The following is a 56,219-nucleotide window of genomic DNA, read 5'->3' as shown; positions in this document are numbered from 1 at the left end:
TTCCAGCGCTCCGGCAGCCAGTTCTGCTGGGTGCTGTTGATCAGGACGGCCAGTGTGCCCATGCTCATTCGAAGTGCCTCGTGGGGTTCCGGTTTCGAAGGCCCTCCTTGGCACGATCCGCCGGATTTTTCTCGCAAATTATTTCCGCAGCCCTGTCGGGGCAGGGCATAGTGGATCGTCTTCACAATAAGCATTCGAGGAAGGTGCTGCCCATGCTTTATGCGATCCTTTGCTATCATGACGAGGACTTCGTCGGCTCCTGGAGCAAGGACCAGGACGAGGCCGTGATGAAGAAGCTCGCCGTGGTGCAGGAGAAGCTCACCCAGCAGGGCCGGCTTGGGCCGGTGGCCAGGCTGCTGCCGACCACCGCGGCGGCGACCTTGCGCAAGGAAGACCCGCCGCTGGTGCTCGACGGTCCGTATGCCGAGACCAAGGAGCAGTTGCTCGGCTTCTACATCGTCGACTGCAAGAACCTGGACGACGCCCTGGACGTCGCGCGCGACCTCGGAGCTGCCAATCCCGGCGGCGCCTATGAGGTGCGTCCCGTCGGCGTGTTCCGGCCCGGAGGAATTTCGGCGTGAGCGACACCGATACCGCCTGGATCGAGACCGCGCTGACCTCGGCGCGACCCCAGGCGGTCGGCGCACTGTTGCGCTATTTCCGCGATCTCGATATGGCCGAGGAAGCCTTTCAGAATGCGTGCCTGCGGGCGCTCAAAACCTGGCCGCAGAACGGTCCGCCACGCGATCCCGCAGCCTGGCTGATCATGGTCGGCCGCAACGTCGCGATCGACGAGGTCCGCCGCACCCGCAAGCAGCAGCCGCTGCCCGAGGACGACCAGGCGATCTCCGACCTCGACGATGCCGAAGGCGCGCTCGCCGAGCGGCTCGACGGCTCGCACTACCGCGACGATATCCTGCGGCTGATGTTCATCTGCTGCCATCCGCAATTGCCGGCGACGCAGCAGATCGCGCTGGCGCTGCGCATCGTCTCCGGCCTCACGGTGAAGCAGATCGCGCGCGCCTTCTTGGTGTCGGAGGCCGCGATGGAGCAGCGCATCACCCGCGCCAAGGCCAAGGTCGCGGAGGCGGGGACGCCGTTCGAAGCCCCGGGCGCGATCGAGCGCTCCGAGCGGCTCGCCGGTGTCGCCGCGATGATCTATCTGATCTTCAACGAGGGCTATTCGGCGAGCGGCGACACCGCCGAGATCCGCAAGCCGCTGTGCGAGGAGGCGATCCGGCTGGCGCGGCTGCTGCTCCGGCTGTTCCAGAGCGAGCCGGAGATCATGGGCCTGACGGCGCTGATCCTGTTGCAGCATGCGCGCAGTGCGGCGCGCATAGCCGCGGATGGTTCGCTGATCCTGCTCGACGACCAGGACCGCTCGCTCTGGAACCGCACCATGATCGCGGAAGGTCTCGCGCTGATCGACAAGGCGATCCGCCATCGCCGCAGCGGTCCCTACCAGATCCAGGCCGCGATTGCCGCGCTGCATGCGCGCGCCGCGACGCCCGAGGAGACCGACTGGGCTCAGATCGACCTGCTCTACGGCGCGCTGGAGGTGGTGCAGCCCTCGCCGGTGGTGACACTCAACCGCGCGGTTGCCGTGTCCAAGGTGCGCGGGCCGCAAGCCGCGCTCGACCTGATCGAGCCGCTGGCGCCGAAGCTTGCCAATTACTTCCATTTCTACGGCGTGCGCGGCGCCTTCCTGATGCAACTCGGCCGTAACGACGAAGCCCGCGTTGCCTTCGACCGCGCCATTGCCCTCGCCAACACCTCGGCCGAGGCCGCCCATATCCGCATGCACATCGATCGCCTGATCCGGGACAGCCAGCCGAAGGGGGCGAGGGCGGGTTAGCCGGTGTCCTTCCCGGCTCATCGCCCCGCGATGCCCCGGAATGACGGTCGACAATGCGGCGAAAAAATCATCTCCAACCTGTCGGCACCCGCCATCTCCCTTCGTCTTCATCCCGTATCGAGGGAGTCATTCATGCTGAAAGCTGTTGCCATTGTCGCTGTCGTGCTCGCGATCGGGATTGCGGGCGTTCTCGTTCTCGCATCGACAAAGCCCGACACGTTCCGGGTGGAGCGCTCGCTGGCGCTGAAGGCGCCGGCCGAAGCCGTCTATCCACTCGTCGCCGATTTCCACTTCTGGACCAGCTGGTCGCCCTATGAAGGGCGCGATCCCGCAATGAAGCGGACCTACGGGGGAGCTGCGGCAGGGAAGGGCGCGGCCTATGGCTGGGACGGCAACAACGATGTCGGCGCCGGCCATATGGAGATCCTCGAGGCGAGCACGCCATCGAAGCTCCGCATCAAGCTCGATTTCGAACGCCCCTTCGAGGGGCACAACACCGCCGAGTTCACCTTTGTGCCGCAAGGTGATGCCACACTGGTCACCTGGGCGATGTACGGTCCGGCTCCGTTCATGTCCAAGGTAATGCAGGTCTTCGTCAACATGGACAACATGATCGGCAAGGATTTTGAAACTGGTCTCGCCAGTCTGAAGAAGCTCACCGAGAAGTAATGCGCGTACTGCCCAGAGAAGCAAAAAGGAGAGAAACGATGCTCAACCCCTATCTGTTTTATCAGGACACTTGCGAAGCGGCGTTCAACTTCTACGCCAAGGTTCTCGGCGGCAAGATCGACGCAATGATGCGCGCCTCCGATGCACCACCGGAGATGCCTGCCACGCCCGGTCGCGAGAAGACGATCATGCATGCCCGGATGTCGCTGCCCGATGGCAGCGTGTTGATGGCCTCGGACGCGCCGGGCGAGCATTTTCACAAGCCGCAGGGGTTTTCGATCTCGCTCACGATTGCTGACCCCGCGGAGGGCGAGCGCAAGTTCAACGCGCTCGCCGACGGCGGCAGCGTCACCATGCCCTTCAGCAAGACGTTCTGGGCCAAGGGCTTCGGCATGTGCGTTGACAAGTTTGGTATTCCCTGGATGGTGAACTGCCCGGCCGAAGGCATGTGACGGGCGGCCGCCTGATGTAGTGAGGTGCGGCTTCCTCTCTTGTCATGAGAGGAGGCTCGCTCTGTCAGCGGATTGATCCGGTCGTGTCCTCGCTCGGCGGCTGGGTGACGCAGATGCGGCAGATCACGAGCTTCGAGCCGAGCTGCCGGTCGTTTTCCGCCTCGATCTCATCGTGGACCGCCCACCACGCGTCGGAATAAGGACGCAAGGTGGAGAGCACCTTTTGCCGCTCCAGATTGGGATCACTCTCTGGGGCTGCTTGATTGGCGAGGCGCCGTTTTGTGACCGCAGGACGATTGGGGTCCTGACCGAGTCCGTCCCACGCGATGGGCCGACGCTCAGCCGCGGGCGCGCTTGCGCATCCCGCGAGCGCTGCGCAAAAACTAAGCAAGACGAGAATGTGTCGAGCCATGCCGGACCTGTTGTGCGGTACGCCACGCCAATCCGCGTGGAAACTTTGCATTGCGACGCTTAAGCGGGACTTGAGGGAAAACGACGTCGCCGGCATGGCCGAAACGAGATTCGTGCTTTCGTCTTTGAGAACAGCGCGATCGTCTGTGATTCGGCGCGGATCGCATCGCACAACAACTGGCGCAAGATTAGGCTGTGAACTTCGCGCCCGAATCGCTAATCATATTCACAATACCTACAAATTAGGGCGGGCGTGACTTGGAAGGGAGCGACCGATGGCGGCGGCGCTACAAATCAATTTTGCTATGTGGGGCATGCTCATCTGCGCGAGCGTGAAGCTCGCGCCCATGATTCAGGTTGCCTTTCACTAGTGGAACGGCCAGTTTGTGACGACTGTTCGTCGGCACGCGGCGCCGTGCCTCAGCTGATGAAGAGCGCAATCAGCATGAAGCTCATGCCCATCACGACGATCATGGGAACCACAAGGTTGCGCTGTCGCGACGGCCGACGCGACTGAGGGCTTCGCGGTCGCAACGTCTCGCGCACGTGCGATGACGGCTGCGATGGTGCAAGCGAAGCCTTGGCGTCCGAGCCGATGTACTTCACATACAATTCAAGCAGCCGCAATTCGGACGTCAGGTCGATCAGGCCCTCGCGGTCACGCCGCGTCAGATCCTCGAATTCGAGGGTTTCTTCCGAGCTTAATGCGCCGAGGACGATTCGTCCCTGATCCGACAGGCGGTAGCAAAAATCGATGGCCTCCATATGCGGGCCATTTGAAAATGACTGATCTTGAAAATGTGGAACCATTCTCGTCCGCGGCCGCTCTGCCGAGATGTGACGGTCGCAGTCATTGCGATGCGTGAATCTCTCGGTGTGGCCCACATCATCATAATCGCCACCGAGAAGCTGGAAATCGCGTAAATTGGGCAAGCATTGCGAAGCTGTTGAGCGGATTTCGCGCCGCCGAGGCCGGAATTGCGGAGAATTGCCTAATCGTCGGACAGCAGAGGATTCATTGCAGTCACGCCGCCGCCTGAGGCCGAAATGTCATCGACAGCGCGGGTAGATCGCGGCGAGGTCCCGGCCCTTCAACAGGAGCAGTCGTGAGGTGAGGCCGCCGCGGCGGCTGATCCAGTCGCGGATCGGGCCGGGATAGGCCGCAAGCACGGCTTCGGATGCTTCCGGCTCGGCATAGAAACGCCCGCGCCGGTCGACCGAACGCGCGGCGTGGAAGCCGAGCACGGCGCGCTTGGTGACGCAGATTCGCTCGCCCGGCACGATGCTGAGCACGAGCGTGCACGCCGACAGGCAGGGACCGTCGATCACCACGCGCTCGCCGCTCTCGCGCACCTTCTCGAACAGGTCGAGGAACGGTCCGACTTGTCCGCCCGGGCTTTGGACGATGCGGATCTCGGCGTGGGCCGAGGTGGCGGCGAGCAAAGCTATCGACATGGCGAACAGAGCGAGGCGTCGCATGGCGTCTCCACAAACTCGATCTCGTAGGATGGGCAAAGGCGCATAAGCGCCCACGTCGTTTCTCAATCGCCCGCGATGGTGGGCACGCTACGCTTTGCCCACCCTACGAGATTTGTGCCTACCCGTTTCTTCGTTCGCCGCGCAGCGTCGGCAGGCCGATGCCCGCCGCATCGAAGCCGCCATCGACGGCCAAAATTTGGCCGGTGATGTAGCTCGCCCGTTCCGAGCACAGGAAGAAGATCGCCTCGGCGAGTTCCTCCTCCAGACCGTACCGATTGAGCGGGATGGCGTCGTGATAGTCGGCGCGGATCTCCCTGGTGTGCACTTGCTTCGCCATCGCGGTGTCGACCGGCCCGGGCGCGACCGCGTTGACGCGGATGTTGAGCGAGGCGAGCTCGACCGCGAGCTGCTTGGTGAGGTGCGCGAGCCCGGCCTTGCTGGTGCCGTAGGCCGAACGCAGCGTCGAGGCGCGAACGGCCGAAATCGAGGTGATGTTGACGATGGCGCCGCCGCCCTGCTCGCGCATCAGCGGCACGGCCGCCTTGGTGCAGAGGAAAGGACCGGTGAGATTGACCGTCATGATCCTGTTCCAGTCGGCGTCGCTGGTTTCCAGCACAGGCGCGAACACGGCGACGCCGGCATTGTTGATGAGAGCATCGAGCCGGCCGAAGCGGCTCATCACCGCGGCCATCGCAGATGCCACGGCGGCCGCGTCGGATACGTCGCAGGTGATCGCCAGCGTGGTGTCGGGACTTTGCAGCGCCGCTGCTGCGCTGGCCTGCTGCTCTCCGGCGATATCGAGCAGCGCCACGCGCCATCCTTCGGCGAGGAAGCGTTTCGCCGTGGCCAGCCCGATCCCGCGGGCGGCACCGGTGACGAGGGCAACTTTGGCCGGGGAGGAGGTCATGACGCGGTCCTTTGCTCGGACCTGCGGCATGACAGTTTAGTTGGTCCCATGCAAGGGATCGCAGGGATCAGAATTGGGGGCCGACATATCTGAGACGGCCGATGTCGGATTGTCCTTGCTCAGGAAATTCAAGCGTCGGCGTGACATGCCCGACAAGGATGCCGGCCGACACGGCCGTCTTGATGTATTTCGTCTCCCCCGCGGCCAATTGGAACGTCACCGCGTTTTCGACTTCGGTTGTCGTTGTCACGACGTATTTCCCCGGGGGACGATCGACGAAAGTGAACCCGCCAGGCACCGACCTGCCGACCACTTCGTTGTTCATCCGAATCTCGGGTTGAACAGCGTAGCCGGCAAATTCGCCCGGCCGGATGAAGTAGACTCTGCCAAGACCTGGCCTTAGCGGTGGAAGTTGAAGAGGCGGTTCATCAAGGCCTCGTGGGCTCGCGCAACTCGCCAACAAAAATCCGACAAGCAAAAGGGCCAGCGCCCCGACCTTCGACTTCATATGCCCCCGTCCCACATATTGGAGCGCCCAGCTCCAAGTCGGCGGCAAACGGCGAATGGCTAGCAATTGCCTCGCTGTTTCCGCGCCCCCAGGCTCAATTAGGCATACACGCATTGATTGTGCAATCGTTTTCCGATCGGGAGGCCGATACCGATTGCGTGCCGATATGGGCGCCCTCTCGGGCACGGATCCGAGCCGGCGAGCCGCAGTGGCGTCCGAAATAATTTCACGGGCATGTCGGCTTTGGAGGACGCCGTTCGTCTTACAAGGGAACGACGAAGCTGGTGAGGAACCGCATGCGATTCATGATGCTGATGATCCCGCTCGGCTATGAGACCGCGCCGGCGGACGTGCAGTTCGATCCCGAGCGGGTTGCCGCGATGATGCGCTACAGCGAGGATCTGAAGAATGCCGAGGTGCTGATCACCTTGGATGGCTTGCATCCACCGTCGATGGGTGCGCGCGTCTCGTTTGCGAGCGGCGCGCCTGTCGTGACCGACGGTCCCTTTGCGGAAGCCAAGGAAGTGCTGGGCGGCTACTGGATGATCGAGGTCGGCTCGCGCGATGAGGCCATCGCCTGGGCGAAGAAGTGCCCGGCCGCGGCCAACGAGATCATCGAGATCCGCCAGGTGCAGGAAATGGCCGACGTCCCGTCCGATCTGCAGGCCGCCGCCGCCGGTTTCGCGATTTGAAGACGTAAACAAGGAGAGAACCAATGAGCACCGACACCTATCTCGCTGTCTTCCTCGGCAGCAAGACCAGCCCGAAATGGGCTGCGTGGAATGCGATGTCCGAGGCCGAGCGCAAGGCGAAGGAACAGGAAGGCATGGCGGCCTGGAAGAGCTGGGTCGAAAAGCACCAGGGCGCCATCCAGGCGATGGGCGGTCCGCTCGGCAAGACCAAGAAGGTCGACGGAGGGGGCGTCACCGACATCGCCAACGAGATGGGCGCCTTCACCGTGGTCCGCGCCGCCTCGCACGAAGCGGCTGCAAAGATGTTCGAGAGCCATCCGCATTTCGCGATTTTCCCCGGTGAGCGTGTCGAGATCATGCCGGTGCTGCCGATCCCGGGCGGTTAGGCGGTTTCGTCATTCCGGGGTGGTCCGCAGGACTGAGCCCGGAATCTCGAGATTCCGGGTTCGATGCTGGCGCATCGCCCCGGAATGACGGGGGAGAGATAGTGACCTTCACCGCCGGCTCATGTAAAAGTCGTTCACATGAGCTGGCGCAAGGAGCAGCGCCGCGCCGAGCGCGGCTATCATCACGGCAATCTGAAGGAAGCACTTCTGCAGGCCGCCCTCGGGCTGATCGCCGAGAAGGGCGCGGCCGGCTTTACCTTTGCCGATGCCGCACGCATGGCCGGCGTCAGCGCCGCGGCGCCTTACCGGCATTTTCGCGATCGGGATGAATTGTTGTCCTCGATCGCCCAGCGCGGGTTCGAGCAGTTCGAAGCACGTCTCACCGCAGCCTGGGACGACGGGCGCCCCGACACCGTCACCGCGTTCGAGCGCGTCGGCCGGGCCTATCTCGCCTTCGCCCGCGAGGAGCCGGCATTCTACAATGCGATGTTCGAATCCGGCCTGCCGGTCGATGCCAATCCGGCGCTGCAGGCCGCAAGCGAACGCGCCTTTAACATCATTCGCGCTGCCGCCGAGCGGCTCGCGGCGCTCGCGCCGCCGGGCATGCCGCGTCCGCCGGCGATGATGATGGCGCTGCACATCTGGTCGATGTCGCACGGCGTCGCCTCGTTGTTCTCGCGCGGCGATGCGGCGCGACGAAAGCTGCCGATGTCGCCGGACGAGCTGCTCGAGGCCGAGGTGCTGATCTATCTGCGCGGCCTCGGCTTCCCAACCGATCGCCGGCCGGCGGGCAAGGGCGCCGAGCCGCCCCCGGTGCCGCCGGAGGCCTCCTCCGGTTCCGGCGTGCCGCCCGGCGGCGCTCCGGCTGGTCCTTGGGGCAAGCCGAAATAAAATTGCGCAAATAATCTCGAGACCGTGTCTGGCGGCCAGCTTGACAAAATCGTGGGATGGTCTAGCTATGTAAATGTTATTTACATTCACAACGGCGCTGATGCCGTGATGGAGAAGGGAAATGGCCTACACCGCTGATGTCAATCGCTGGCGCGGCCCCTCGGACCAATACCAATCCTACGAGCGGCCCCGCATGCTCGATACGCCCTGGCATCCTGGCTGGATTGCCGTGACCATCCTCGGCTTCATCATCTGGTGGCCGATCGGACTTGCCCTTCTCTTTTTCACACTCGGGAGCAGAAGAATGTCGTGCTGGAGCAATCAGGATCGCTGGCAGAACAAGATGGAGCGGATGCAGTTCAAGATGGACCGCATGCGCGACCGCATGGAGCGCCGCGGCTTCGGCTTTGGTTTCGGCCCGCCGTCCTCCGGCAACCGCGCCTTCGACGAGTACCGCTCTGAAACGCTGCGCCGTCTCGAGGAAGAGCAGGTCGAGTTCAAGAACTTCCTCGATCGTCTGCGTCACGCCAAGGACAAGGAAGAGTTCGACCAGTTCATGGCCCAGCACAAGACGCGTCCGACGCCGCCGCCGGCCGACCAGCAGCAAGGCTGAGACCTCTCAAAGCCTTCAGGCGCATGCCCCCAAAGTCCTGATGGCCCCGAGCCGCCCGCCCGCGCACCGCGCAGGCGGGCGGTTTGGTTTTCGGTGACAGAATCTGCGCGCTCCTTGTGGCTCGTCGGGGACCAGGTCGAGATCGCTGAAGGCGCCCGGTCAGCGCCGGCTGAAACGTCCGGCTCCTGTTTGCGTTCAATGTATTGGAGGTGTGGCCTCTCCGTTGAACGCCGCGCGCTTCCTGCCGCGCCTCCTCGCCATCCGCTCCTGCGAACTGAGGCCTCGATGACAAAACACCGTCTGTTGATTGCGACGTCTCTCTGTGCCTGCCTGGTTGCCCTCCCTTTGTTCGCCGCCATTGCGATGCAGGGCGACGAGTCTCAGGCCGCCGATCTCGGCTTGATCGGGGGGGTCATCCAGCTCGTGAATCGCAACTATGTCCATCCGATCGGTTCGGATGAGCTGACCAAGGACGTGCTCAAGGGCATGCTCAACCGGCTCGACCCGCACTCCGATTACATGGACGAGGGTGAATTCAAGCAGTCTCAGGCCGACATGGCGGGCCGATTCGGCGGTTTGGGCATCCAGATAAGCGAACAGGACGGCTTGCCGAAGGTCATTTCGCCGATTGACGGCACACCTGCGGCGCGTGCCGGAATCGAGCCGGGTGACCAGATCCTCCTGATCGACCACGTCAGCGCGCGCGGCATGCCTCTGAGCAAGGTGGTCGCGGTGTTGCGCGGCAATCCGGGCTCGAGCGTGACACTGACGCTGCTCCGCGGCAAACAGGAGCCGCTGGAGGTCACCTTGACGCGGGAAATCATCAATGTGGAATCGGTCAAGTGGAAGCTGGAGCCGGACGGCGTGGGCTACGTTCGCATCAGCCAGTTCGGCGAAGACACCTCCAGCGGATTCAAGAGCGCGCTAGAAAGTCTTCAACGCGAGTCCAGTGGCAAGCTGAAAGGACTCTTGGTCGATCTGCGCAACGATCCGGGCGGACTGCTGACGGCTGCCATCGACGTCGCGGGCGACCTCCTCGATGGCGGCACGGTGGTGAGCATCCGTGGGCGGGATGCCAGCGAGAATCACAGCTTTGCCGCACCCGGCCACGGCGACATGCTTGCCGGGGTTCCGGTTGTGGTGCTCATCAACGGCGCTTCCGCCTCGGCATCGGAAATCGTAGCCGGCGCTTTACAGGACCGTCATCGCGCCACGGTGATGGGCACCCAGAGCTTTGGCAAGGGATCGGTGCAGACTGTGATCCCGCTGAAGGGGCACGGTGCGGTCAGGTTGACGACAGCGCTCTATTACACGCCGTCCGGTCGCTCGATCCAAGATGAAGGGATTGCGCCCGACGTCGTAGCGGAGGCGCCCAAGGATCAGCAGATCGCGGGTGGCGCAGTGCTGCGGGAAAGCTCGCTCACCGGCGCACTGGCCAACCCGGGCTCGCTCAACGGGAGCCCGGCGCAGGCGCAAACCGGCCAGGCCAAGCCGATCTCGTCACCGCCGATCAAGGCGGAGCTGATCGGGAAGCCCGACGACGCGCAACTCAAGCTGGCGCTGGCCTATCTCGATCACAGCAATCAAAGCAACGGGCCGGCACGGTGAGGGGGAGGAGGCGCGCCTGTGAGACTCACGCGCGCGCCGTTTGGCCGGGCGATGGCCTTTCAGATCACCTTGGCCACCCGGGCGCGAACCGAGGTCAGAAAATGTTCGTAGGCGTGATCGACGATTTCGTTGAGCGATCGCGTTCGCGCAAACATCGATCGAGCCTCCGCGAGAAACTCCTCGCGGCTCGGTATCTTCGGCAGATGCAGATGCGTCAGCGCGTCGACGCCTTCATGGGCCCGGTTGAGGATATCGTGCAGCGACGGCAGTTGGAGTTGGGCGCGATCAGCCCGGTGCAGCGCCGACGAGATCGCGTGCGCCAGAGCGTGCGCATCAAATCGCCCGGCAAGGTCGCGGGCGGCGCGCTTGATGACGCGGGCGCCGAGCGGCTGCTCGTTGCGCAGCACCAGCTCGGGCGGCGCCTTCATGTTCCAGACGATTCCGGACCAGGACAGGACCTTTAGCACATAGTAGGTCACGTCGACTTCCCACCAGCGAAAGCCCTGTCGGACGCTGCTCTGGTAGGCGTGGTGATTGTTGTGCCAGCCTTCACCCAAGGTGAGCAGCGCCAGCAGCCAGTTGTTGCGGGAATCGTCACCCGTCACGTAGCGCTTGCGTCCATGCACATGGGCGAGCGAATTGATGCAGAAGGTCGCGTGATAGAGCAGCACCGTGCTCCACAGGAAGCCGACGACCAGGCCGGGCCATCCCGCCAGCAGGAAGCAGAGCACCGCAAGCGTCGCGGCCGGCAGCAGCTCCAGCCGATGCAGCCACATCAGCTCCGGAAAAACCGTGAGATCGCCAACCTTGACGAGATCGGTCGCGTCGTGCTGCCGGTGAAAGATCCAGCCGACATGACTGTAGAGGAAGCCGCGGTGACGCGGTGAATGCACGTCGTGTTCAGTATCGGAATGCAGATGATGGTGCCGATGCTTGGCCGCCCACCACAGCACGCTCTTCTGTGCGCTGCTCTGTGCGACGCAGGCCAGGATGAATTGAAACACCCGGCTGGTCGCAAAAGCCCGATGGGAGAAATAGCGGTGGTAGCCGGCCCCGATTCCAAACATGCGCACGACATAGAGCGAACCGCAGACCGCAAGCGCCTGCCAGGTGATTCCCGACCAGATCGCCGCGAGGCAGCCGAGATGGACCAGCAGGAACGGCACGGCGGAGGGGTACATGATGTCGTCGTGGTGGTCGTCGGCGGGCGCGTGGGTCGGCATGTGTTGGCGTAACCTCGGAACGGTCTCTGGGATTTGCTTCGGCCGGGCCGAAGGCGATCGGGTACGAAAAGCCCGCGGATGGCGGACCACCGCGGGCCTGGACGATATAGTTTGCGTGCGCATCCCCGGCCGATGCAGCATCAGCCGGGAATTTGCGGGACTATATGGTCGCGGACGTCTGGCATACAAGCTCGTAGCCTTACGGAGCTCAGATGGCCCGTAACGATTCGCAGCTCTCGGCAGTGCCGTGGCTGCGCTTGACGCGCTGTTCGCTCAAGCGGCGTGGCGGTGACTCTCGCCGCCATGATGCGGCGTGACCGGCTCCGAACTGGTCTGGCCCGGCGCGTCCAGCACGGCGATGTGATGGCGGTAGACCATCTCCCAGCCCTTCCATCCCGTGAACAGGAGGATGCCGACCACGACCAGCGAGAGCACCACGCCCCACGGCTTGATCGCGGCCTCGGTGCCTTGCGCATAGCGCAGATAGAAATTGACCAGGGCCAGCACGACCGCGGCAAGGTTGCCGACCATGTGGTACCAGGCATCGTTGAGGCTGCGAATGCGGGCGTCGTTGAAGAAGTCCGTGAAGCCGGCTGCTGCCGCGACCAGCGCCATGACGATGCCGGCGCCGATCAGCCACATCGCGGCGCGGGCCCAGAAGGCGTCGCCGGTTCCGACAAAGGCCAGGTCGGCAATGGGCGCGCCGACCAGGAACGCCACGGGGAAGGGGATGATCATGGGGTGGAGTGGATGGTCGCCGATGGCGGCGGTCGTCTTGGGGTTGATGCTCATGGCAAATCCTCGCCAAAAGTGATTTTCGGGATAATTTGCCGGGGGGAGCACTGGTTCCTGCGAGCGGGGAAGGGCCGGGGAGCAAGCGGAACTCTGGTCTCCGGACGCAGTGCAGCGTCTCTTCGACGATGCGCTGCAAAGCCGGGGCACGGGGCCCTCTCCCATCCCTCTGGACGGCTTTGCTTTCCCGGAACCAAATTCGTCCCTGGTAACCCGGCATTAACTATCGCCGGGCTCTGGTATTCATGGACAATCGCGCCCGGAGCCGTCGTCGAGGCCCATAGTTTTGACATCTTGGCAGGGAATGCAGGCGGCGGCTTTGGACGAGCCCCTGCATCCCAGAAAGACAAGGCTTTGAGCGGGCTTGCCGGCCGCGCCGGTTCTAGCGCGGCTAAAGGGGAACCGGCCGCCATTTGGCCGACCGGGACATAGGTAACGATCGCCTTGAGAGGATATTTTAGATGAATCCGGCCGACGTGGCTCAGTCCGCCCTTCCGGTTGCCGCCTCCGCCGACGTGTCGCTGATCGCGCTGTTCTGGCAGGCTCACTGGATCGTGAAATGCGTCATGCTGGGCCTGTTGTCCTGCTCGGTCTGGGTCTGGGCGATCGCGATCGACAAGATCTTCCTTTACGCGCGCACGCGGCGTTCGATGGATCGGTTCGAGCAGGCATTCTGGTCCGGCGAGTCGATCGAGGAGCTCTATCGCACGCTTTCGGCCAAGCCGACCCATTCGATGGCGGCCTGCTTCGTCGCCGCGATGCGCGAGTGGAAGCGCTCGTTCGAGAGCCACGCCCGCTCGGTCGCGGGCTTGCAGATGCGCATCGACAAGGTCATGAACGTCTCGATCGCCCGCGAGGTCGAGCGGCTGGAGCGCCGGCTGCTGGTGCTCGCGACGGTCGGCTCCGCCGGACCCTTTGTCGGCCTGTTCGGCACGGTCTGGGGCATCATGTCGAGCTTTCAGTCGATCGCGGCGTCGAAAAATACCTCTCTGGCGGTGGTGGCACCCGGTATCGCGGAAGCGCTGTTTGCGACCGCGGTCGGCCTTATCGCCGCCATTCCTGCCACTATCTTCTACAATAAGTTCACCTCCGAGGTGAACCGGCAGGCCCAGCGGCTCGAGGGCTTCGCTGATGAATTTTCGGCCATCCTGTCCCGCCAGATCGACGAGCGGGGCTGACGGGCGGCATGTATGCGGCATGTGTAGTGTGAAGGCGAGATTGGGCACCAAGCCATGGGCATGAACGTTGCGAGTTCGTCCGGAGGCGGCGGCCGTCGCAGCCGGCGCAAGCCGGTCATGGCCGAGATCAACGTCACGCCGATGGTCGACGTGATGCTGGTGCTGCTCATCATCTTCATGGTGTCGGCGCCGTTGCTCACCGTGGGAGTGCCGCTCGACCTGCCGCAGACCCAGGCCAAGAGCCTCGACCAGAACGACCAGAAGCCGCTCCAGATGTCGGTCGACATCAAGGGCAAGGTGTTCATCAACGACACCGAGGTCGCGCTGACCGATCTGATCCCGAAGCTGAAGGCGATCACCGACGCGCGTGGCGGGCTCGAGGAACGCATCTATCTGCGCGCCGACAAGAAGGCGGATTACGGCACGGTGGCGCGGGTGATGGGCCTGTTGTCCGGCGCCGGGTTCAAGAAGCTGGCGCTCGTCACGGAAGCGGATCAGGGATCCTAAGCCGGTGAAGGTGAACGTCGACAAGACACTCGTTGCGTCGATTGCCCTCCACGTCCTCGTGCTGGGATGGGGGCTGCTGACCTTCAGCAGCAAAGCCTTCATCGCGCCGGAAGAGTCGCTTCCGATCGACATCATCTCCAGCGACCAGCTGGCGCAGATCACCAACGGGCAGAAGACCGGCAAGAAAGAAGAGCCGAAGCCCAAGGTCGAGAAGATCGCCGAGGCCAAGCCCGAGGAAGACGCCGTCGGCAAGGTCACCGAGAAGAAAGAGCTGATCAAGACCAACTCGACCCCCGATACGCCGCCGCCGAAGCCCGTCGAAAAGCCGGTCGAGAAGAAGCCCGATCCGCCGAAGCCGGTCGCCGAGGCCAAGCCGAAGGAAGAGCCGAAGCCGCAGGAAAAGAAGCCTGATCCGGCCAAGGAAGATCCGATCGCGGAGCTGCAAAAGAAGCTGGAGACCAAGAAGCCGCCGCCGAAGCCGGTGGAGCAGAAGGTCGCGGCGGTGCAGCCGCAGCAGCAACCGAAGCCGAAGGAGCGTACCTTCGATCCCGCGCAGATTGCCCGCGACCTCGACAAGCGGGCCGCGACCCGGCACGAACTTGCCGGCTCGGCGCTGAATGCGTCGGCCTCGCTGGGCTCGACTTCAGGGACAGCCGCTACCAATGTCGCGACCTGGCAAGGTGCGTTCCAGGGCGCAGTCAAGCGCTGCTTCACGCCGACCTATAACGGGCAGGATGCCAACCAGTACGAAGCCGACATCGACATTCCCATGAGGATCGACGGATCGCTCGCGTCCGAGCCCGTCATTGTCGCGGTGCGCGGACCGTCGCGGTCGATCGCCCAGGCGGTGGCGGAGAGCGCCAAGCGCGCGATCGTGCAGTGCCAGGTCTATTCGTTCCTGCCGAAGCAGCAATACGACAGCTGGAAGGTCATTCCCATGACTTTCGGCCTTAAAGACATGTTGTGACATCCGAACAAAAGAATTTTGCGATGAATGACGTCCGATCGATGAACCGCCGCCGCTTCATGACCCTGACGGGATCGACGCTCGCGATGCTCGGGGGCGGACATGCCTTGGCTCAAGGCCAGCCGCGGCTTCGCATCGATCCCACCGAGTTCCGCCCGATCCCGATCGCGGTCACGAATTTCGTGCCGGGCACTCCGGCCGACGGCGATGTCAGCAACGGCGTCACGCAGGTCATCACCAACAATCTGAAGCGCTCGGGACTGTTTGCCCCGATCGATCAGGCCGCCTTCATCGAGCGCATCAGCAACATCGACGTCGCGCCGCAATTCCAGAACTGGAAAACCCTCAACGCCCAGGCCCTCGTCACCGGCCGCATGACCCGACAGCCGGACGGCCGGCTCAAGGCCGAATTTCGCCTGTGGGACGTCGTCACCGGCCAGCAGCTCGCGGGCCAGCAATATTTCACCTCGCCGGAATATTGGCGCCGGATCGCTCACATCATCTCCGACCAGATCTACGAGCAGATGACCGGCGAGAAGGGCTATTTCGACAGCCGCGTCGTGTTCGTCGACGAGTCCGGGCCGAAGGAGCGCCGCGTCAAGCGGCTCGCGATGATGGACCAGGACGGCGCCAATGTGCGCTATCTCACCCGCGGCTCCGACCTCGTGCTCACGCCGCGCTTCTCGCCGAACTCGCAAGAGATCACCTATATGGAGTTCGGCCAGGGCGATCCGAAGGTCTATCTCTTCAACATCGAAACCGGCCAGCGCGAGATCGTCGGCAACTTCCCCGGCATGACCTTTGCGCCGCGCTTCTCGCCGGACGGCCAGCGCGTCATCATGAGCCTGCAGCAGGGCGGCAATTCCAACCTGTTCGTGATGGATCTGCGCTCGCGCTCGACCACGCGTCTCACCGACACGCCGGCGATCGACACGTCCCCGTCCTACTCGCCTGATGGTACCCGCATCTGCTTCGAATCCGATCGCGGCGGCAGGTCGCAGATCTATGTGATGGCGGCGGGCGGCGGACAGGCGCAGCGCATCTCCTTCTCCAAGGACGACAACAACGCCACCTATTCGACGCCGGTGTGGTCACCGCGCGGCGATTACATCGCCTTCACCCGGCAGGGCGGCGGCCAATTCTCGATCGGCGTCATGAAGCCTGACGGCAGCGGCGAGCGGCTGCTCACGTCAGGCTTCCACAATGAAGGCCCGACCTTCTCGCCGAACGGCCGCGTGGTGATGTTCTTCCGCGATCCCGGCGGCAATTCCGGACCGTCGCTGTTCAGCGTCGATATCTCCGGTCGCTTCGAACAGAAGGTTCCGACGCCGGGCTTCGCCTCCGATCCGGCATGGTCGCCGCTGCTCTCGGCGACGGCGGGCCAGTAGATCGATCGCGCGCCGCAACGCGCGATCTTCTCGAAAAAAGAAAGCCGATTTTCCGCTTTCTGCGAACGCAGCAAGGTTTCCTTCACCTTGCGCTCGGCAAGGCTTGCCTAGCTGCTTGATTTTTCAGCAGAAATATCTTCGCTATTGCCGAAAAACAACTCGACTTTAACGATGTTCCCTCAGAAAGGCTTCATCTGGTCTGGGTAAGACTACGTCCCAAACAGGACGCGCGTACAAACAACAGATGCAGCTCGCAAGCCATAGCGGAGAGCCGGAACAGCGGCCGCCGAAAACTTCGGCGGCGCAAATCGATTCGCTATTCGAAGCGCCTGGCCCGCTGCTGGCGGGTCTCATTTTCGTGTCGATCGGTGCGAGCCTGACCGCGCTGAAGACGGGCGAGCCGCTGATCTGGGCGTGCGTGGCGCTTCTTGTCCTGGCTGGTACCGCGCGGGCCATCGACTTGCATCGCTATCAGGCCCGCAAGACGATCATGACGGCCGAGGCGGCCGAGCGCTGGCAGAAGCGCTACCAGATTGGCGCGAGGATTCAGGCGGCAGCGATCGGCATCTGGTGCGCCACCGCCCTTCTGGCCACGGACGATGCCGTCGCCCACATGATCGCCTTGTCGGTCACGACCGGGATCGCGGCGGGCGGCGCGGGCAGGGCGTACGGCCGGCCGGCAATTTTCCATCTTCAGGCCATGCTCATATTCGGTCCAGCGGTGCTCGCATTGGCGCTGCGTGGAACGCCCTACTACATCGCGATGGCCCTGGTGAGCGCTGCCTTCCTGGTGGCGATCATGCAGCTCTCGGTGAACCTGCACAGGATCTTCATGGGGGCCGTGGTGGCCCGTGAGCGCGAGGCCGCGCTCGCCGGACAGTTCGATACGGCGCTGAACAACATGCCGCACGGACTCTGCATGTTCGGTGTCGACGGACAGCTTGCGGTCATGAACTACCGGTTCGCCGCGATGATGAACCTGCCTGAAGTTCTCACGCAGAACGGCACCAGCGCGCGCGACGTCGTCGGGGCGTGCGTCGGCGCCAGATCCATCTCGGCTGCAAGCGGCGAACGCATCGTTGCGGACATCGAGAGATCGCAGGCCGAAGAGATCGTTACCGTCGATCTCAATCCGCAACGAAACCGCTCGCTGTCCTGGACCGTGCAGCCGATGGCCGATGGTGGCGCCGTGGTGTTGCTCGAGGACATCACGGAGCGGCGCAACGCCGAGGCCAAGATCACGCATCTGGCCCGTTACGACGATCTCACCGCGCTGCCCAACCGGGTCCATTTCCGTGATGAGATCGAGCGTCTGCTCGCCCACTCGAACCATTCCGAACGGCTCTCCGCGCTGCTGTTCGTCGATCTCGACCAGTTCAAGCAGGTCAACGACACACTCGGTCATCCCTGCGGCGACCAGCTCCTGTGCGCGGTCGCCAACCGTTTGCGCGAGATGTTGCGGCCGGAGGATTTCGTCGCCCGCTTCGGCGGCGACGAGTTCGTCGTGTTCCAGCAGAACATCAATGCGCCCGAAGACGCTGCGAGCCTCGCCCGCCGCATCGTCGAGCGGCTCAGCGAGCGCTATCGCATCGACAATCATCTGGTGGAGATCGGCGCCAGCGTCGGCATCGCGCTGACGTCGCCGGAGAGTGCCAGCGCCGACATTCTGCTCAAGAATGCCGACATGGCGCTATACCGGGCCAAGGCCGACGGCCGCGGTACCTTCTGCTTCTTCCGTGACGAGATGGCGGCGACGGTCGAGGCGCGCCGCACCCTCGAGCTCGACCTGCGCAAGGCGCTCGCCAACGAAGAGTTCGAGCTGTTCTATCAGCCGCTGGTCAATCTGAAGTCGGGCAAGATCACCACCTGCGAGGCACTGTTGCGCTGGAATCATCCGGTGCGCGGTACCGTCTCTCCGATCGACATCATTCCGGTTGCCGAGGACATGGGCCTGATCGTCGATCTCGGCCGCTGGATCCTGCGCCGTGCCTGCATGGAATGCATGAAGTGGCCGGAGGGCGTCAGCGTCGCCGTCAACTTCTCGCCGCAGCAATTCCATCAGCGCGACGTGCTGAGCGAGATCCGTTATGCGCTCGAAGTCTCCGGCCTGCCGGCTCATCGCCTCGAGATCGAGATCACCGAATCCTCACTGCTGCGCAACACCCAGCTCACCCACGACATCCTGTCGCAGCTGCATGCGCTCGGCGTGCGCATCTCGCTGGACGATTTCGGCACCGGCTATTCGAGCCTCAGCTATTTGCACAATTTCCCGATGCAGAAGGTCAAGATCGACCGCTCCTTCCTGGAGGGTATCGACACGGACCGTCCGTTGACGCTGCTGCGTGGCGTGGCGCGGCTGTCGGCCGACCTCGGCATGTCGGTCGTGGTCGAGGGCATCGAGACCAACGAGCAGCTCGAGCTGATCAGCGCCGACGGCACCGTGACCGAAGGGCAGGGGTACCTGTTCAGCCGGCCCGTTCCGGCCGTGCGAGTCCGGCAGTTGCTCAACGCCTCCTATGGCCGTCGCATGCCTGACGACCAGATCACGATCGTGTCGTCGCGATCAATCGCCTGATCCATTCCTGACACTCCTTCGCCAAAATCAGCTCTCGCGTGCCGTAGTCTTGCGGGCCGCAAAGGTTAACCCTAACGATTCTAAGGCTTTGCAATTCTGTTAAGGAACCATTAATCTTCGGCCACTCGCGGAAGTTGCTTGGAGTTTTGAGGTACCAGATGAAGTCCGGAGCCGAACCGAACGCGGCGCATCTTCCACGAGGCGCCGCGTTATTTGACCGCATCGACTACCGGCTCATCGAGACTCCCGAGGACAAGGACAGTCTGTACCTGATGCGCTACCGGGCCTATCTGCAGGCCGGTTTGATCGAGCCGTCAGCTTCACTGCGCGTCACCGATCGCTTCGACGAAACGCCGAACACCTGGAATTTCGGGATCTATGTTGACGGAGAGCTCTGCAGCTCCGTCCGCATCCACCTTCTGACGTCCGAATGGCGGATGTCCTATACGACCGAAGTCTTCGGCGACGTCCTGCACCCCCGCCTCGATCGCGGCGAGGTTTTTGTCGATCCGTGTCGGTTTGTTGCGGATCCCGACAAGCAGCAGCGCTTTCCCGAATTGCCGTATCTGACGGTGCGCCTCGCCTTTGTCGCGTGCGATCATTTCAATGCCGACACCGGCCTTGCGATGATACGGACCGACCATCAGGCGTTTTACCGCCGCGTCTTCCTGCACGAGACCATTTCGCCCGAGCCGCGGGGGTTTCCGGGGTGGCCGACCAAGAAGGCGGTTCTGATGGCCACCGACGTCCGGAGGCAGCGGGATCGGGTTCTGGCCCGCTTTCCCATCATGCGCTCCAGCGCGTTCGAGCGGCGCATGCTGTTTGAACGCAGTCCCCGCCAGGCAGCCCCCCGCCCGATGCTGCTGACCACCCCGCGGACTCTCGATGTGGCGGCTCCGGCACTCGGTTCCATCTATTAGGCCATCCACTCTCCACGGCCGTCCAAATCCGCGAAAGCGGGCATTTTGCCTGTCGATGCGGCTTGCCTTCACCCTCGCGCCACATTTACAACGCATTAACCATGACGGGTGCTTTTCGCTGGTTGGGGGCATTTGACCGGCTGAGGCAAGGTTCCGATAAGGTTGACGGAACGTTCGCTTAACCAACCCCCTGTAGACCGGACGGCAGTGGACGAACGTGAGCGTGGAGGCTCCGGAATGAAATATCCTATGCGTATCCTCCAGGGATTGAAGCTGGCTGCAGTGGTCGCAATCGCGCTGTCGATGGGCGCCTGCGCCAAGCAGAATGCGGGCCTGGACGCCAATGCGAGCGCGGCGACGCCGGGCAGCCAGCAGGACTTCGTCGTGAACGTGGGCGACCGCGTGTTCTTCGAGAGCGACCAGACCGACCTGACCCCGCAGGCGATCGTGACCCTGGAGAAGCAGGCGCAGTGGCTGCAGACCTATCCGCGCTATTCCTTCACCATCGAAGGTCACGCCGACGAGCGCGGCACCCGCGAGTACAACATCGCGCTCGGCGCACGCCGTGCCCAGTCGGTGCGCTCGTTCCTCGCCTCCCGCGGCATCGATCCCAACCGCATGCGCACGATCTCCTATGGCAAGGAGCGGCCGGTGGCGGTCTGTAACGACATCTCCTGCTGGTCGCAGAACCGTCGTGCTGTGACCGTGCTGAACGCGAGCTCCTGACGCTTCAGGCGCCGTTCATCTTTGGAAACCGAATATGCCGGCGCCCTCACGGGCGCCGGTTTCGTTTCAGCGACCTGTGATTTAAAACCGCTTGGTGGCAGTCACAGTTTTGGCGTACTCCCCTTCAATGTGTGGCGCGTCGCATGTTCCGTCGCAGGCCATTTCGCTTTCGTCGTCAGGGCAAGATGTCATCCAGATTTAAGGTCTTTACCGGCACCGTGGCCATCGCCGCGCTGCTCCCCTTGTGCACGCCTGTCTTTGCGCAGACGGACGATGATCCCGAGATGCGGATCGAGCGGCTGGAGAACCAGCTGCGCCAGCTCACCGGACAGAACGAAGAGCTGCAATATCGCAACCGCCAGCTCGAGGATCGCATCCGCCAGCTCGAAGGCGGCGCGCAAGGCGCGCCCGGGCAGGCGCCCAATGCCGCCGCGATGCCGCCGGCCCAGATCGCACCGAACCAGGTCGCCCCCGGCTATCGCCAGCCGCCGCAGCAGCAGGCGGTGCAGCCGAATTACGAGCAGCCGCAGATCGCCTCTCCCGCACCGATCGTCCAGGAGCAGCCCGGCCCCGGCGCGCCCGGCAGCCGCCGGCGCGGGGATGCGTTCGACCCGAACCAGAATCCGAGTGCACCCGGTGCGCCGCGGGCGCTGGGCGGCGGCCAGCAGCCGCTCGATCTCAGCGCCAATGGCGGCCGCTATCCGCAGGCCGCAGCGGCGCCGACCCAGCAGGCCTATCCACCCGCCCAGCAGGGCTATCCGCCTGCCCAGCAAGGCAATCCCGCGCAGGGTGGTGGCCCGGCTCTGGCGACATTGCCGCCGTCGGCCACGCCGCGCGACGAGTTCGATCTCGGCATCGGCTATATGCAGCGCAAGGACTATGCGCTGGCCGAGCAGACCATGAAGAATTTCGCCGGCAAATATCCCAACGACCCGCTGCTCGGCGATGCGCAATACTGGCTCGGCGAAAGCTATTTCCAGCGCCAGCAATATCGCGATGCCGCCGAATCCTTTCTCGCCGTCACGACGAAATACGACAAATCGGCCAAGGCGCCGGATGCACTGCTGCGGCTCGGCCAGTCGCTCGCAGCGCTGAAGGAGAAGGAGGCGGCCTGCGCCGCTTTCGGCGAGGTCGGCCGCAAATATCCACGCGCCTCGGCCGGCGTCAAATCCGCCGTCGACCGCGAGCAGAAGCGGGTGAAGTGCTGAACTGCGGCGGCGCTCGCTGACAAGGCGCATGGCGCTGCGCTAGACTTGCGCCGCCATTCGCCGCTGTCAGGGCCGCGTCATGTCAGACGACGACAATTCTCCGATCTCCGCGCGTGCGGCGAAGCAGCTCTTCGCCGAGTTCAAAAGCGCGCCGGCGCTGGTGCTCGCGGTGTCCGGCGGCCCCGACTCTGTCGCGCTGATGTGGCTCGCGGCGCGCTGGCGGCGCAGCCTTGCGCGCGGCCCGGAGCTCAACGTGGTCACCGTCGATCACGGCCTGCGGACCGAGGCGGCGCGCGAGGCGCGCGAGGTCAAACGGCTCGCGACCGAGCTCGGCCTTGGCCACCGGACGCTGCGCTGGCGCGGCGCCAAGCCGACGACGGGATTGCCCGCCGCCGCGCGCGAAGCGCGCTATCGCCTGCTGGCGCAGGCCGCACGCAGTGCCGGCGCGAGCCACGTGCTGACGGCCCATACCCGCGACGACCAGGCCGAGACGCTTCTGATGCGGCTGCTGCGCGGCAGCGGCATTGCCGGGCTGTCGGCGATGGCGCGCCTGTCGATGCGCGACGGCATCGTGCTGGCGCGGCCGCTGCTCGACGTGCCGAAATCGCAGCTGATCGCGACCCTGAAGCGGGCCAGCACCGGCTTCGTTGAGGACCCCACCAACCACGACGCCTCTTTCACGCGGCCGCGGCTGCGGGCGCTGCTGCCCCAGCTCGCGGCCGAGGGCGGCGATATCAGAACCTTCGCGCGGCTCTCGGCGCGGCTTGCCCGGGCGAACGCGGCCGTCGAGGTGCTGACCGACGGCGCCGAGCGTTTCCTCCGCCTGCGGGATCGCGGCCCTGCGCCGCAGCCGGGCGTTCGCAGCTTCGAGGCCTCGTCCTTCGCAAACCTGCCGGAAGAAGTCCGGCTGCGACTGCTGCTGCGGGCCATCAACGCCCACGGGCACGAAGGGCCGCCGGAACTCGGCAAGGTCGAGGCCCTGCTGGCCGCGCTCGATCAGGCGGTGGAGCTGTCGATGACCGGAAGGCCCCGCATCGGCGCAAACGACCGTGCCCTTTTGAAGCAGACCCTTGCCGGAGCCTTGATCAGCCTTGCCGGGGGGCGTATCCACATCGCGCCTGCGCCGGCCCGGCGGTCCAAAGCGGGATCCAGGGGCGAATGAGGGCGGATCATGACACCGGCTGTTTCCGCAGCCTGCCGTCAGGACACCTTAACCAGGCAGGAAAAACCCCGCCTCGGGCGCCATTATTTCAGCGGGAATCGCGCTAAGATGGGCTAAATAGTCCCATCGCGTTCCCTTGGCAGCGACCGGGACGGCACCTAAATTGTATGCGTCTAACGATGAGGATTCCTTGGGGATTTCCTCGTAGAGCCCAAGGATGAGGCCGCGATCCGCGCGACCACGAAGGAAGATCGATGAACGCCAATCTGCGCAATTTCGCCCTCTGGGTCATCATTGTTTTGCTGCTGTTGGCGTTGTTCACGCTCTTCCAGAATCCGGGTCAGCGGGCCTCCTCGCAGGACATCGCCTTCTCCCAGCTGCTCAGCGAAGTTGACCGCGGCAATGTGCGCGACGTCGTGATCCAGGGGCCTGACATCCACGGCACCTTCACCAACGGCTCGAGCTTCCAGACCTATGCGCCGAACGATCCGACGCTGGTGAAGCGCCTGTACGACAGCAAGGTGCAGATCACCGCCAAGCCGCCCGGCGACAACGTGCCGTGGTTCGTCTCGCTCTTGGTCTCCTGGCTGCCCTTCATCGCGCTGATCGGCGTCTGGATATTCCTGTCCCGCCAGATGCAGGGCGGCGCCGGCAAGGCGATGGGCTTCGGCAAGTCGCGCGCGAAGATGCTGACCGAAGCGCATGGCCGCGTCACCTTCGAAGACGTCGCCGGCGTCGACGAAGCCAAGCAGGACCTGCAGGAGATCGTCGAATTCCTCCGCGACCCCGGCAAATTCCAGCGCCTCGGCGGCCGCATTCCGCGCGGCGTGCTGCTGGTCGGCCCTCCCGGCACCGGTAAGACCCTGATCGCGCGTGCGGTCGCGGGCGAAGCCAACGTGCCGTTCTTCACCATTTCGGGTTCGGACTTCGTCGAGATGTTCGTCGGCGTCGGTGCCAGCCGCGTGCGCGACATGTTCGAGCAGGCCAAGAAGAACGCGCCCTGCATCATCTTCATCGACGAAATCGACGCGGTCGGTCGTCACCGCGGCGCCGGTCTCGGCGGCGGCAATGACGAGCGCGAGCAGACGTTGAACCAGCTGCTGGTCGAAATGGACGGCTTCGAGGCGAACGAGGGCGTGATCCTGATCGCCGCGACGAACCGCCCTGACGTGCTCGATCCCGCGCTGCTGCGTCCGGGCCGCTTCGACCGTCAGGTCGTGGTGCCGAACCCCGACGTCGTCGGCCGCGAGCAGATCCTGAAGGTTCACGTCCGCAAGGTTCCGCTGGCGCCCGATATCAACCTCAAGACCATCGCGCGCGGCACGCCTGGATTCTCCGGCGCCGACCTGATGAACCTCGTCAACGAAGCAGCCCTTACCGCCGCCCGCCGCAACAAGCGGATGGTGACCCAGGCCGAGTTCGAAGAGGCCAAGGACAAGGTGATGATGGGCGCCGAGCGCAAGTCGCTCGTCATGACCGAGGAAGAGAAGCTGCTGACGGCCTATCACGAGGGCGGCCACGCCATCGTCGGCCTCAACGTGCCCGCGACCGATCCGATCCACAAGGCCACCATCATTCCGCGCGGCCGTGCGCTGGGCATGGTGATGCAGCTCCCCGAGCGCGACAAGCTGTCGATGTCCCTGGAGCAGATGACCTCGCGCCTCGCCATCATGATGGGTGGCCGCGTCGCCGAAGAGCTGATCTTCGGCCGCGAGAAGGTGACCTCGGGTGCCGCCTCCGACATCGAGCAGGCAACTCGTCTTGCCCGCATGATGGTGACGCGCTGGGGTCTGTCGGAAGAGCTCGGCACGGTCTCCTATGGCGAGAACCAGGACGAAGTGTTCCTGGGCATGTCGGTCTCGCGGACGCAGAACGCCTCCGAGGCCACCGTCCAGAAGATCGACTCCGAGATCAAGCGCCTGGTCGAGGAAGGCTACAAGGAAGCGACCCGCATCCTCACCGAAAAGCACGCCGATCTCGAGGCCTTGGCCAAGGGCCTGCTCGAGTTCGAAACGCTCTCCGGCGACGAAATCGTCGATTTGCTCAAGGGCAAGAAGCCGAACCGCGAGTCGGTGCTCGAGCCGACCACGCCGCGCGCCTCCGCCGTGCCCCCGGCCGGCAAGTCGCCGCGCCCGCGCCCCGATCCGGATCCGGGTCTGGAGCCGCAGCCGCAGGCGTAACGGCAAGCGTTTCATGGCCGGCCCTTCCGGCAAACCTGTTGTGCAGAAGCTCGGCATCAAGCCGGGCTTTTGTATTTTCGTGGACGGTCTCATGACGTCCTATCGCGATCTCGTCGGCGAGCTGCCTGACGGTGTGAGCATCGCAAGCACCGCCAAAGCCCGGCTGGACATGGTGCATGTCTTCGCCGCCGAGGCGAAGGGCCTCCCCGCCAAACTGCGCAGCTACCGCAAGGCGATCGCACCCGACGGCATGGATCTGGGCGTCCTGGCCGAAGAAGGCCTCAGGCATCGCGACCGACGTGACCGAAGCCCTGGTGCGCGAGACCGCGCTTGCGAACGGCCTCGTAGACATCAAGATCTGCGCCGTCAACGATATCTGGTCGGGCTTGAAGCTCGTGATCCCCGTCAAGGACCGGGGCAAGTGAGCGAACTAACTCCGCTCCATCCTACGATTGCTGGTCCACATACCGTCATTGCGCTTGCGACCGTGTCCAGGACATCCCCTCACGACGCGAGCCGAAGCCATACGTCCCGGCTCGCCAGCGTGCCATCGGGCGTGGCGATCTCCATGTCCATGACATGCAGGGAGCCCGGCTCGTCTCCGTAGACGTATTTGAGATGCCACATGAGCCCCAGATCCGGCGTGATCACGAAGTCATCGAGCCCGTCGGTGATCGCCCGGACGGCCTCGCGGTGCGTCAGCGGCGCCGAAAACATCGCCTCGAGCAAATTAGCGAGGCTCATGCCTTCGACCAGCATCAGTCGCGCGATATCGTCGCCGTGGACGTGACGAAGCGCCGATACGATGGCAGCGACAGCCTCCGGATTCTTCAATGACACGGAAAAACGAGCCTCCGCCTCCATGATGCCGGAGGCGCATCAGTGCGCGCAAGTGCTCTCTCGGCGGTGCCGCCAAGCATAGGGCTCGCCTGGCTCGCGCTCTCTACTTGCGCACGCGCCAGACGGTCCAGCCGGGTTTCGATACCGCCTGTATCCGCTCCAGATAATCCGGAGCTTCGCCGCGGCCGAGCTGTGCGGCGAGGCCCTCCGGCGCGAGGCGGACGAGATCCTCCTGATCGACGGAACCGTTGCATGTCAGGATGTAGTCGACCCCTCGCGCGCGGAGCACCTCGCGCGCAGCTTCCGGTGTGTCCATCATCGTGTGCACCATGACGAGGTTGCCGTCATTGTTGCGGTGGTAGGGGGCGGCGAAGACGGAATGCCTGGTCGCAGTCAGGATCGCAGGACCCGAATCGATCGGGGCCATCATCCGCCCGGGCGGCAGATCGGCGAGCGGCGCGGCGCTGGAGATGGTCTGGCAGGATGCGGCGAGGTCCGGCATCGCAATCCCGGGGGCGACCCTGCCCGCGGCGAGGGCCGGCCAGACCGCGAGGCCGATGCCGCCGAGCGAGGCGGGCGACACGAGCAGCGCGACACGGACCAGCCGCCAACCGGCCACCACCTCCGTGCGAAGCCTGACGATGGCGGCGACGCATAGCGGGGCGGCAACGATGTTGGCGGCAGCGGCGCCGCGCAATTCCCACAGGCTCACGCCGAACAGCGCTGCGAGCGTGGCGGTCGAGACGATCCAGCGGAAGCGGCTTTGCGGCGTGCAGCCGATCACGGCCGCAACACACAGGCCGAGCGTCAGCAATGGAAAGGCATAATAACCCAGCAGCTTCTGCGGCTGCAGCTGTGCGATCTCGCTCACCGGCATGGTTTCGGCGACGCGGCCAAGCCAGAAGTTGACGAGCAGGGGATCGACCAGCGCGTAGGGCGAGGCCACGCAGCCCGGGTACGATTTGAGGAATGCGCCCAGCAGCAGCGCGCCGGCGAGCGCGCTCGCGGTCAGCCGCGTCCACAAGCCCTGCCGAAGCCAGCTCGCACCGGCAATCGCGAGCAGCGCGATGCCGCCGCCCGCGCACAGGAGCAGGATGGGGCCGCCGAAGGCATCGCAGACCGGATTGAAGAGACTGCTCATCGGAAGCAGCAGCAGCGCCAGCAGCAATGACGAGACGGTCAGGCCCGCACCAAAAGCGCAGGCCGGGCGCAGGACGTCAGTGCCTTTCCACACCAGCAGTCCCACCACCGCCATGCTCGCCATGGCGATCGCGGGCAGCATTTCCAATCCGATCGACAACGAAAGCGCGGCGAGAAATCCCGCCAGGGCCGCCTTGGCCGTATGGTGTTCGGAATCGGAAACGCAAAGCACCAAGCCGAGCAGCAGCACCATCTGCAGATTATGATGGTCGATCGCGCCGGCACGGAAGTGGATCAGGGCAGGGATCGACAGCGCCGTGACCAGGATGGCTGCAAGCCGTGCCCGCGACCCGTCGGCCGGGGCGCTTGCCTGGCTTGCAATCGTCGCTGCGAGCCATAGCGCGGCCGCCATCAGCAGCGAGGGCCACAGCACCAGCGTGAGCGCTTCGGCATCGTGCTGGCCGAGCAGCGGGCGGACTAGGAGGATCAGCACGGCGAGGGGCGCATCGACGATGCGGGACCAGTGCATGGCAATTCCGGGTGGATCGAGCCGGTATTGAGTGAGGTCGAACCAGCCCTGGCCGGCCAGAAGATCGCGCACTTCGACCAGACGCATGGCATCGTCGGTCGACAGCGCGTCGAACACGCCGGCCTTGATCGCAGGCCATCCGAGCGCCGCGACGATGATCGCCCAGGCGACCGCGAGCACGATCGCCGGCTTCGGCTCCGTGGTCGATCCTTGCCCGGTCGGCTGGACGCGCGGCGACATCGTCCGGCGGTTCAATTCGAATGCGCGGGCATCGGCGTGTCCGCGCCCGGCTGGCCATCGCGGACATGGATCACGGCGATGTTGTCGGTATAGAGCCGTTTCCATCCCTTGAGGTGATCCAGGATTTGCGGACCCGGCGTATCAGCCCCCAGCAGCGTCGCGTCGATCTTGTACTCGTCGAGCAGGCGCGGCAGCAACTCGGGCCTCTTGCCCTCGGCGGCCTTGAAAAAATCCATCACGAACTTCTCGCCGTAGAGCTCGGCGCGGCCGTCGACGAACACCGGCACGTCGCGCGAGATCAGGTAGCCGCCGAACTGATAGCCGTTGAAGATGCGCTGCGCCTTGCGCTCTCGCAGCAGGTCGACGGCAGCGACCGGTGTCTGGTCCATCGTGAAGGCGAAGCGGTGATGCGACGTGTAGATCGAGGTCGAGGTCCACGCCGCGGCCGCGATCATCAGCGCGCCCGTGATGGTGACGTAGCGCGCCGCCCAGCTCTCGGTGGCCTCGGCGCCAAATTGCGGCAGCGGCGATGTTTCGCCGAGGGGCTTGGCCAGCACCAGCGGCACCAGGAAGGCAAAGGCTTCGATGCTCCGGACATGGGTGAGCCCCATCCAGGTGAAGAGCAGGATCAGCAGGATGCGCGGCGGCGACAGCGTGAGTCCGCGAAACAGGCCGAGCGCGATCAGGCCGAGGATCGCGGCTTCGAACGCCGAGAAGGAGGCGAAATTCACCGGCATCCATTCCGAGATGACCGACAGCAGCTCGCCGAGATTGAGGATGTTGGTCGCGCCCAGCAGCGTGCGCCAGCCATAGGGCGTGACGCAGGCGGCCGCCAGCGCGGCCACGCCGAACAGGAACCAGCGCGCGAGCAGGCGGATCTGCTTCGCCTGGTCCAGCGTCCAGATGGCTTCGATCGCCATCGGGCCGATCAACGCGAGGCCGAGCACGAAGCCGCCATGGAGATTCGCCCACAGCGACATCAGAGGCAGCCAGGCCCATGACGGCGTGACCTTGCGGTCGGCCGCATTCATCAGCACGCCGACCCAGGCGATCATCACCGGCAGGGCCAGCATGTGCGGACGCGCCAGGATGTGGTGCAGCGACAGCACGACCGCCAGCATCGCGAACAGCACCGAGCGCGGAATCTCGAGATGTGCATCGAGCAGATAGACCAGGATCGCGGCCGATGCGGCAATCGCAAGCGCAGTGAGGATCACGGGCCCGGCCCAGTCCCATTGCGCATAGGAGACGGCGAACAGGACTTGCGACAGCCACGAGGTCGAAATCCAGGGCTCGCCGGGCCGCGTGAAGGAATAGAAGTCCGTGTAAGGCACGGCGTGGTGATCGAGGATCCACTGACCGATCTTGATCTGCCAGAACGAGTCGGAATCCTGAAGCAGCGTGTTGCCGACAGAGAGGAAGAACAGATAGGCGCCCGCGCCGACACACAACGGCACCAGCGCCCGCGCGCGGCCCTGCACGGCAATATTGTTCGTAAAGGAAAGGGACATGCCGCCTCGTCGTGTTCTTAAGTGTGTTGCCGAGCGGGCGGCATTGGACCACGGCGGTCATAACTTCGAGTAAATCGGCGGAACGAGAACGTGCTGCGACGCGACTCGATCACCGCCGCGACAAAGGTCCGTTCCCTCCCCCCTTGTGGGGGAGGGCAAGGGAGGGGGGAGCCCAGGAAAAGGTGCTGATTATCGATATGTGCTGGGCACGCGGCGCGATTGATAGAATCCCCCTGTGGGCCCCTCTCCCTGCCCCTCCCCCACAAGGGGGGAGGGAATGGAGAGAGCGCTGCGCCCGGCCAAGATGTCGTGCGAAGTCCAGTCCCTCCAATTTAACCGATTGTTTTAGATTTCAGTTTACCATCGACGAATACGCGCAAACCGTTCCGTGTTTACGTAGCCGAATTAACTGCGGCGCAATTCTTTGCCTCTAGGTTGGGTTCCATGGTCGGGCGGCGCTGGGAAGCCGGAATGACCAGACCATTAACGCCCTCGTGTACCCTTTGGAGCAGTTTATGAAGAACCTCGTTTCGCGTTTCGTGAAGGATGAATCCGGCGCCACCGCCATCGAATACGGCCTGATTGCCGCCGGCATCGCGCTGGCGATCATCACCGTCGTCAACCAGCTCGGCACCACGCTGAACGCCAAGTTCACCTCGATCTCGTCCAGCCTCAAGTAAGCCGGACGGTCGACGGAAATAGCGAAGAGCCTCGTCATCGACGGGGCTCTTTTGCTTTGCCCGGAGCATGCACGGGCCATTCGACAGCAAAGGCTTAAGCCTCCTGCAAGTCATCAGGGTGTATGGCTCGAACGCATCCGCCTTATCGTGTTGCGTCAAAGGAAGCCGCATGGCCGAAGCTTCGATCGTCCCGCCAGCTATCGCCCGTCACGGCGCGCTCCCTGCGACACTCCTCAACATCTCCTTCGCGCTGGCGATCGTCACGCTGGCGTATTTTCCGGCGGCCTATCTCGCGCATCTGTGGATCTTCGACGCAGACGGCCGCGGCATCCCGACGGACTTCGTCAATGTCTGGGCGGCCGGAAAGCTGGCGCTCGAGGGCCATCCCGCGCAGGCCTGGGATTGGGACATCCAGAAGCAGGTTGAGCTCGCGCTGCTCAAGCAGGATTTCGTCGGTCATTTCGCCTGGCACTATCCGCCGCCCTTCCTGTTCGTCGCCGCGTTGCTCGCGCAGTTTCCCTATGCGGCGGCCTTCATCGGCTGGGCGGCGTTCAGCATGGTGCCCTATCTCGCCGTGATGCGCGCGATCGTCGGGCGCAATGCGGGCCTCGTCATTGGAATCGGCTTTCCCGCCGCCTTCCTCAACATCCTGGTCGGGCAGAACGGCTTCCTCACGGCATCCCTGATCGGCAGCATGCTCTATCTGCTGCCGACGCGGCCGGTGCTGGCCGGAGTGTGTCTGGGCCTTCTGAGCTACAAACCGCAATATGGACTGCTGTTTCCGCTGGTGCTGCTCGCCGCCGCCGAATGGACCGTGCTGTTCACCGCCGCACTCGTCACGGTGGCGATCGCGCTGGCGTCCTGGCTCGCGTTCGGGACGGAAAGCTGGCAGGCCTTCTTCCACTGGATTCCGATGTTCTCGCAGGCCTTCCTGACCGAAGGCCGCGCACCCTGGTTCAAGATGCAGAGCATCTTCGCGCTGGTGCGCTATGTCGGCGGCACCGAGCAGCTCGGCTGGATCTTCCAATGGGTGTTGACGGCCGCGGTCGGCGTCGTGCTGGTGGCGGCGTGGCGGAGCAGGCTGCCTTACGCGCTGAAAGCGGCGATGCTTGCGGCGGCAACGCTGCTCACGACGCCCTATCTCTTCATGTACGATCTGGTCGTGCTGGGCATCGCGGTGGCGTTTCTGATCCGCGCCGGCTTAGATGAAGGTTTCGCGCGCCATGAGGTGATGGCCCTGGCGCTCGTCTTCGCCCTGCTTGCGAGCTTCCTGTTTCTCGGCCAGCCGGTCGGCTTCCCGGCGATCCTCATCGTCTTCGCCCTGATCCTCAGCCGCTGCGCGGCTTGGCGGACGGCCGAGGTGGCGTCGCCGCGGCTCTTAGGCTCGCAGACGAATTGAGAGGTTCGATCGGGCTTGGATCGGGGCTCCGGCGCGAGACCTCAGGGCGCGTACTGATGCGCGCGCTCACTCGTAACCTGCGCTGCAGCGGGCTACTCTAGTTGGCTGACATAAGCCGCCACAGACTTGATTTGCGCCTGCGTCAGCTCGTGCGCAATCGGCTGCATGATCGTTGAGCTGTCCGGATTGGCCTTGTCCTGTCCTCGCTCCTTGTCCCAGTTCGTCAGCTTTCTGGTGACGTAGTCGTTGAGTTGTCCTGCGAGCCGCGGAAACTGACCGTCGCCCTTGGCATCGGCTCCGTGGCACGATGCGCAGGGCGGTACGTTGGCGCTGGGAACGCCCTCCTCATAAATTTTCTTGCCTTCCGCGACGTTCGCGGTCGGCGCGCCACCCAGCGGCTTTGGATTCAGATTTTTGAATTCCGTGGTCAGCGCCGCCAGCATGGCGGGGGTGAGCACATGTGCCACGTTGAACATCACGGGGTTGTTGCGACGGTGTTCGACGAAGGCCTTCAATTGATTTTCGATGTATTCCGGCTGCTGCCCCGCCAGTCGCGGCATTGGGTATGATCCGCGAAAACCTTGCGCGTCGATGCCATGACAGGTCTTGCAATATTCAGTCTTTGCCTTGAGGTCGTGCGACGATACTTGCACGCCTTTCTCTTGCGCCTGCGCGATCGTCGATATCGAGGCGACGACGATCGCGGCCGCTATCCGCCCGAGCGATTGCAGGTTCATGAGCGCCCCCGCTTTGATGAGCGCACGCTACGCGCGGCGACGCACTTTGGTCCACTTGATTCTCGTCGAGCGTGACCACGATTTTCGCAGAAGCGCACGAGAGGTAATGCGATGCGGAGTTCCGCGGTAATCAGCTGCCTTATGCAACCGCTTCCTACAAGCGTGTGCATCTAACGTTGCGGAAAAGTCTCGCGAGATTTGAAAACGGCTGACGCGCCGCGAATGTCGCTTGGCGAAACGTCGGTGTGCTGGCCTACTTGGAAACGCAAGCGGTTCGCAATATCCCAAGTTAATTGAGCGCAACGGGACAGGCGCTATGTGGGGTTACCGTTACAGTGTCATCGCGAGCAACGGCAGGTGGCTTTTCGCCGCACTCGCGTTAGCGGCTCTCTCGACGGCCGCATCGCTCATCGGCTCGACCACGCCGGCGCAAGCCTTACCGAGCTTCGCGCGTCAGACAGGGCAACCTTGCGGCACCTGCCACACCGACTTCCCTGCACTGACGCCCTATGGCCGCCGCTTCAAATTGCTCGGCTACACCGCCGGTGGCGGCCAATTCAGGATGACGCCGTTCTCGTCCGAGGGCGGGCGCGCGGCTCGCGCTGAACTCGACAAGCTCCGCGGCTACGTGAAGGCGTTGCCGCAGGAATCGCAGGCCGATGCTGACCGCAAGGAGTGGGTGCCGCCGATCTCGTTCATGGCGATCGAAGGCTACACGCGCACCCAGGGACCGACCATTCCGGATCCAACGGAGCCGTTCAAGACAAACGACAATATCGTTGCCTCTCCCGTCAGCGTGTTCTGGGGCGGCGCGATCACGGATCACATCGGCGCGTTCGCCCAGTACACATATGCTGGCGCGACCCCGCTGTCGTCGTTCTCGGGCACACCGGCGGACCAGTTCATCCACAGCTGGGGATGGGACAATACGGACGTCCGCTATGCCAACACGGCGAGCGTCGGGCCGTTCGATTTCGTCTTCGGCGTGACCGCCAACAACAATCCGTCCGTTCAGGATTTGTGGAACACCACGCCGGCTTGGGGCTTCCCCTACGCGTCATCGACGCTGGCCGCGGGTCCTCCCGGCACGACGCTTGAAGGCACTTTTGCAGCGCATGTCGGCGGTGTCGGCCTCTACACGATGATCAACGACCTGCTCTACCTGGAAGTCACCGGATACAAGTCGATCGGCTTCCACGCACTGAATGCGCTCGGAGCGAATCCGTTCGATACCCCGGGCCAGCTCGGCGGCGTGGCCCCCTATTGGCGCGCGGCGATCGAGCCGCATTGGGGACGGCACACGCTGATGGTCGGCACGTTCGGGATGATTTTCGACGTGCATCCGTGGTTCGACACGACGTTCGCTTCGGGCTCGACCGCGGTGTTGCCGGTATCGGACAGATTCACCGACGTCGGCTTTGACGCGCAATATCAATATCAGGGCGACAATTATTGGCTGACCCTGCGTGGCAGCTACATCCGCGAGTTCCAGCGCCTCGATGCAAGCTTCGCCGCTCTCGGCATTGCGTCCAATCCGACCAATCAGCTCAACAGCATGAAGCTGCAGGCCTCGCTGGCGCTGGGTGCCGACAATCGTGTCGTTCTCACCGGGCAGTACTTCAATGTCTGGGGCACGTCCGACCTGCTTCTCTTTGGGCCCGATCCCGTCACCGGCCAGGCATTGACTCCCGACACCAACGGCTGGACTGCCGAGATCGCCTACATCCCATTTGGGGCCAGCAAGATGATCGGTTGGCCGTGGTTCAACGCCCGCATCGGCCTGCAATACACCTACTACAACAAGTTCAACGGCACCACGGTCGGCGCCCATGACAACAACACCCTGTTCCTGCACGCATGGTTCGCCATGTAGGCCGCGCCGCAAAGGAGATTGTCAGATGAAGAAACTGCTTTCCGCTCATCTTGCAGCCTTCGCAGTCGCGCTGGCAGGATCGGCGTCTGCCGCCGATCTGGCCGTGAAGGCCCCGCTTCCGGTCGCGGCACCCTTCAACTGGACGGGCTGCTATATCGGCGTCCATGTTGGGGCGGGCTTTGCGAAGAAGGACATCACTGATCCCGTGCAGCTCGTGCAGGATTCCTTCAATGGTCTCGGCTCCACGGTTGATGTCACCACGGTCAGCCCGGCGCCGCGCGGTGCCGTCATTGGCGGCCAGGGCGGCTGCGACTATCAGTTTGCTTCCTCCCCGGTCGTCATCGGCATTCAGGGTGATGCCGCCGGTGCAACGCTGAGGAGCAACAGGTCTGTCGCCCTCCCGCTCGGCAATCCCGGTGAGACCGCGGTCGTGGACGCGAAAACCGAGTTTCTGACCAGCGTGACCGGCCGCATCGGCTATGCCTTCGACAACATCCTGCTCTATGGCAAGGCCGGCGCGGCGATGGCCGGTGACAAATACGAGGTCAGCGGCACGTTCACCGGCGTGCCGTTCGATTTCAGGGGGCTGGAGGACCGCTGGGGCTGGACCGCCGGCGCGGGCGTCGACTGGGCCTTCGACCGTCACTGGTCGGCCAATTTCGAATACGACTACTACGGGTTCGGTACCCGGACCTCGACCTTTGCCGATCAAGCCAACGTCTTCCAGGGGCCGGTGAGCGTCAGGCAGTCGATCCAGGTCGTGAAGGTCGGGGTGAACTTCCACATGTGGGCGGGACAATAGATGCTCCCGGCCTCTGGACCAGGGCGGTCATCGTTGCGGCGCGTTGGTCGCCTGCGTGCGGTGCTGTGCGCCATGGCCCTGACGGTGGTCGGCTCCGCCGCTTCTCACGCGCAGGACAGGAGCGGCTTCGAAGCCAAGATCGAATATTGCAAGACCTGCCACGGACTGTCGGCGCAAGGCTATCGCGGCTGGTTTCCGATGCCGCGACTGGCGGGACAGCAGCCGCAATATCTCGAGAACCAGCTTCGCGCTTTCCTCGAGCACCGGCGTACCAATCCCGTCATGGCCAATGCTGCCCATGGGCTGAGCTCGGCGATGATCGCCTCGCTTGCAACTCACCTGAAAAACCTCGATCCAAAACCGATTGGCGGCGCACCGAGGGGGTCGTTGGCCGTCGGCAAGCGCATCTACGAGGAAGGTCTTCCCGATTCCAACGTGCCGGCCTGTGCTGCCTGCCATGGCAGCGACGGCAAAGGGCAGAACGAAATTCCTCGGCTGGCCGGGCAGCTCTATGAGTACACCGTGGGTCAGCTCGCCGGCTGGACGAAAACGCGTGGGTCGGCGACCGACACCTCGGCGATCATGGCGCCGACGTCGCATAACCTGGCGCGGTCTCAGGTCGAAGCGGTGGCTGCCTATGTGAGCTACATGCAATGAGACGCGCGAGTCCGGACATGCAGAGCGGGCGGACCACATTGCGCAGGGGCGAGAGGTCATGAAGCGCATCGGACTAAAGACAGCGCTGCTCGCAATGCTGGCTTGCATGGGCCCCGCAATGGCGTGGGACGGTGCCAGCGTCCGCAACTGCACCTGGTGTCATGGGACGTCGGCGCAGGGCTACACGGTGGCCCCAAGACTAGCCGGGCAACGTCCGGCCTATCTCGAAAGCCAGATGCGGAGCTTCCGCGATCACAGCCGGGATAATCCCTTCTCGAAACAGTACATGTGGGGAGCCGTCGCAGCGCTCGATTCCCGCGATGCGCGCGATCTTGCGGCTTACTTCGCAACCATTCCGCCAAGGCCCGCCAATAACGGCGACCGCAATCTGATGGCGAAGGGAAAGGCCATCTACATGGAGGGCATTCCCGAAGCCAACATCGCGTCCTGTTACGCCTGTCACGGCCCGAACGCCGAAGGCGTGCGGGAGATTCCCCGCCTCGGCGGCCTTGCCTATTTCTATGTCAAGGCACGGCTCGAGCAGTGGGGCCAAGGATATCATTCGGGCATGGGAACGCCCATGCCTGTCGTTGCGCGCTCCCTCGGCCCGAACGAGATCGAGGCCCTGGCCTCGTATCTCAGCTTCGTCAGATAGCCGTCAATCGAGACAGCAATTCTGGACGTCAGCCTGCCCGCTCGGAGCGGCCGGGTGTATCGCCGATGGCCCGTTCCGGTCACAAGCCGCTGTGATGCCAAGCATTTTCTGCGAGCAGATATTTTCCGCCCGGCTGTCGGCAACACCGCCTCGGGAGTCCAGTTCTAACGCGCGGTCCGCTCGATCAGCGGACAGCTTTCGAGCACGGTGCGGGGGCGGGCGCCCTCGATGCTGACGCAGGGCCGGGAGCGGTCGATGGCGAGCCCGTAGCGCTCCAGCAGCGCGCTGCGGTCGGATTCGCCGCGCATGTGCAATTCGCGGACGCCGCCGGGCAGGGGAGCCTGCAACCCCGCGCGGATGCGCTGGTCGAAGATGCCGCCGGGGATGATGGGCACGCCGATATCGGCGAGCTGGTAGAAGCGCGACTGCGAGGGGAGCTGCGGCGCGATGTAAGCGAGCGGCTTGCCGAGGATGAAATAGGTCGCGGGCTGCGCGAGCTCAGCTGCAATTTTCGGTCGGTAGGTTTCGGACCAGGGGCGATGCCACCAATCCGCAGGCTGCGACCACAATGCGATTCCCGCTGCAACCGTCAACGTCAGTACGTTCAGCGGAAGCGAGGACGTCGCGGGCCATGTCAGGCCAGCACTCGCAGCGAGGCGTGCGAGCAGCACAACGATGAGGGGGGCGCACAACAATTCCAGAACGACCGCGTAGCGCTGGATTGCAAACAGGCCGAGCCACGCCAGGTATGAGACGGTAAACATCACCACGAGCTGCACGTCACGCCGTGTGAGGATCGCGCTATCGCGGATCATGCGCACCGTCAGGGCGAGCACGAACAGCACCGTCACGATCGCGAACCGTGCGTCGCGGAACGGATGCTCCGCGCCTCTGTGGTCGCCGACCAGCCAGTAGAAGGGATAGGCGAGCGCGTCGAGCAGTCCATGCGGCATGAACTGCGCGTCCATCAGATTGACGGCCGCCACTTCGCGTGACTGGAACACCGCATTGAACAGCGGGAAGATCGGATTGCCGGTGTCGCGCCAGGTGATCAGGCACCATTCGCCGCCGGCGAGCGTCGCGCCGAGGATCCCGCCAATCGCAAGAAGGGTCGTCGCGCGAAGTGGCCGCGCGGCAGCGAGCACGCCCGCGGCGGCGCCGACTGCGTAGACGACATTGGTCAGCTTCAGCCCGACCGCGGCGCCGATCAGCAATCCCGCCAGCAGACAGCAGGCTGCGGGCCGGCGATCCGCCACCAGGATCAGAAGGAAGCCGCCGATCACGGGCAATGCCAGCAGCACGTCGGAAAAGCTCGTGCCGACTTCCGAAAGCGTCATTGGGCCGAAAGCCGCGATCACAACCGCCGCCGCGATCACCGCGACGCTGGCCGCCTCGCGCAACACCAGGCGCGCAAACAGGCAGATCAGCGCGAGGTTGAGCCCGTGAACTGCGCCAAGGATCATCAGCCCATATGGCGACGGCAGGAAATGGCGAAGATAATAAACCGGAAAATAGACGATCGGATTGAAGTAGGTCTGAAAGCCCGGCGGGACGGCATCGATGGCATAGCGGCCGTTGAGCACGGCCCAGACATTGTATTCGTGATAGTTCTGCCAATCCCAGTTGACGTCCTCGCCCATCGCGAGCGTGTAGAGCGCCCCCAGCAGCATCGAGCAGACGACGATGGCGACAGGCGCCAGTGCTTTGCTGCGCAGGCGCGTCATCCCTCGTCGCAGGCCTCCGGCCCCCGGCATGGCGTCGGGCAAGTCAGCAGCGGTTGGCGTACGTTGCAGCATCAACGCGCCACGCTTGAGGTGCGTAACCCGTCTTCGGCAAGGTGATGCGACGCGGAAGGCAGGCTCGTGGGGCGCATGGCCGAATTCCGGAATTCCGGTTGATGTCCGTAAGGACTATGTCCAGCCAGTTAAGGTTGCATGAATCGATGCAGGAACCGTTTGGCTGGCGTGTCCCTCGCGAGGAATTCCGACGTCCGTTGACGCGCGCGGAGCATCACGCATTTGCTTCTTGTCATCTCTCCTGAATAGTTGTTCAGTCCTTGGGGCGATTTGCAACGATATCAGTGACGAAGCGTTCGGCCGCAGGGCGTGCGGGCGGCGTGTGGGACAGGAAGCGCGCCATGGTCTATCGGCGGACGCATCAAGTGGTGAAGCGCCTTGCGGCTCGGCGCAGCGCCATCCTGGCGGCGGCACGGGAAGCCGCAGCCGAAGGCGGCATGGCAGCGGTGCAGATCGCGCCGGTTGCGGTCAGGGCCAATGTGGCGGCCGGCACCGTCTATCGCTACTTCCCCTCCAAGGCCGAATTGATCTCCGAACTGATTGCCGAGGTCTCCCGCGACGAGCTCGCGGCGATCAGGCGGGCGGCCGATGCCGCGCCGGGGCCGTCCTCGGCACTGGCGGCGGCCGTGACGACGGTGGCGGTCCACACCCTGTCGCAGCGGCGCCTCGCCTGGGGCATCCTGGCCGAGCCCGTCGATGTCGACGTCAGCGCTTCGCGCCTCGCCAGCCGCCGCGAGATCGCCGGCGAGCTCGCCTCGCGGATCGACGCTGCGGTGCGCGCCGGCCATCTGCCGGCGCAGGACACGGCGCTCGCTGCCACCGCCCTGCTAGGCGCGCTGCATGAGGCGCTGGTCGGCCCGCTCGCACCCGACAATCTCGAAGATCCCGTGAAGATGCGCGACGCTGTCCAGACCGTGACGCTGCTGGCGCTCCGCGCCGTCGGCGTCATGGACGCCCGCGCCCGCGGCCTCGTGGTGCAGCAGACGCTGCTGCCGACGACCAAGGCGCTGGTCGGGGCTTGAAGTGCCGCTGCTGATGGGAGCGGTGGCCTGACCGCGCTCAGGTCTCTGCCTGAGCACATCTTTTCGAAAACGCCGCGCAAAGCAGCCGGTTCGGCCGGCTACTGTGCATGGGGTTGTTTTCGCGTTTTGTGTCGGGGACGGGTCCGCCGCCTCACATATTCGCGTCGCCCTCGGGGCCGACCGAGGCGATGCGCACCATGTTGGTGGTGCCGGGGATGCCGAGCGGCACGCCGGCGACGATGATGACGCGCTGGCCGGCGCGGACAAAGCCGTCGCGGAACGCGATCTGGCCGGCGCGGTTCACCATGTCGTCCTGGTCGCGCGCATCCTCCGCCACCACGCAATGCACGCCCCAGACCGCCGCGAGCCGGCGTCCGGCGGTGATGTTCGGCGTGATCGCCACGATCGGCGGCTTCGGCCGCTCCCGCGCGACGCGCGTCGCGGTCGAGCCGGATGAGGTCCAGCAGATCAAAGCGGGCAGGTCGAGCGTCTCGGCGATCTGCCGCGCGGCGTCGGCGATGGCGTCGCCTGCGGTCGATTCCGGCGCGGGGCGCTGCGCCGTGATCACCGACCGGTAAGTCGGGTCGCGCTCGACCTCCTCGCCGATGCGGTTCATGGTCGAGACCGCTTCGACCGGGAATTTGCCGGCGGCCGATTCCGCCGACAGCATGATGGCGTCGGCGCCTTCATAGACGGCAGTGGCGACGTCGGAGACTTCGGCACGGGTCGGCACCGGAGACTGGATCATCGACTCCAGCATTTGCGTCGCGACCACGACCGGCTTGCCGGCGCGGCGCGCCATGCGCGTCATTTGCTTTTGAAGGCTCGGCACGCGCTCCAGCGGCAGCTCGACGCCGAGGTCGCCGCGCGCCACCATCAGCGCATCGGAGGCATCGATGATGTCGGCGAGGCGGTCGATCGCCTGCGGCTTCTCGATCTTGGCCATCACGGCGGCGCGCCCGCGGATCATCTTCTTGGCTTCGAGCACGTCGTCAGCGCGCTGCACGAAGGACAGCGCGATCCAGTCGACGCCGGTGACGAGCGCTGCCTCGAGGTCGGCGCGGTCCTTCGGCGTCATCGCCGAGACCGGCAGGTCGGTATCCGGCAGGCTGACGCCCTTGCGGTCGCTCATCTTGCCGCCGACCACGACACGCGTCACCGCGTGCTCCTTCGAGGTCTCCTCCGCGATCAGCCGCACCTTGCCGTCGTCGAGCAGCAGCGCGTGACCGGGCCGCAGCGCAGCCAGGATCTCCGGATGCGGAAGATTGACGCGATTGGCATCGCCCGGCGTCTTGTCGGAATCGAGCGTGAAGGTCTGGCCGTTCTGGAGCTGCACCGAGCCTTCGGCGAAGGCACCCAGCCTGAGCTTCGGGCCCTGGAGATCGACAAGGATGCCGATCGGCCGGCCGTAGCTCGATTCGACATTGCGGATGGTCGCCACCAGCTCCCGCATCTTGTCATGCGGGGTGTGGCTCATATTGATGCGGAACACGTCGGCGCCAGCCTCGAACAGGCGGCGGATCATCGCGAGGTCTGAAGAGGCGGGACCCAGGGTCGCGAGAATCTTGATACGGCGAAGACGCCTCATGGCTTATTTCCAGGCGGGGGCGAGGGCGGGGCGGCGGCCGGTGGCAGGCCGGGCGAGCCCGGGGGCGTAGCACCGGGCGGGCTATTGGGCAAACCCGGAACGCCGCCACCAGGGCCCACAGGGCCGGGCATGCCGGGGACGCGCGGCTGCGAGGGCTGCTCGTTGGCATCGGTGAGTTGCACCGTCCATGCCCGCTGCTCGCCGGTGTCGACCTCGAAATAGCCGGTCCGGTCGTAGCCGCGCGCCAGGCAGTCCTCGGTGCCGCGGATGGTGAATTCCTTGTCGCGCGAGCACATATAGGCCTGCCCCGACCATTCGCCGCCGCGGTCATAGTCGATTGCGTAGATGTAATAGTAGCGGGCGACCAGCGTTCCCCTGAGCAGGGTCTCGCAGGAGCGGGACGAGATGTTCCACCAGCCCTCGGTGGTCCAGCCGTCGGCGTCCTTGTAGCCGAGCGCGATGCCGACCCGGCTGGATGTGTTGTTGCAAAGCCGGAAGTCGGCCGAAGCCGGACTTGCCCAGAAGCACATGAGAGCAACCGCCAGCACCGGGACCAACCGGGCGAGCAGTCGAAGGGGGAAGGGGGAAGATTCGGCGATCATTGTCGCGGAACGTATACCAGATGATTGACGATTTGGCGTAGGGCCGGGGGAAATGCCCCCTGTGCCGTCTCAGCGGCCGTTTGCGCCGCGATATGGCAAAATCTGTGACAGAACCCCACCTGATCCCGTAAGGGTGACCACCATCAAGGTCGGAACGCGAGACAGCTGAGAGGTCCAGCCATGGCAATCGACGACAAAACCAGAACGGAGCTCGAGGCGGCCGCTTTCCGGCTCCTGGTCGATCATCTGAGGACGCGGACCGACGTCCAGAACATCGACCTGATGAATCTGGCCGGCTTCTGTCGCAATTGCCTGTCCAACTGGCTCAAGGACGCGGCCGACGCCCAAGGCGTGCCCCTGAGCAAGGATGAGAGCCGGGAGGCCGTCTACGGCATGCCCTACGAGACCTGGAAATCGAAGTATCAGGGCACGGCCACGCCCGAGCAGCTTGAGGCGATGAAGAAAGTGCATCCTCACAATCACTGAGGGACTGTCCGAAGCCGGCGCTGAGTCGCACCACACAACAGCTTTCTTTGTACGCCCGCAGGAAGATGTGGGCGCGCTGTGGACGAGCGTGATGCTTGCTTGAACGTGGCCGGCACGAACCCTAACAGTTCTGCCAGCACGCGCGGTGAGGATGCCGGCGTCACCTCGTTTTGCCAGTTCCATTGGGAGTACCAAGATGGCCACCTCCGCCGCCGTCCGCGACGACGAGCCCGCGACGAAATTTGCCAAGGACCAGCTCAAATCCATCATCGAGCGCATCGAGCGGCTGGAGGAAGAGAAGAAGGCGATCTCCGACGACATCCGTGACGTTTATGCCGAGAGCAAGGGCAACGGCTACGACGTCAAGGCGCTGCGCACCATCGTGCGCCTGCGCAAGCAGGATCCCAACGAGCGGGCCGAGGCCGAGACGATTCTCGAGACCTATATGCAGGCGCTGGGGATGCTCTGAGGCGAATGGTCGTCCTCGCTTTGCGCCAGGACGACCAGGCAATCTCCGAAGCAGCGAAATGCCGAAGCGTCAGCGCAACGCGGCCGTGCGCATGACGAACGAGGTCGTCTCGATCTTGGCGGTCGCGCTGCCTGAGAAGCTGTCGCAGGACAGGCCCTGCATGGGATCGTCGGTAAAGCCCATGGCGACCACGGTCTGCGGCTTCACGAAATAGCCGCGCAACGCCACCATATCGAGCTCGCCCATCAGCGTGACCGACATCGCGCGGCTGGCGCTCGGCGACAGCATCACGATCTTGAGCCAGATGCTCTCGCCCTTGGCAGCGGACAGCCGGGTTGCAGTTGAGATCATGCCGTCGGTGCTCTTGCCGACGACGGTGTTGATCTCAGCGGCGGGCGCCTGATTGCGCGCGGTGGCCGGGCGCGCCGTGCGTGGAATCGGCGCGGAGGCGGCGACGACTTTGGTGCGATCCGGTGAGGCGGCCGGCGCGAAAGCCAGCGCCTCGAGCGCTGCGTTGGAGACGCTCGCGGTCGGTTGCGGATCGGCGGCCGCGGCAAGCGCCTGGCGCGCCTTCAACGCGGCGACCTGGGCCGGCGTCGCCTGCTGCGGCGCGGACGGAATATCATCCCAGAAGCCGCGGGCATTGATGATGTCGGAGGGGGTCTCGGGCTTGCCGGGCGCCGGCTTGTCGGCCACAGGCGCCTGCTTCGGCTTTGGCGGCGCGGCGAGCTGCGCGTCGGCGGAGGCGAGCTGGAGCGCCGAGGCGATCTGCGGCTTGGCGCGGGGCGTCGGCACCGGATCGGCGGACTTGACGGCGGCGGCAACCATACTGGGCGCAGCGGGCTTGGCGGCCGGGGCGGGTGCGCCCTCGTCATCCTCGTCACTGGCGGCTGCCGAAGCCGACTTGCCCTTGAACAAGGCGGCGAAGAAGCCCGGCTTACTGGCGCCATCGCCATCGCTGCGCCGCTCGATATCCGCCTTCGCGAGCTCATAGCCTTTCAGCGGTACGCCATCGGTCGGGATATGGACCGTGCGTTCGTCGGGGAACACGCGGACGAGCTGGTCATGCGTCATGCGCGGCCAGTGCCGGACGTTGCCGGTGTCGAGATGTACAAACGGCGAACCCGAGGTCGGATAGAAGCCGACGCCGCCGCGCTGGAGGCGCAAGCCCGCGAAGCGGATCTGCTCCAGCGGCACGCCCGGAATGTAGAAATCCATCGCATGGCCGAGCATGTGCTGACTGAAGCGCGCCACGCCTGTATGGGCGGAGCGGCGGCGGAGCATGGCGTTGGTGGCGGGGGAACGATAGGAGGAGATGATCTGGATCGGCTGCTTGCCGTCGACGTCGCGATAGACTTCCCAGAGAATGTCGAACAGGTGACGGTCCATCACCGTTTCGTCCTGGGTCCGCCAGTCGCGCAGGAAGTGATTGAGCTGCTTCAGCGCGGCGTCGTCGTAACGGCCATCACGCTTGAAGGTGACGGTGAGGTCTTCGCCGGAATGGGTGTGGTGGAACGAGAGCGTCTTGGTCTCGTTCAGCGCGGCGGCGTTATGGACTGAACCTGCGGCAGCCAGCAGCAATGCGGAAGCAAGGCCGATCCGAGATCCGACCTTCACTCCCGCATGGGACAACGACAACGCAGCGAATTGGCGTGCGAAACCAGCCAGCACGTATGAGCCCACCCAGTCGACGAGCGTTCAAAATGAACTCTCCCGCCAACCCCGTTAGCGCGCGAAAGAGGATGAACGCTTTCTTAAAGCGAGAAGGTTAATTCGAGGTTGACCTTCCCGCCCCCAAACCAAGTCAGACTACAATCCTAAACGGTTGACTGTGGCAAAAAAACGCCGAGGTGGCCGGGCTCAGGAGGAGAATGGTTAACGTTAAACGGCCCCGTCCAGAGGAGGGGGCCGTTGATTTCATTGCTAAAGCTGGCCGGACAGGGCTTAGCGTGTGAATACCCGCTGCGTCCGGCGACCGACCGGAGCGGGCGGCGGGGTCGGCGCCCCACCCCCGAACAGCCGCTCGAAGAAGTTCAGACCGGACGAGCCGCCGCCATTGTTGGCGATCGCAACGCCGTTCGGCAGGGTCGTTGCCGGGCGCGCGTAGCTCGGCTGGGAATGCGCGACGACCATTTCGAGGTCCTTGCCGCGGCCGTTCTTCAGGATGTTGATCATGGTCGCGTCGCGGCCATAGACGTCCTTGCGGAACTGCAGCTTGCCGGCGTCGTCCACAAACGCGGTCTGGTAGGTGATGTTGACCGGAATCGGCGTGGGGAATTTCAGGTCGACTTCACCCGAGCCGTACATGGAGCGTACGCGCTCCGGCGTGTAGTGCTCGTTCGGCATGGCGATGTTGAGCAGCACGGAGGCGTACTGATCCGGATATTGCACGCGCATGCAGCCATGGCTGAAGGCGCGCTCGTCCTTGGCGAACAGGTACTTGTCCGGTGTGTCGTGCTGATAGACCAGGAACTTGTTCGGGAAGTTGAAGCGGATGCGGCCGAGCGCATTGGCTTCACCGGGCGGCTGCGAGATGTGCACCGAGCCGTCGCGGTTCTGCTCCAGCTTCAGGCCCATGCGCTGAAGCACGGTCGGATCCTGCTGCAGCGCCGGCAGATATTCGCCATAGACGATTGACGGCGGCACGTTCCAGGTCGGGTTGACCGTGATGTACTTCATCGTCTCGGTCAGCAGCGGGGTCGCGTGCTGGCCCGGCTTGCCGGTGACGACGCGGGTGGTCCAGACCTGCTGGCCGCGCTGCATCACCTTCAGCGTGTAGTCGGGAATGTTGAGGATGACATAGGCATCGCCCAGCGAGGGCACGCCGAGGTCGCGCGGCAACCAGCGCCAGCGCTCCATGTTCACAAGCACGGTGTCGATCTGCTTGTCGCGCTTCGGGCTGTTCAGCGCCTTGACGGTCTTGTCGTCGAGCACGCCGGTCGCTTTCATCTCGGCGCCGTCCTGGAACTTGCGCACGGCTTCGGCGACCGTCGCGTCATAATGATCGTCGCTCGCGTTCTCGCTGATGCCGAGCTTGGCGCGCAACTGCGGCACGCGCGGATCCTGCACGACGATCTCGGCCTGCTTCTTGCCCTTGGCGGGCGTGTATTTCAGCGCCGGGCCGTCGGCAATCTCGATCACCGGGCCGTCGCCCTGGCCGCGCAGCTGCGCGAGCTTGGCCTTCAGCTCCTTGTAGAGCTTCTGCGGCGGGTTGTAGCTGTCGAGCGCTGCGGAAGCGTCGGCTGCCGTGGTCACCTTGGCGAGCACTTCGTTCGGATCGACCGGATGCTCGGGATAGAGGATGTCGGCGCTGACCTGGGACCAGTGCATGCGGCCGCTCTGGGCCTGGCGTGCATAGTCGAGCATGCTGGCAGTGAGCTTCAGCTCGGCATCGGCGAGCGCATCGGGCGTCGTCGCAGCGGCGAAGTCAGGCACGGGATAATCCGCGGGATTGAGACCATCGGAGGCCGCATCCTTCAGCCGTGCGATCACGCCCTTGGCCGTAGCGGTCAGGGCGCCACCCTGCGTCCAGACTGGAGCGAAGTCGCGGGCGCCGTAGAATTTCTCGACGGCGGCGCGCTCGTTCTTGCGCTCGAAATGACGCGAAGTCTTGGCGCCGATGATGTCCTTGAGCTTGTCGGCGACCGGCTGGTCGGCGGCGGGAACGTTGCTCGCGGCTTTCACCGGCTCGGCGGCCGGCGCTGCTGCTGCCGCAGGAGCTGCGGGAGTGGCCGCCGGTGCTGCTGCGGTGTCAGCCTTTGCAGGCTCAGCTTTTGCAGGCTCCGATTTCGCCGGCTCTGTGGTGGCCGTCTCGCTCTTGGTCGGTTCGCTCTTGACCGGCTCGTTCTTGGCCGGCTCGTTCTTGGGCGCGTCGGCTGCTGGCGTCGCGGCGACGTCGGACGGCTTGGTCTCGACCTTGACTGGGGCTGGAGCAGCTTCGGCCTTGACCGGCTCCGTGGCCGTGTCCTTCGGGGCGTCCTGCAGCGTCGCGGTGGTGTCGAGCTTGATGTCGGAGGCGGTCGGGGGCGGGACGTTGGCAGGCTCGGGGCGCGGGATCGCGGCTTCGATCGCGAGCTCGGCGGCGCTGCTGCGCGCCTGATCCTGTGCCAGCGCCGAGCCGGCGGAGACCGTGAGGAAGGTCGCTGCGACCGTCGCCAAAACACGGTCAAATCCTGCACGGTGGTTCAAACAGTCACGCATTGTGTCGCACCCCTTGGGTGAACTGTCCCTCGCGGAACAGCTTTCGTTATCGCCTAATTGAGCTTGCGGCTAAACCGCGCCGGCCTCTTGGAAGTTGAACGCCTGCACGCAACGATTCATACGCAGACGATATACAGGCCCCGTTTTGGCAGCTAGCGCTAGTCCGGGAAACTCACGACAAACTGACTTCAAGACAGCCCGTTTGCAACGGATTGTGCGCCTTCGCCGCGCGCTTTTCCCGGTGTCTGTCACTTCCAGGTCACGGTCTGAGTCGCAGCCGAATTCTGCCGTAATTCAACGGCTTGCGGGTACATCGTCGCCTCGCGCCAACCTCCGTTCGCTTGAGGTTCAGTGCGTCTCTTCACCGCTTTTCCCGCCATGTCCGGGAACCCCGGCTTCGTCGAGTTTGCGATACAGCGTGGACCTGCCGATCTTGAGGCGACGTGCCACCTCGGACATCTGCCCGCGGTAATGCGAGATCGCAAAGCGGATGATCTCGTTCTCCATGTCCTCGAGCGGGCGCACATCGCCGGTCGAGGTCAGCATCGAGAGGGACCCTGCCAGCGGTAGCGGCGCGATCGGTATTTCATTACCGGACACCACCGAAGGCGCCGCCATCGGCTCGATCATCAAGGGCGCGGTCGGAATTTCCGTTGCGGCATGCGGCTGCGAGGTGAGAAGCGGGAAATCGTCGAGACCGAGCTGATCGCCCTCGCTCATCACCACCGCACGGTAGACGGCGTTTTCGAGCTGGCGGATGTTGCCGGGCCAGTCGAGCTGGGTGAGATGCGCCACGGCCTCGCCAGAGACGCCGGAGATCGTGCGGTTCTCCTCCGCCGCAAAGCGCGCCAGGAAATGCCTGAGCAGATGCGGGATGTCCTCGCGCCGGGCCCTGAGCGAAGGGATCGTCAGCGGCAGCACGTGAAGGCGATAGAACAGATCTTCGCGGAAATGACCCTGCTTGACCCGCTCCAGCAGCTTGCGGTTGGTCGCGGAAATGATGCGGACGTCGACCTTCACGGGCTTGCGGCCGCCGACGGACTCGACTGCGCCCTCCTGGAGCGCGCGGAGCAGCTTGACCTGGGCGGTCAGCGGCAGCTCGCTGACCTCGTCCAGAAACAGGGTGCCGCCATGAGCTTCCAGGAATTTGCCGGTGTGCCGCTCGGTTGCGCCTGTGAAGGCGCCCTTCTCGTGGCCGAACAGGATGGATTCGACGAGATTGTCGGGGATCGCACCGCAATTGACCGCGACGAACGGCTTTGCCTTGCGCTCGCCGCTGCCGTGGATGGCGCGTGCGAACATCTCCTTGCCGACGCCGGACTCGCCTTCGATGAGCACCGGGATCGAGGAGTTCGCCGCTTTCTGCGCCGCGCGCATGACCGGCCCCATGGCTTCGGCACGCGTGATGATGTCGGAGAAGGTCAGCCTGCCCTCGCGGCTGTGACGGATGCGTTGCAGTTCGCCCTTGAGCGCGGAGGCGTTGAGCGCGTTGCGCAAGGAGACCTGGAGCCGCTCCATTCCGACCGGCTTGACCACGAAGTCGGCCGCGCCGGCGCGCATCGCCGAGATGACGTTATCGATGCCGCCATGGGCGGTCTGCACGATCACGGGGATGCTGAGGCCGGCTTCGCGGATTTTCGCCAGCACGCCCATGCCGTCGAGGCCGGGCATCACCAGATCGAGGATCACGCCATCGATCGCTGGTGCGTCGGGGGCCGTGAGGGTTGATATCGCGGCGTCGCCGGACTCGACAACGATCGTCTCATAGCCGCATTTCTGCACCATGTTCTCGACCAGCCGGCGGGCTACAGCGTCGTCGTCGGCGATCAAAATACTGGCAGCCATGGTGTTCCCCGCACGCTACTACTATCTGTCTCGAATCGGGTCACTCTGGCCGAAGCCGATTAACGCCCTCTTAAGCCTTGCTGCCCCCGTCCGCCGTCGCGACTGTTGAACACAGGTTTTCCACACGATGAATTCGCGCCCCAGCTCCGCTCTTAAAAGGCCCGCCGTTCGCAAGCCAGCCACCAAGACGTCCGTCGCCAAGAAATCTGCCGTCAAGGCAAAACCCTCCGCAAAGCCTGCGAGCAAGACTGGCAAGCTTCCGGAGTGGAACCTCGCCGATCTCTATTCCGGAATCGATGCGCCGGAAGTGGCGCGCGATCTCGAAAAGATGGATGCCGATTGCGTCGCGTTCGAGACGGATTACAAGGGCAAGCTCGCAACAGGCACAGCAAACGAAGATGGCGGAAAATGGCTCGCCGAGGCCGTGCGACGCTATGAGGCGATCGACGACCTCGCTGGCCGCCTCGGCTCCTACGCCGGCCTCATCCACGCCGGCGACAGCGTGGCCCCCAAGATTTCAAAGTTTTACGGCGATGTCTCCGAGCGGTTGACGGCGGCGTCGACGCATCTCTTGTTCTTCGCGCTCGAGCTCAACCGCATCGATGACGATCTTTTGACCCGCGCGATGCAAGCGCCCGAGCTTGCGCATTATCGTCCCTGGATCGAGGACCTCCGCAAGGAAAAGCCGTATCAGCTCGACGACAAGCTCGAGCAGCTGTTCCTGGAGAAGGCGCAGACCGGCTATTCCGCCTTCAACAGGCTGTTCGACCAGACCATCTCGAGCCTGCGTTTCAAGGTCGGCTCCAAGGAATTGGCGATCGAGCCGACGCTGAATCTCCTGCAGGACCGCGATGGAGCCAAGCGCAAGGCTGCGGCGGAAGCGCTGGCAAGGACCTTCAAGGCCAATGAGCGCACCTTTGCGCTGATCACCAACACGCTCGCCAAGGACAAGGACATCTCCGACCGCTGGCGCGGTTTCAAGGATGTCGCCGATTCCCGCCATCTCAACAACCGCGTCGAGCGCGAAGTGGTGGACGCGCTGGTCGCCTCGGTGCGGGCGGCCTATCCAAAACTGTCACATCGCTATTACGCGCTGAAGGCGAAGTGGTTCGGCAAGAAGCGGCTGGCCTATTGGGACCGCAATGCGCCGCTGCCCTTCGCCGCCACTGACGTCATCGGCTGGCCCGATGCGCGCAACATGGTGCTGACGGCCTATCGTGGCTTCTCGCCCAAGATGGCCGACATCGCCGAGCGCTTCTTCACCGACCGCTGGATCGACGCCCCGGTGCGTCCGGGCAAGGCGCCGGGCGCGTTCTCGCATCCGACCACCCCGTCCGCGCACCCCTACGTGCTGATGAACTATCAGGGCAAGCCGCGCGACGTGATGACGCTCGCGCATGAGCTCGGTCACGGCGTCCACCAGGTGCTGGCGGCGAAGAACGGCGCGCTGATGGCACCGACGCCGTTGACGCTTGCCGAGACCGCCAGCGTGTTCGGCGAGATGCTGACCTTCCGGCGGCTGCTGGCGCAGACCAAGAGCGCCAAGCAGCGCCAGGCGCTGCTCGCGGGCAAGGTCGAGGACATGATCAATACCGTGGTGCGGCAGATCGCGTTCTATTCGTTCGAGCGCGCCGTCCACACCGAGCGCAAGAACGGCGAGCTCACCGCGACGCGGCTCGGCGAGCTCTGGCTCTCGGTCCAGGGAGAGAGCTTAGGTCCCGCGATCGAGATCAAGGCAGGGTATGAGAACTATTGGATGTACATCCCGCACTTCATCCACTCGCCGTTCTACGTCTATGCCTATGCCTTCGGCGATTGCCTCGTGAACTCGCTCTATGCCGTCTACGAGAACGCGGCCGAAGGGTTCGCCGAGCGTTATCTCGACATGCTCGCGGCCGGCGGTACCAAGCACTATTCCGAGCTGCTGCGCCCATTCGGGCTCGACGCCAAGGACCCGAAGTTCTGGGACGGCGGCCTCAGCGTCATTGCCGGCATGATCGATGAGCTGGAGGCGATGGGCTGACGGCCAGCGTGCCTTATTTTTGGGCAGCCACGTAAAACATCTGTTGAACGATCGGCTTCTTGGCGTTATACAAACGTATAACGAGGTGAAGTGATGAACGAGAATGCGGACCCCAAGGATCTGAAGGGCGACTCTACCGTGCTTCAGGTGCGCAAGATCGGCAATTCGATCGGCGTCATCCTGCCGAAGGAGCTCGCTGCGCGTCTGAACCTCAAAGAGGGCGACAAGCTTTTTCCGGTTGAGCAATCAGACGGCGGCGTGTTGCTGACACCGCATGATCCAGATTTCGAGAAAGCGATGGAAATCGCCCGGCGAGGTATGAAGCGTTATCACAACGCCCTCGCCGAGCTCGCCAAATGAGCGAGCCGTTCTGGCTGACGCGTCGAATGATCATTGCGGTTCACGACGAGCAACTGGCGATTCACGGCGGTGCAAGCGGTCTGCGCGACGAAGGTATGCTCGATTCTGCGCTCGATCGGCCGAAAAACAAGTGGTCATACGAGGCGGCTGATTTGCCCGAATTGGCGGCCGCGTATGCTTTCGGCATCGCGCGCAACCATCCATTCGTTGACGGCAACAAGCGCACCTCGCTGCTCGCACTGTATACGTTTCTCGGCGTGAACGGCATCGACTTCGTCGCGCCTGAGGCGGAAGCGGCCGCGATCATCCTCTCCCTCGCCGCCGGGGAAGTCAGCGAGCCGAACCTCGTCCGCTGGATCCGCGATAATCTGGATTCCAAATGACCTGATTTGCGGGAAAACCACGCTCCCGTGCCGTTGCCCTGTTCAAATGTTTAAGGTATCCCAGCCGAAGAATTGGACTTTCGACTGGGGACATCCATGGCAGATCATAGCGAAGTTGCGTACAGCACCGCCGATGGCAACGACTACGTTGCGCACGAGCAGACCTACGAGGGCTTCATCAAGCTGGTGAAGTACGGCACCGCGTCGGTTGCCCTGATCGTGATTCTGATGGCGATCTTCCTCACCTAAATCGACATGGCGGCTGCCCACGCTTGCGGCGGCGGCTGCCCACAAAATTTGCAAACAAGCCGGCGGCAAAGCCGGTATGCAACGCTGCGGGAGTAACGCTACTTTTTTGTGCGTGCGCTGTCCCGCGCCGCCGGAGGACCTATGAAGATCGCCGTTGCCAAGGAAATCGATCCGTCGGAGCCGCGGGTCGCGGCTTCGCCCGATACGGTGAAGAAGTTTAAGGCGCTCGGTGCCGAGATCGCCATCGAGCCGGGCGCAGGCATCAAGTCGGGCCTGCCGGATTCCGAATTCACCGCGGTGGGCGCCACCGTCAGCGCCGATGCGCTCAAAGATGCCGACATCATCATCAAGGTGAAGCGTCCCGAGGCCTCCGAGCTCTCGCAGTACAAGCGCGGCGCGCTCGTCATCGCCATCATGGATCCCTACGGCAACGAGGCTGCGCTGAAGGCGATGGCCGATGCCGGCGTCTCCGCCTTCGCGATGGAATTGATGCCGCGCATCACCCGTGCGCAGGTGATGGACGTGCTGTCCTCGCAGGCCAACCTCGCCGGCTACCGCGCCGTGATCGAGGGCGCCGAGGCCTTCGGCCGCGCCTTTCCGATGATGATGACCGCCGCCGGTACGGTTCCGGCCGCAAAAGTATTCGTGATGGGCGTCGGCGTTGCCGGCCTGCAGGCGATCGCGACCGCGCGTCGCCTCGGCGCCGTCGTCACCGCGACTGACGTTCGCCCTGCCACCAAGGAGCAGGTGGAATCGCTCGGTGCGAAATTCCTCGCCGTCGAGGACGAGGAGTTCAAGAACGCCCAGACCGCCGGCGGCTATGCCAAGGAGATGTCGAAAGAGTACCAGGCCAAGCAGGCCGCACTCACCGCCGAGCACATCAAGAAGCAGGACATCGTGATCACCACCGCGCTGATCCCGGGCCGTCCGGCGCCGAAGCTCGTCAGTGCCGAGATGGTCAAGTCGATGAAGCCGGGCTCGGTGCTCGTCGATCTCGCCGTCGAGCGCGGCGGCAATGTCGAGGGTGCCAAAGCCGGCGAAGTCGTCGATCTCGATGGCATCAAGATCGTCGGCTACACCAATGTCGCGGGCCGCGTCGCGGCGTCGGCCTCCAGCCTGTACGCACGCAATCTGTTCTCCTTCATCGAGACCATGGTCGACAAGAAAGAGAAGAAGCTCGCCGTCAACTGGGACGACGAACTCGTCAAGGCCACCGCGCTGACCAGGGACGGCGCGGTCATCCATCCGAACTTCCAGCCGAAGGCGTAAGGAGAGCACGTCATGGAGCATGCTGCACAGGTCGTCGACCCCTTCATCTTCCGGCTGTCGATTTTCGTCCTCGCCGTCTTCGTCGGCTATTTCGTGGTGTGGTCGGTGACCCCGGCGCTGCACACCCCGCTGATGAGCGTCACCAACGCGATCTCCTCGGTGATCGTGGTCGGCGCGCTGCTTGCCGGCGGCGTCGCCAACGTCTCGAGCGGTTCGGGCTGGGCGCGCGCCTTCGGTTTCGTCGCGCTGATTTTTGCCTGCATCAACATCTTCGGCGGCTTCCTTGTCACCCAGCGCATGCTGGCGATGTACAAGAAGAAGTCGAAGTGAGCGGCCACCTCGGGCTGATGGGATCAATGGGGACCTGAGATGAGCGCTAATCTCTCTGCATTCTTGTATCTCGTGGCGGGGGTGCTGTTCATCCTGTCGCTGCGCGGACTCTCGAGCCCGGCGTCGTCGCGCCAGGGCAATCTGCTCGGCATGATCGGCATGGCGATTGCCGTCGCCACCACGCTGGCCAACCATCCGCCTGCGGACGGTCTCGCCTGGGTGCTGGTGATTGTCGGCATCGCCATTGGCGCTGCGATCGGTGCGGTCATCGCCCGCCGCGTGCCGATGACCTCGATGCCGGAACTCGTCGCCGCCTTCCACTCGCTGGTCGGCATGGCCGCGGTGCTCGTTGCGGCGGGCGCATTCTACGCGCCCGAAGCCTTCGACATTGGCACTCCAGGCAACATCCACACCCAGAGCCTGGTCGAAATGTCGCTCGGCGTCGCCATCGGCGCGCTGACCTTCACTGGTTCGGTGATCGCGTTCCTGAAACTCTCCGCACGCATGAGCGGTGCTCCGATCATCCTGCCGGCTCGCCACGTGATCAACGTCGTGCTCGCGGTGGCGCTGGTCGCCTGTATCGTCGGCCTCGTCATCACCGGCAGCCCGGTGTTCTTCTGGCTCAACGTCATCCTGGCGCTGGCCCTCGGCGTGCTCATGATCATCCCGATCGGCGGCGCCGACATGCCGGTCGTGATCTCGATGCTGAACTCCTATTCGGGGTGGGCTGCGGCCGGCATCGGCTTCACGCTCGGCAACTCGGCGCTGATCATCACCGGCGCGCTGGTCGGCTCGTCGGGCGCGATCCTGTCCTACATCATGTGCCACGCGATGAACCGGTCCTTCATCTCGGTCATCCTCGGCGGCTTCGGCGGCGAGACCGCGGCGGCCGGCGGCGGAGCAGGTGGCGAGCAGAAGCCCGCCAAGCTCGGCTCGGCGGACGATGCCGCCTTCATCATGAAGAACGCCTCCAAGGTCATCATCGTGCCCGGCTACGGCATGGCGGTGGCGCAGGCCCAGCACGCGCTGCGCGAGATGGCCGACATGCTGAAGAAGGAAGGCGTCGAGGTGAAGTATGCCATTCACCCGGTCGCGGGCCGCATGCCCGGCCACATGAACGTGCTGCTCGCCGAAGCCAACGTGCCCTATGACGAGGTGTTCGAGCTCGAGGACATCAATTCCGAGTTCGCCCAGGCCGACATCGCCTTCGTGATCGGCGCCAACGACGTCACCAACCCGGCCGCCGAAGAGGACAAGACCTCGCCGATTTACGGCATGCCCGTCCTCCAGGTCTGGAAGGCCGGCACGGTGATGTTCATCAAGCGGTCGCTGGCGTCGGGTTACGCGGGCATCGACAACCCGCTGTTCTACCGCGACAACACCATGATGCTGCTCGGCGACGCCAAGAAGGTCACCGAGAACATCGTCAAGGCGATGTAGCGCGAGCCGCGCCGTTTGCACGTCGCCGCTGAGGCGGCGTGCGCCTGCCGCCGAGGCCCGCGATGACAGTCCTCAAATGGATCGCCATCATCCTCGCAGCCGGCTATTGCGCCGGGCTCGTCCTGCTGTTCGCAAAGCAGCGCAGCCTGCTGTTTCCGATCCCGACCACCGAGCGCACCGCGCCTGCCGCCGCAGGATTTCCGCAGGCCGAAGAGCAGGTCCTGACCACGTCCGATGGCGAGAGGGTCATCGTCTGGCACGTCCCGCCCAAGCCCGGCCATGCCGTGGTGCTGTACTTCCACGGCAACGGGGATTTTCTCGCGGGGCTTGCCGGGCGTTTCAAGGCGATCACTGCCGACGGCACCGGCCTCGTGGCGCTGTCCTATCGCGGTTACGCGGGCTCCAGTGGCGCGCCGAGCGAAGACGGCCTGCTGCGTGACGGGGCGGCCGCGTATTCATTTGCGGCGGCGCGCTATGACCCCCAGCGCATCGTCGTGTGGGGATTTTCGCTCGGGACCGGCGTTGCCGTTGCCGTCGCGTCGGAGCATCCGATCGGCAAGCTGATCCTCGAGGCGCCCTACACGTCGATTGCGGACGTCGCGGCCGCGCATTTCCGCTTCGTTCCGGTCCGCTTCCTAATCCGCGATCCGCTCCACTCGGACCGGCGCATCGCGCGTCTCGCAGTGCCGCTCCTGATCGTGCATGGCGCGCAGGATCAGACCATCCCGATCGCATCAGGCGAGAAGCTGTTCGCGCTGGCGCACGAGCCGAAGCAGTTCGTTCGCATTCCTGCGGGCGGGCATGACGATCTCGGCAATTTCGGCATGGTCGAGATCGCGCGAGGTTTCATCAACGGACCCTGAGGGCTGACGGGCGCGATCTTCTCGCGCATAATCGGTCCGTCGAATGAGGGAATCGCCTGCATGAGTGCGCACGGACCGATGCCGCGGTCGTCCTGGATCTTTCCTGCCTTGGCGGTTCTGCTGTTCCTGATCGTCGCGGTGAGCGGCTACAGCTTCACCCTGTCGGCCGGCGGGGGCCTGTTCGCCATCGTCCTGCTGGTGATCCTGTTCGGCACCGTGTTCGCGGCCGTGCATCATTCCGAGGTGATCGCGGAGCGGATCGGCGAGCCTTTCGGCACGCTGCTGCTCACGCTCGCGGTGACCATCATCGAGGTCGCGCTGATCACCACGATCATGCTGGGCGACAAGCCCGCGCCGACGCTTGCGCGCGACACGGTCTTCGCGGTGGTGATGATCGTCTGCAACGGCCTCGTCGGCCTCTGCGTCTTCATCGGCGGACTCCGCTACCGCGAGCAGGGTTTTCAGGTCTCGGGCGCCAACGTCTATCTCAGCGTGCTGATTGCGCTCGCGACGCTGACGCTGATCATGCCCAACTACACGCTGTCGACGCCGGGGCCGGTCTATTCGACGCTCCAGCTCGGCTTTGTCGACCTCGTGACCATCGTGCTCTATGGCGTGTTCCTCTACACCCAGATGGTCCTGCACAAGGACTATTTCGTTCATGAGCGGGCGGAGGGCGAGAGCGGCGGAATCCATCTGTCGGGCATGATGCTCGCGCTGAGCATCGCGCTGCTCCTGATCTCGCTCCTGGCCGTCGTCCTCCTCGCCAAGAAGTTCTCGCTGGTGGTGGACGCCGTCGCCGACAGGATCGGCGCCCCTCCGGCGTTCGCTGGCCTCCTGGTCGCGCTCCTGATCCTGATGCCGGAGGGCGTTTCCGCGATCACGGCGGCCCGCAAGAACGACCTCCAGAAGAGCATCAACCTGGCGCTGGGGT

The 56,219-nt window shown here is 64.3% G+C and carries 56 protein-coding genes (2 of these 56 only partly in view); 38 read left to right on the top strand and 18 right to left on the bottom strand.

The genetic code is table 11. From position 1 onward, the window contains the following. Positions 1 to 68, bottom strand: partial view of a 2-hydroxyacid dehydrogenase gene (locus tag IF809_RS06000; protein ID WP_462837082.1) — the beginning only. The gene continues 898 nt to the left of window position 1, outside the view; only the first 68 of its 966 coding nucleotides appear in the window; the start codon lies at positions 66 to 68; its stop codon lies off the left edge, out of view. A gap of 144 nt (positions 69 to 212) precedes the next feature. On the opposite strand from IF809_RS06000, the gene IF809_RS05995 reads away from it, so the two are divergent. The 4 genes from IF809_RS05995 (at position 213) to IF809_RS05980 (ending at position 2,976) form a co-directional block, all read left to right on the top strand. Continuing rightward, on the top strand, positions 213 to 581 hold the full coding sequence (locus IF809_RS05995; protein ID WP_092293391.1) for a YciI family protein: 369 nt from the start codon (positions 213 to 215) through the stop codon (positions 579 to 581). Then, a complete protein-coding gene (locus tag IF809_RS05990) occupies positions 578 to 1,855 on the top strand; it encodes an RNA polymerase sigma factor (RefSeq protein WP_462837081.1) in 1,278 nt (425 codons plus the stop codon). Before IF809_RS05995 ends, IF809_RS05990 begins: the two co-directional genes overlap by 4 nt. A gap of 132 nt (positions 1,856 to 1,987) precedes the next feature. Further along, complete coding sequence (locus tag IF809_RS05985; protein ID WP_453982008.1) at positions 1,988 to 2,524, top strand: SRPBCC family protein; 537 nt, start codon at positions 1,988 to 1,990, stop codon at positions 2,522 to 2,524. 38 nt (positions 2,525 to 2,562) lie between these two features. Further along, a complete protein-coding gene (locus IF809_RS05980; protein WP_453982009.1) occupies positions 2,563 to 2,976 on the top strand; it encodes a VOC family protein in 414 nt (137 codons plus the stop codon). 64 nt (positions 2,977 to 3,040) lie between these two features. Here the strand turns inward: IF809_RS05980 and IF809_RS05975 are convergent, their stop codons facing one another. The 5 genes from IF809_RS05975 to IF809_RS05955 all read right to left on the bottom strand — a co-directional run bounded on the left by IF809_RS05975 (position 3,041) and on the right by IF809_RS05955 (position 6,281). Beyond that, positions 3,041 to 3,388 carry a hypothetical protein gene (locus IF809_RS05975; protein WP_128969165.1) on the bottom strand — a complete coding sequence of 116 codons (348 nt, stop codon included), beginning with the start codon at positions 3,386 to 3,388 and terminating at the stop codon, positions 3,041 to 3,043. A 419-nt stretch (positions 3,389 to 3,807) separates the two neighbouring features. Further along, positions 3,808 to 4,320 carry a hypothetical protein gene (locus IF809_RS05970; protein WP_462837080.1) on the bottom strand — a complete coding sequence of 171 codons (513 nt, stop codon included), beginning with the start codon at positions 4,318 to 4,320 and terminating at the stop codon, positions 3,808 to 3,810. A gap of 117 nt (positions 4,321 to 4,437) precedes the next feature. Beyond that, on the bottom strand, positions 4,438 to 4,866 hold the full coding sequence (locus IF809_RS05965) for a hypothetical protein (protein ID WP_128964201.1): 429 nt from the start codon (positions 4,864 to 4,866) through the stop codon (positions 4,438 to 4,440). A 118-nt stretch (positions 4,867 to 4,984) separates the two neighbouring features. Continuing rightward, complete coding sequence (locus tag IF809_RS05960; RefSeq protein WP_128964202.1) at positions 4,985 to 5,773, bottom strand: SDR family NAD(P)-dependent oxidoreductase; 789 nt, start codon at positions 5,771 to 5,773, stop codon at positions 4,985 to 4,987. Positions 5,774 to 5,840: 67 nt separating this feature from the next. After that, positions 5,841 to 6,281 carry a DUF2846 domain-containing protein gene (locus IF809_RS05955; protein ID WP_128964203.1) on the bottom strand — a complete coding sequence of 147 codons (441 nt, stop codon included), beginning with the start codon at positions 6,279 to 6,281 and terminating at the stop codon, positions 5,841 to 5,843. A gap of 296 nt (positions 6,282 to 6,577) precedes the next feature. On the opposite strand from IF809_RS05955, the gene IF809_RS05950 reads away from it, so the two are divergent. The 5 genes from IF809_RS05950 to IF809_RS05930 all read left to right on the top strand — a co-directional run bounded on the left by IF809_RS05950 (position 6,578) and on the right by IF809_RS05930 (position 10,471). Next, positions 6,578 to 6,973, top strand: a complete 396-nt coding sequence (locus IF809_RS05950) for a YciI family protein (protein ID WP_128964204.1) — start codon at positions 6,578 to 6,580, stop codon at positions 6,971 to 6,973. 23 nt (positions 6,974 to 6,996) lie between these two features. Further along, positions 6,997 to 7,359: a hypothetical protein gene (locus tag IF809_RS05945; RefSeq protein WP_462837079.1), complete on the top strand. Its 363-nt coding sequence runs from the start codon at positions 6,997 to 6,999 to the stop codon at positions 7,357 to 7,359. A 138-nt stretch (positions 7,360 to 7,497) separates the two neighbouring features. After that, the gene (locus IF809_RS05940; RefSeq protein WP_462837078.1) at positions 7,498 to 8,250 is read left to right on the top strand and encodes a TetR/AcrR family transcriptional regulator; all 753 of its coding nucleotides are present in this window, start codon (positions 7,498 to 7,500) and stop codon (positions 8,248 to 8,250) included. Between the two features lie 121 nt (positions 8,251 to 8,371). After that, positions 8,372 to 8,863, top strand: a complete 492-nt coding sequence (locus IF809_RS05935) for a DUF2852 domain-containing protein (protein WP_128964207.1) — start codon at positions 8,372 to 8,374, stop codon at positions 8,861 to 8,863. Positions 8,864 to 9,148: 285 nt separating this feature from the next. After that, positions 9,149 to 10,471 carry a S41 family peptidase gene (locus tag IF809_RS05930; RefSeq protein WP_453982014.1) on the top strand — a complete coding sequence of 441 codons (1,323 nt, stop codon included), beginning with the start codon at positions 9,149 to 9,151 and terminating at the stop codon, positions 10,469 to 10,471. 59 nt (positions 10,472 to 10,530) lie between these two features. On the opposite strand, the gene IF809_RS05925 is transcribed toward IF809_RS05930, so the two are convergent. After that, positions 10,531 to 11,694, bottom strand: a complete 1,164-nt coding sequence (locus IF809_RS05925) for an acyl-CoA desaturase (protein WP_462837077.1) — start codon at positions 11,692 to 11,694, stop codon at positions 10,531 to 10,533. Positions 11,695 to 11,967: 273 nt separating this feature from the next. Then, positions 11,968 to 12,486, bottom strand: a complete 519-nt coding sequence (locus tag IF809_RS05920) for a DUF2231 domain-containing protein (protein WP_462837076.1) — start codon at positions 12,484 to 12,486, stop codon at positions 11,968 to 11,970. Positions 12,487 to 12,947: 461 nt separating this feature from the next. On the opposite strand from IF809_RS05920, the gene tolQ reads away from it, so the two are divergent. The 11 genes from tolQ (at position 12,948) to IF809_RS05865 (ending at position 25,722) form a co-directional block, all read left to right on the top strand. Continuing rightward, positions 12,948 to 13,664 carry a protein TolQ gene (gene tolQ / locus IF809_RS05915; RefSeq protein WP_027532430.1) on the top strand — a complete coding sequence of 239 codons (717 nt, stop codon included), beginning with the start codon at positions 12,948 to 12,950 and terminating at the stop codon, positions 13,662 to 13,664. A gap of 54 nt (positions 13,665 to 13,718) precedes the next feature. Next, positions 13,719 to 14,171: a protein TolR gene (gene tolR, locus IF809_RS05910; RefSeq protein WP_128964211.1), complete on the top strand. Its 453-nt coding sequence runs from the start codon at positions 13,719 to 13,721 to the stop codon at positions 14,169 to 14,171. A gap of 4 nt (positions 14,172 to 14,175) precedes the next feature. Further along, positions 14,176 to 15,138 carry a protein TolA gene (locus IF809_RS05905; protein WP_462837075.1) on the top strand — a complete coding sequence of 321 codons (963 nt, stop codon included), beginning with the start codon at positions 14,176 to 14,178 and terminating at the stop codon, positions 15,136 to 15,138. Positions 15,139 to 15,179: 41 nt separating this feature from the next. After that, positions 15,180 to 16,526 carry a Tol-Pal system beta propeller repeat protein TolB gene (tolB, locus tag IF809_RS05900; RefSeq protein WP_128969167.1) on the top strand — a complete coding sequence of 449 codons (1,347 nt, stop codon included), beginning with the start codon at positions 15,180 to 15,182 and terminating at the stop codon, positions 16,524 to 16,526. A 244-nt stretch (positions 16,527 to 16,770) separates the two neighbouring features. Next, a complete protein-coding gene (locus tag IF809_RS05895; RefSeq protein ID WP_462837074.1) occupies positions 16,771 to 19,101 on the top strand; it encodes a putative bifunctional diguanylate cyclase/phosphodiesterase in 2,331 nt (776 codons plus the stop codon). A 158-nt stretch (positions 19,102 to 19,259) separates the two neighbouring features. Next, positions 19,260 to 20,021 (top strand): N-acyl amino acid synthase FeeM domain-containing protein, encoded by a 762-nt coding sequence (locus IF809_RS05890; RefSeq protein WP_453982019.1) that lies wholly within the window; start codon positions 19,260 to 19,262, stop codon positions 20,019 to 20,021. A gap of 237 nt (positions 20,022 to 20,258) precedes the next feature. Then, positions 20,259 to 20,747: a peptidoglycan-associated lipoprotein Pal gene (gene pal / locus IF809_RS05885; RefSeq protein ID WP_128964215.1), complete on the top strand. Its 489-nt coding sequence runs from the start codon at positions 20,259 to 20,261 to the stop codon at positions 20,745 to 20,747. 185 nt (positions 20,748 to 20,932) lie between these two features. Beyond that, a complete protein-coding gene (ybgF, locus tag IF809_RS05880) occupies positions 20,933 to 21,955 on the top strand; it encodes a tol-pal system protein YbgF (RefSeq protein ID WP_128964216.1) in 1,023 nt (340 codons plus the stop codon). Between the two features lie 79 nt (positions 21,956 to 22,034). Next, positions 22,035 to 23,117, top strand: coding sequence for a tRNA lysidine(34) synthetase TilS (gene tilS, locus IF809_RS05875; protein WP_462837073.1), 1,083 nt, complete (start codon positions 22,035 to 22,037; stop codon positions 23,115 to 23,117). Between the two features lie 254 nt (positions 23,118 to 23,371). Next, positions 23,372 to 25,297, top strand: coding sequence for an ATP-dependent zinc metalloprotease FtsH (gene ftsH, locus IF809_RS05870; RefSeq protein ID WP_128964218.1), 1,926 nt, complete (start codon positions 23,372 to 23,374; stop codon positions 25,295 to 25,297). A 299-nt stretch (positions 25,298 to 25,596) separates the two neighbouring features. Beyond that, complete coding sequence (locus tag IF809_RS05865; RefSeq protein WP_462837072.1) at positions 25,597 to 25,722, top strand: hypothetical protein; 126 nt, start codon at positions 25,597 to 25,599, stop codon at positions 25,720 to 25,722. Between the two features lie 79 nt (positions 25,723 to 25,801). On the opposite strand, the gene IF809_RS05860 is transcribed toward IF809_RS05865, so the two are convergent. The 3 genes from IF809_RS05860 to IF809_RS05850 form a co-directional block, all read right to left on the bottom strand. Then, positions 25,802 to 26,137 (bottom strand): hypothetical protein, encoded by a 336-nt coding sequence (locus tag IF809_RS05860; RefSeq protein WP_373291552.1) that lies wholly within the window; start codon positions 26,135 to 26,137, stop codon positions 25,802 to 25,804. A 103-nt stretch (positions 26,138 to 26,240) separates the two neighbouring features. Continuing rightward, positions 26,241 to 28,046: a hypothetical protein gene (locus IF809_RS05855; RefSeq protein WP_462837071.1), complete on the bottom strand. Its 1,806-nt coding sequence runs from the start codon at positions 28,044 to 28,046 to the stop codon at positions 26,241 to 26,243. A gap of 11 nt (positions 28,047 to 28,057) precedes the next feature. Continuing rightward, positions 28,058 to 29,557 carry a hypothetical protein gene (locus tag IF809_RS05850; RefSeq protein WP_462837070.1) on the bottom strand — a complete coding sequence of 500 codons (1,500 nt, stop codon included), beginning with the start codon at positions 29,555 to 29,557 and terminating at the stop codon, positions 28,058 to 28,060. 515 nt (positions 29,558 to 30,072) lie between these two features. On the opposite strand from IF809_RS05850, the gene IF809_RS05845 reads away from it, so the two are divergent. Both IF809_RS05845 and IF809_RS05840 read left to right on the top strand, forming a co-directional pair. Further along, complete coding sequence (locus tag IF809_RS05845) at positions 30,073 to 30,237, top strand: Flp family type IVb pilin (RefSeq protein WP_128964223.1); 165 nt, start codon at positions 30,073 to 30,075, stop codon at positions 30,235 to 30,237. Between the two features lie 169 nt (positions 30,238 to 30,406). After that, complete coding sequence (locus IF809_RS05840) at positions 30,407 to 31,636, top strand: glycosyltransferase family 87 protein (RefSeq protein WP_462837069.1); 1,230 nt, start codon at positions 30,407 to 30,409, stop codon at positions 31,634 to 31,636. A 92-nt stretch (positions 31,637 to 31,728) separates the two neighbouring features. On the opposite strand, the gene IF809_RS05835 is transcribed toward IF809_RS05840, so the two are convergent. Further along, the gene (locus tag IF809_RS05835; protein ID WP_128964225.1) at positions 31,729 to 32,373 is read right to left on the bottom strand and encodes a c-type cytochrome; all 645 of its coding nucleotides are present in this window, start codon (positions 32,371 to 32,373) and stop codon (positions 31,729 to 31,731) included. A gap of 316 nt (positions 32,374 to 32,689) precedes the next feature. On the opposite strand from IF809_RS05835, the gene IF809_RS05830 reads away from it, so the two are divergent. Genes IF809_RS05830 through IF809_RS05815 form a run of 4 tightly spaced genes read left to right on the top strand, consistent with a single transcriptional unit; the run spans position 32,690 to position 36,360 of the window. Then, entirely contained in the window at positions 32,690 to 34,246 is a 1,557-nt protein-coding gene (locus tag IF809_RS05830; protein ID WP_462837068.1) for a cytochrome C, read from the top strand. A 25-nt stretch (positions 34,247 to 34,271) separates the two neighbouring features. Beyond that, positions 34,272 to 35,048, top strand: a complete 777-nt coding sequence (locus tag IF809_RS05825) for an outer membrane protein (RefSeq protein WP_128964226.1) — start codon at positions 34,272 to 34,274, stop codon at positions 35,046 to 35,048. A gap of 33 nt (positions 35,049 to 35,081) precedes the next feature. Next, positions 35,082 to 35,705 (top strand): c-type cytochrome, encoded by a 624-nt coding sequence (locus IF809_RS05820; protein WP_244659249.1) that lies wholly within the window; start codon positions 35,082 to 35,084, stop codon positions 35,703 to 35,705. A 58-nt stretch (positions 35,706 to 35,763) separates the two neighbouring features. After that, complete coding sequence (locus IF809_RS05815; protein ID WP_462837067.1) at positions 35,764 to 36,360, top strand: c-type cytochrome; 597 nt, start codon at positions 35,764 to 35,766, stop codon at positions 36,358 to 36,360. 164 nt (positions 36,361 to 36,524) lie between these two features. On the opposite strand, the gene IF809_RS05810 is transcribed toward IF809_RS05815, so the two are convergent. After that, a complete protein-coding gene (locus IF809_RS05810) occupies positions 36,525 to 38,084 on the bottom strand; it encodes a glycosyltransferase 87 family protein (RefSeq protein WP_164938459.1) in 1,560 nt (519 codons plus the stop codon). Between the two features lie 413 nt (positions 38,085 to 38,497). Here IF809_RS05810 and IF809_RS05805 point away from each other — a divergent pair, with 413 nt between their 5' ends. After that, positions 38,498 to 39,178: a TetR/AcrR family transcriptional regulator gene (locus IF809_RS05805; RefSeq protein WP_128969170.1), complete on the top strand. Its 681-nt coding sequence runs from the start codon at positions 38,498 to 38,500 to the stop codon at positions 39,176 to 39,178. A 151-nt stretch (positions 39,179 to 39,329) separates the two neighbouring features. Here IF809_RS05805 and pyk read toward each other — a convergent pair whose 3' ends face one another. Beyond that, the gene (gene pyk / locus IF809_RS05800; protein ID WP_453982033.1) at positions 39,330 to 40,766 is read right to left on the bottom strand and encodes a pyruvate kinase; all 1,437 of its coding nucleotides are present in this window, start codon (positions 40,764 to 40,766) and stop codon (positions 39,330 to 39,332) included. Continuing rightward, positions 40,763 to 41,368: a DUF1036 domain-containing protein gene (locus IF809_RS05795; protein WP_128964230.1), complete on the bottom strand. Its 606-nt coding sequence runs from the start codon at positions 41,366 to 41,368 to the stop codon at positions 40,763 to 40,765. Before IF809_RS05795 ends, pyk begins: the two co-directional genes overlap by 4 nt. A gap of 180 nt (positions 41,369 to 41,548) precedes the next feature. On the opposite strand from IF809_RS05795, the gene IF809_RS05790 reads away from it, so the two are divergent. Together IF809_RS05790 and IF809_RS05785 are read left to right on the top strand one after the other, a co-directional pair. Further along, positions 41,549 to 41,854, top strand: coding sequence for a DUF1244 domain-containing protein (locus IF809_RS05790; protein WP_462837066.1), 306 nt, complete (start codon positions 41,549 to 41,551; stop codon positions 41,852 to 41,854). A 196-nt stretch (positions 41,855 to 42,050) separates the two neighbouring features. Then, entirely contained in the window at positions 42,051 to 42,323 is a 273-nt protein-coding gene (locus IF809_RS05785) for a DUF2312 domain-containing protein (RefSeq protein ID WP_018641571.1), read from the top strand. 69 nt (positions 42,324 to 42,392) lie between these two features. On the opposite strand, the gene IF809_RS05780 is transcribed toward IF809_RS05785, so the two are convergent. From IF809_RS05780 to IF809_RS05770, 3 genes are all read right to left on the bottom strand, one after another. Beyond that, positions 42,393 to 44,006, bottom strand: coding sequence for a peptidoglycan L,D-endopeptidase MepK (locus tag IF809_RS05780; protein WP_462837065.1), 1,614 nt, complete (start codon positions 44,004 to 44,006; stop codon positions 42,393 to 42,395). Between the two features lie 261 nt (positions 44,007 to 44,267). Further along, positions 44,268 to 46,523: a L,D-transpeptidase family protein gene (locus IF809_RS05775; RefSeq protein WP_462837064.1), complete on the bottom strand. Its 2,256-nt coding sequence runs from the start codon at positions 46,521 to 46,523 to the stop codon at positions 44,268 to 44,270. Between the two features lie 348 nt (positions 46,524 to 46,871). Beyond that, positions 46,872 to 48,368, bottom strand: coding sequence for a sigma-54-dependent transcriptional regulator (locus tag IF809_RS05770; protein ID WP_462837063.1), 1,497 nt, complete (start codon positions 48,366 to 48,368; stop codon positions 46,872 to 46,874). Between the two features lie 127 nt (positions 48,369 to 48,495). On the opposite strand from IF809_RS05770, the gene IF809_RS05765 reads away from it, so the two are divergent. From IF809_RS05765 to IF809_RS05725, 9 genes are all read left to right on the top strand, one after another. Next, positions 48,496 to 50,391 (top strand): M3 family oligoendopeptidase, encoded by a 1,896-nt coding sequence (locus IF809_RS05765; protein WP_462837062.1) that lies wholly within the window; start codon positions 48,496 to 48,498, stop codon positions 50,389 to 50,391. 93 nt (positions 50,392 to 50,484) lie between these two features. Then, positions 50,485 to 50,751, top strand: a complete 267-nt coding sequence (locus IF809_RS05760) for an AbrB/MazE/SpoVT family DNA-binding domain-containing protein (RefSeq protein WP_453982039.1) — start codon at positions 50,485 to 50,487, stop codon at positions 50,749 to 50,751. After that, a complete protein-coding gene (locus IF809_RS05755) occupies positions 50,748 to 51,134 on the top strand; it encodes a type II toxin-antitoxin system death-on-curing family toxin (protein ID WP_462837061.1) in 387 nt (128 codons plus the stop codon). The genes IF809_RS05760 and IF809_RS05755 overlap by 4 nt, the downstream gene beginning before the upstream one ends. Positions 51,135 to 51,230: 96 nt before the next feature. After that, complete coding sequence (locus IF809_RS05750; RefSeq protein WP_018317799.1) at positions 51,231 to 51,383, top strand: aa3-type cytochrome c oxidase subunit IV; 153 nt, start codon at positions 51,231 to 51,233, stop codon at positions 51,381 to 51,383. Between the two features lie 141 nt (positions 51,384 to 51,524). Then, a complete protein-coding gene (locus IF809_RS05745; RefSeq protein WP_453982041.1) occupies positions 51,525 to 52,652 on the top strand; it encodes a Re/Si-specific NAD(P)(+) transhydrogenase subunit alpha in 1,128 nt (375 codons plus the stop codon). 12 nt (positions 52,653 to 52,664) lie between these two features. Then, positions 52,665 to 52,982, top strand: coding sequence for a proton-translocating transhydrogenase family protein (locus tag IF809_RS05740; RefSeq protein ID WP_014492434.1), 318 nt, complete (start codon positions 52,665 to 52,667; stop codon positions 52,980 to 52,982). A 39-nt stretch (positions 52,983 to 53,021) separates the two neighbouring features. Then, a complete protein-coding gene (locus IF809_RS05735) occupies positions 53,022 to 54,422 on the top strand; it encodes an NAD(P)(+) transhydrogenase (Re/Si-specific) subunit beta (protein WP_128964239.1) in 1,401 nt (466 codons plus the stop codon). Positions 54,423 to 54,484: 62 nt separating this feature from the next. Next, the gene (locus IF809_RS05730) at positions 54,485 to 55,285 is read left to right on the top strand and encodes an alpha/beta hydrolase (RefSeq protein ID WP_462837060.1); all 801 of its coding nucleotides are present in this window, start codon (positions 54,485 to 54,487) and stop codon (positions 55,283 to 55,285) included. Positions 55,286 to 55,345: 60 nt separating this feature from the next. Further along, positions 55,346 to 56,219, top strand: partial view of a calcium:cation antiporter gene (locus tag IF809_RS05725; protein ID WP_128964241.1) — the 5' portion only. The gene runs 224 nt beyond the window's last position; the window shows 874 of its 1,098 coding nt (coding positions 1-874); the start codon lies at positions 55,346 to 55,348; the stop codon falls past the right edge of the window.

It is taken from the genome of Bradyrhizobium sp. UFLA06-24 (assembly GCF_054967145.1).
The sequence above is the reverse complement of the archived record's forward strand: the minus strand, read 5'-3'. Positions and strand labels throughout refer to the sequence as shown.

Coding starts and splice junctions, on each gene's coding strand:
- tolR (WP_128964211.1), top strand. CDS start 13,719: ATGGGCATGAACGTTGCGAGTTCGTCCGGAGGCGGCGGCCGTCGCAGC.
- IF809_RS05890 (WP_453982019.1), top strand. CDS start 19,260: ATGAAGTCCGGAGCCGAACCGAACGCGGCGCATCTTCCACGAGGCGCC.
- IF809_RS05995 (WP_092293391.1), top strand. CDS start 213: ATGCTTTATGCGATCCTTTGCTATCATGACGAGGACTTCGTCGGCTCC.
- IF809_RS05740 (WP_014492434.1), top strand. CDS start 52,665: ATGGAGCATGCTGCACAGGTCGTCGACCCCTTCATCTTCCGGCTGTCG.
- IF809_RS05925 (WP_462837077.1), bottom strand. CDS start 11,694: ATGCCGACCCACGCGCCCGCCGACGACCACCACGACGACATCATGTAC.
- pyk (WP_453982033.1), bottom strand. CDS start 40,766: ATGAGGCGTCTTCGCCGTATCAAGATTCTCGCGACCCTGGGTCCCGCC.
- IF809_RS05975 (WP_128969165.1), bottom strand. CDS start 3,388: ATGGCTCGACACATTCTCGTCTTGCTTAGTTTTTGCGCAGCGCTCGCG.
- IF809_RS05955 (WP_128964203.1), bottom strand. CDS start 6,281: ATGAAGTCGAAGGTCGGGGCGCTGGCCCTTTTGCTTGTCGGATTTTTG.
- ybgF (WP_128964216.1), top strand. CDS start 20,933: ATGTCATCCAGATTTAAGGTCTTTACCGGCACCGTGGCCATCGCCGCG.
- IF809_RS05895 (WP_462837074.1), top strand. CDS start 16,771: ATGCAGCTCGCAAGCCATAGCGGAGAGCCGGAACAGCGGCCGCCGAAA.
- IF809_RS05920 (WP_462837076.1), bottom strand. CDS start 12,486: ATGAGCATCAACCCCAAGACGACCGCCGCCATCGGCGACCATCCACTC.
- IF809_RS05750 (WP_018317799.1), top strand. CDS start 51,231: ATGGCAGATCATAGCGAAGTTGCGTACAGCACCGCCGATGGCAACGAC.
- IF809_RS05840 (WP_462837069.1), top strand. CDS start 30,407: ATGGCCGAAGCTTCGATCGTCCCGCCAGCTATCGCCCGTCACGGCGCG.
- IF809_RS05850 (WP_462837070.1), bottom strand. CDS start 29,557: ATGTCCCTTTCCTTTACGAACAATATTGCCGTGCAGGGCCGCGCGCGG.
- IF809_RS05795 (WP_128964230.1), bottom strand. CDS start 41,368: ATGATCGCCGAATCTTCCCCCTTCCCCCTTCGACTGCTCGCCCGGTTG.
- IF809_RS05745 (WP_453982041.1), top strand. CDS start 51,525: ATGAAGATCGCCGTTGCCAAGGAAATCGATCCGTCGGAGCCGCGGGTC.
- IF809_RS05760 (WP_453982039.1), top strand. CDS start 50,485: ATGAACGAGAATGCGGACCCCAAGGATCTGAAGGGCGACTCTACCGTG.
- IF809_RS05785 (WP_018641571.1), top strand. CDS start 42,051: ATGGCCACCTCCGCCGCCGTCCGCGACGACGAGCCCGCGACGAAATTT.
- IF809_RS05765 (WP_462837062.1), top strand. CDS start 48,496: ATGAATTCGCGCCCCAGCTCCGCTCTTAAAAGGCCCGCCGTTCGCAAG.
- IF809_RS05830 (WP_462837068.1), top strand. CDS start 32,690: ATGTGGGGTTACCGTTACAGTGTCATCGCGAGCAACGGCAGGTGGCTT.
- tolB (WP_128969167.1), top strand. CDS start 15,180: ATGAACCGCCGCCGCTTCATGACCCTGACGGGATCGACGCTCGCGATG.
- IF809_RS05755 (WP_462837061.1), top strand. CDS start 50,748: ATGAGCGAGCCGTTCTGGCTGACGCGTCGAATGATCATTGCGGTTCAC.
- IF809_RS05770 (WP_462837063.1), bottom strand. CDS start 48,368: ATGGCTGCCAGTATTTTGATCGCCGACGACGACGCTGTAGCCCGCCGG.
- IF809_RS05980 (WP_453982009.1), top strand. CDS start 2,563: ATGCTCAACCCCTATCTGTTTTATCAGGACACTTGCGAAGCGGCGTTC.
- IF809_RS05805 (WP_128969170.1), top strand. CDS start 38,498: ATGGTCTATCGGCGGACGCATCAAGTGGTGAAGCGCCTTGCGGCTCGG.
- pal (WP_128964215.1), top strand. CDS start 20,259: ATGAAATATCCTATGCGTATCCTCCAGGGATTGAAGCTGGCTGCAGTG.
- IF809_RS05810 (WP_164938459.1), bottom strand. CDS start 38,084: ATGACGCGCCTGCGCAGCAAAGCACTGGCGCCTGTCGCCATCGTCGTC.
- IF809_RS05735 (WP_128964239.1), top strand. CDS start 53,022: ATGAGCGCTAATCTCTCTGCATTCTTGTATCTCGTGGCGGGGGTGCTG.
- IF809_RS05985 (WP_453982008.1), top strand. CDS start 1,988: ATGCTGAAAGCTGTTGCCATTGTCGCTGTCGTGCTCGCGATCGGGATT.
- tilS (WP_462837073.1), top strand. CDS start 22,035: ATGTCAGACGACGACAATTCTCCGATCTCCGCGCGTGCGGCGAAGCAG.
- IF809_RS05835 (WP_128964225.1), bottom strand. CDS start 32,373: ATGAACCTGCAATCGCTCGGGCGGATAGCGGCCGCGATCGTCGTCGCC.
- IF809_RS05815 (WP_462837067.1), top strand. CDS start 35,764: ATGAAGCGCATCGGACTAAAGACAGCGCTGCTCGCAATGCTGGCTTGC.
- IF809_RS05855 (WP_462837071.1), bottom strand. CDS start 28,046: ATGTCGCCGCGCGTCCAGCCGACCGGGCAAGGATCGACCACGGAGCCG.
- IF809_RS05845 (WP_128964223.1), top strand. CDS start 30,073: ATGAAGAACCTCGTTTCGCGTTTCGTGAAGGATGAATCCGGCGCCACC.
- IF809_RS05775 (WP_462837064.1), bottom strand. CDS start 46,523: ATGCGTGACTGTTTGAACCACCGTGCAGGATTTGACCGTGTTTTGGCG.
- IF809_RS05790 (WP_462837066.1), top strand. CDS start 41,549: ATGGCAATCGACGACAAAACCAGAACGGAGCTCGAGGCGGCCGCTTTC.
- IF809_RS05825 (WP_128964226.1), top strand. CDS start 34,272: ATGAAGAAACTGCTTTCCGCTCATCTTGCAGCCTTCGCAGTCGCGCTG.
- IF809_RS05945 (WP_462837079.1), top strand. CDS start 6,997: ATGAGCACCGACACCTATCTCGCTGTCTTCCTCGGCAGCAAGACCAGC.
- IF809_RS05930 (WP_453982014.1), top strand. CDS start 9,149: ATGACAAAACACCGTCTGTTGATTGCGACGTCTCTCTGTGCCTGCCTG.
- tolQ (WP_027532430.1), top strand. CDS start 12,948: ATGAATCCGGCCGACGTGGCTCAGTCCGCCCTTCCGGTTGCCGCCTCC.
- IF809_RS05935 (WP_128964207.1), top strand. CDS start 8,372: ATGGCCTACACCGCTGATGTCAATCGCTGGCGCGGCCCCTCGGACCAA.
- IF809_RS05730 (WP_462837060.1), top strand. CDS start 54,485: ATGACAGTCCTCAAATGGATCGCCATCATCCTCGCAGCCGGCTATTGC.
- IF809_RS05950 (WP_128964204.1), top strand. CDS start 6,578: ATGCGATTCATGATGCTGATGATCCCGCTCGGCTATGAGACCGCGCCG.
- IF809_RS05960 (WP_128964202.1), bottom strand. CDS start 5,773: ATGACCTCCTCCCCGGCCAAAGTTGCCCTCGTCACCGGTGCCGCCCGC.
- IF809_RS05940 (WP_462837078.1), top strand. CDS start 7,498: ATGAGCTGGCGCAAGGAGCAGCGCCGCGCCGAGCGCGGCTATCATCAC.
- IF809_RS05965 (WP_128964201.1), bottom strand. CDS start 4,866: ATGCGACGCCTCGCTCTGTTCGCCATGTCGATAGCTTTGCTCGCCGCC.
- ftsH (WP_128964218.1), top strand. CDS start 23,372: ATGAACGCCAATCTGCGCAATTTCGCCCTCTGGGTCATCATTGTTTTG.